This window comes from Kitasatospora sp. DSM 101779 (assembly GCF_025655475.1).
In the GTDB taxonomy this organism is placed as follows: domain Bacteria; phylum Actinomycetota; class Actinomycetes; order Streptomycetales; family Streptomycetaceae; genus Kitasatospora.
The window spans coordinates 578,371-635,526 of the sequence record NZ_JAHTIK010000001.1 but is presented as its reverse complement, the minus strand read 5'-3'; the positions used below and the strand labels follow the sequence as shown (position 1 = coordinate 635,526).

The window sequence follows — 57,156 nt, the reverse complement described above, 5'->3', positions numbered from 1 at the left end:
GTACGACACCGTGGTGGTCGGCGGCGGCGCCGCCGGACTCGCCGGCGCCCTCACCCTCGCCCGGGCGCGGCGCTCGGTGCTCGTGGTCGACGACGGCCGGCCCCGCAACGCCCCCGCCGCCGGGGTGCACGGCTACCCGACCCGGGACGGCATCCCGCCGCAGGAACTGCTGGCCGTGAGCCGCGGCGAGGCGGAAGGCTACGGGACGCGGTTCCTGGCGGGCACCGTGGCCGGCGCCGAACGCCTCGACGGCGGCGGCTTCCGGCTCGCGCTGGCCGACGGGACGGCCGTCCGCGCCGCCCGGCTGCTGGTCGCCACGGGCCTGGTCGACGAGCTGCCCGAGGTACCCGGGCTCGCCGAGCGGTGGGGCCGCGACGTGCTGCACTGCCCCTACTGCCACGGCTGGGAGGCCCGCGGCCTGCCGGTCGCCGTCCTGGCCACCGGTCCGCTCGCCGTCCACCAGGCCCAGCTGTGGCGGCAGTGGACGGACGACGTGACGCTGCTCCTGCACACCGCCGCGGAGCCGACCGGCGAGGAGGCCGAGGGACTCGCCGCCCGCGGCATCGCGGTGGTGCCCGGCGAGGCGGTCGGACTGGAGACCGCCGACGGTGCGCTGACCGGCGTCCGGCTGGCGGACGGCCGGACGGTCGCCTGCCGGGCGCTGGTGGTGGCGCCGCGCCTCACCGCCCGCGGCGGCGTGCCGGCCTCCCTCGGCCTGGAGCCCGTCGACCTGGTGAAGGACGGCCAGGTGATCGGCAGCCACATCGCAGCGGACGCCACCGGCGCCACGGCCGTGCCCGGTCTCTGGGTGGCGGGCAACGCGGCCGACCCGTCCGAGCAGGTGGTCGGGGCTGCGGCCGCCGGTGTCCGGGCCGCGGCGGCGATCAACGCCGACCTGGTGACCGAGGAGGTCGGCCGGGCCGTCGCCGCCCTCCGCCGCCCGTTCGGGGCCGCCGACGAGAAGGAGGTGTGCGAGCGCGTCCTCGGCGAGCGCCGGCACGGACTCGCGGACCCCGCCGACCCGGCCGTCCCCCGGGAGGACGGCGCCGCTGCCGAGTTCTGGGACACCCGCTACGGCGAGCGCGACCGGATCTGGAGCGGCCGGCCGAACGGGGCACTCGTCCGGGAGGTCTCCGGCGAGCGGCCCGGGCGCGCCCTCGACCTCGGCTGCGGCGAGGGCGCCGACGCCGTCTGGCTGGCCGCGCAGGGCTGGCAGGTCACCGCCGTCGACATCTCCGCGGTCGCCCTCCGCAGGGCCGCCGAGCACGCCGCCGAGGCCGGCGTCGCCCACCTGATCGAGTTCCGCCGCGCCGACCTCGCCGCGGCCTTCCCGGAGGGCAGCTGGGACCTGGTCTGCGCGCAGTACCTGCACTCCGAGGTCGATCTGCCGCGGGACGCGATCCTGCGCCGGGCCGCCGAGGCGGTCGCGCCCGGCGGGACGCTGCTGGTGATCGGCCATGCCGGGCCGCCGTCCTGGCAGCAGGAGCCGGGCACCGACGGCGACCCCTGGCACGGCCGCCGGCACGGCCACGCGCAGTACGGCCGTGCGGACCACGCGCACAGGGACCACGCGCACAGGGACCACGCGCACGGTGAGCGTCGATCCGGGCACGGCGGACCGGGGTGCAGGAACCACGCCGGGCTGCCCACGCCCGCCGAGGTCCACGCGGCGCTGCGACTGCCCGAGGGGGAGTGGGAGTTGCTGACGAGCGAGGAGTACGAACAGCCGATGACCGGCCCCGACGGGCAGCCGGCCACCCGGCCCGACAACACCCTCAGGCTGCGCAGACTGCCGGCCTGACGGAGCGTCTGGGGCCGGGCCGGGTGTGGGTGCCGTCGTGGCGGCACCCACACCCCGTGCCTCAGCCGACCTTGAGCGTGAGGGCGGCGGTGTGGAGCCGGCCGGCGGTCTGGAACTGCAGGAACAGGCGCCAGTTGCCGGCCTGCGGGAACTCGGCGTGGAAGGCGAGGTCCGGCCCGCCCGGGCCACCGCCGGTCGCCTCGCTCGCGGGGTGGAGGTGGGCGAAGGCCAGGTCGCCCTCGTGGAAGGCGGTGAGGTGGGCGTAGGTGTCGAGGTAGGGCTGGAGGTCGGTGACCGGCTTGCCGTCCTTGGTGATGCCGACCGTCATGGGGTGGGCCATGTTCGCCATCGGGGTGCCCTGGAGGGTGACGGTGTAGCCGTCGACCTGGGCCGTGGTGGAGGCGGGGGGCAGCGCTGCCGCCTCGGCCTTGCCGTCCACGTTCACGGTGCGGGAGAGGACCATCGCGGTGCCCTTGCCGTCGCCGCTGTCGGGGGTGAAGGAGGCGTAGGTGCGCCAGGACCCGGGGGCCAGGGCGGCGAGCGGAGCCGTCCACGTTCCGTCGGCGGCCATGGCGGGGTGCAGGTGCTGGAAGCCGGTCAGGTCGGAGCGGATGGCGTAGAAGTGCATCTGCTTGGTCTGCTCGACGGCGAAGGCGGTGACCGGCTTGCCGTCGGGGCCGGTGATGCTGAAGCGGTAGTCGGTCTGCTGCCCGGCGGGCAGGGCGGCGGCGGTGGCGGCGAGACGGTAGCCGGATCGGTTGTCGGCCGGCGCTCCGGCGTTGTCCGCGCCGGGCATGCCGTGGTCCATGCCCGGCATCGAGTGGCTGTCGGACGACGGGCTCGCCGCCGTGGCGCCGCCGTGGTTCATGCCCGCCATGTCGTGGTCCGTTCCGGACGAGCTGCAGGCGGCCAGGACGGTGGTGAGGAGTGCGGCGCCCGCCAGGGCGAGGGTGCGGCGGGGCAGAGGGGAAGTACGCATCAGTGGTCCTTCGGAAGGGCGCGCCGTCGGCGCGGAGGTGAGCGGAGCCTCGGTGGTCGATTCCCTGCGTGCGGAATCGGCCGGGCCCGGTCACGTCCGCGAGACGCAGACCTGATGAAGGAGTGGGCGGCCCGCGGCCGGGGGGCCGCGACGACGCAGTCCGGCGGATCCCGTCGGATGCCGCAGAGCGCATGTGCTCGCGAGGAGGGCCAGGGACAGGACGGCCAGGAGCGAAGGCGCGGCCAGCGTGATGCGGCCGTGGGCCGGTGTGGAGAGGCAGGCTGCGCCGCCGTGCGCCCGGGCCTCGGAGGGGGCCGCGCTCGGCACACGGTCGTCGTCGGCGGCGCCAACGGCGGTGTGCGCGTGGGGCGGGGCGGCCATGCCGGGAGCGGCGACGGCACGGGTCATGTCGTCGTGGCAGCCGCCGGCCGCGACGGGCGCGCCGTGCATCAGGAAAAGGCCGACCAGCACGGCCCACACCACGAGGAGCCTGGCCGTGGCCGGGCGTGTGGTGGTGTGCATGGCTTCCCCCGGGTTCCTGTCCGCGGCGACTCGCCTCTCGCAGGTGCGACGATACCCCTCCCCGGTACCTCTTCCGCGCCGGGTGCCCCTTTCGGGGGACGGCCCGGACGGCCGGACGGGTGGTCGCGGTCGGCCGCTGGAGGGCTGCGGCTGGCGCCCGCCTCCGTGTGTGCGGTGCCCGCAGGCATCGGGCGTCAGCCAGGTGGTGACTTTCCGCGCCGCGTCAGGGGCGGACGGCGCCCATGTAGGGCATGTACTCGATCGGGGTGATCTCGATGTTCTTGCCGGTGCGCGGGGCGTGGATCATCTTGCCGCCGCCGATGTAGATGCCGACGTGGTGCAGATCGGAGTAGAAGAAGACGAGGTCCCCGGGCTGCAGGTCGCTCTTGGCGACGTGTTGGCCGGCGTTCCACTGGTCCTGCGAGACCCGCGGCAGCGAGACGCCGCCGGCCCGCCAGGCGGCGCCGGTCAGGCCCGAGCAGTCGAAGGAGCCGGGCCCGGTGGCACCCCACTCGTAGGGCTTGCCGATCTGGGCGTAGGCGAACTGGAGGGCGGCGGCCGCGCGTCCGCTGGCCGGGCCGGTGTACGTCTCGCGGGCCGAGTCGCGGGAGGAGCGCGGGTCCTGGGCGTTCACCTTGTCGCGGTCGGCGACGGACAGGGTGTTGAGGAGCCGGGTGGCCTCGCCCAGCTTGGCCTGCACCTGCTTCTTCTCGCCGGCCAGCGCCCGGTCCGTCTCGTCGAGCCGGGCGAGCACCGCCGTGGCTTCGGCGCGCCGCTGGTCGAGGCGCCGCTGCTGGTCCTGCAGCAGCCGCAGCAGGTCCGCCTGCGAACTGGCGGCGATGTCCTGCGCGGAGGCGCGCTGCAGGTAGTTGGTCGGGTCGGCGGAGAGCATGAGGGCGACCGTCGGGTCGACGTTGCCGCTGCGGTACTCGTCGGCCGCGACGGCCGACAGTCGCTCCCGGAGGCCGGCCATCTTCTCCTGCGCGGCGGCGACCTGGTCCTGCAGCTGGTTGGCGTCCTTCCGGAGGCGCTGCTGCTCCTCCTTGAACTTGTTGTACTTCTCGGTGGACGCCTCGGCCTGCTCGTTGAGGTCGTCGACCTGGGCCTTGACGGTCGCGAGGTCGGCCTTGGGCTCGGCGTGCGCGCCACCGGCGGAGGCGAGGAGGGCGGAGCCGGCGGCCGCGGTGGTCACCAGGGCGATGCGGGTGCGGCCGGGCGGAGCGGGCTTGCGTCGGGTCCCCATGGCGTGCGGTCACTCCTGCCTTTGGTGCGGCCTGCCGCAGGGCAGACGTGCATGGTCGAGCACGGCGGCAACTGCCGTCACGCGTCGTTGTGCTAAGTAACTTAGTAGATCGGGGTGGGGGGATGGCAACCGGCCCCCGCCGGGTTCTTCCGGCCGGCTCAGGGACCGCAGGCGATCAGGACGGGCAGCAGCGGAAGTACCACCACGCCAACCCACCCCGCTGCGCGAGCGGCCACGGTGGATGCCCGCTGAGGGGCGGTCAGCCGGAGCACACGTTCGACTGCGGCGTCCATGCCGGCTGCCAGGGCTCCTTCCGGTGCCGAGTGGGTCGCGATGCGGCACAGCGCTCGTGCGAGAGCGTCTCGGCCCACGGTGCGCACCGCGGCGTCGTCGGCGGCCATCTCGCACAGGACGGGGATTCGGCGGGCTGCCAGGCGCGTCAGGGGAAGCCAGGGCAGTGTGCGGCCGACGGCGCGGGCGCCGACGACCAGGAGGTGGTGGCGGCCGCGCAGGTGCGCCCGCTCGTGGGCGATGACGGCCGCCAGCTGGGGTGCGGTCAACTGCTCGTCGGCGCCGCGGGTGAGGACGATCCGGCCGCCGCGGCCGGGCACGCACCAGGCGGCAGCCCGCGGGTCGTCCACCCGGAGGGTGCCGTCCTCGGTGGGGCGGGCGATGAGATCGAGCAGCTGGCGGTGCCTGGCCCGGGCGCGGGCGGCCTTGAGGCAGTCCGCGGCGACCACCGCTGTGAGGACGGCGAAGACGGCGGCGGCCAGCGCTAGGGCTTCCACGTGCCCGGGAATGCCCTCGCTCGGGATCCGGTGGTGGCCGGTGAGGCGGCCCGGCAGCCACGCCGTGCTGTGGCCGCCGGCGAGGAGTTGGTGCAGCCCCATGGCAACGGCCATGGCGCAGAAGCCGAGCAGTGCGCACCACAGCGCGATCGCGGTGCGGACGGAGCGGATCGTCCAGGCGGCCCGCTCCAGACGGGCAGGTGCCCACCATGCGGCGAGGACCGTGCAGGCTCCGAGGACGGCGAAGATCGTCACGGGCGGCCGCCGGGGACTCGGCCCGCGAGGGCCTCGCGCAGGAGGGCGGCATGGCCGTCGTCCATGCCGTCGACGAACAGCAGAAGTGCGGCGCGTGCGTCGGCCGCCTCGCCCAGCACCTGGCGCATGATCTCGGCGGTGTAGGACTCGCGGGAGCGGACCGGCTCGTAGACCCAGGCCCGGCCTTCCTTGGAGCGGTGCACGCAACCCTTGCGGTGCAGGATGTCGGCGACGGTGTTGACGGTCGTGTAGGCGACGGGCCGTACGACGTTCAGGTCGTCGACGATCTCCCGGACCGTGGCCGGCCTGCCCCAGGACCACAGCCGTTCCATGATCTCGGCCTCCAGCTGACCGAACCCGCGCACCCCAGCCACCCGATCCCTTCACGTCGCCTCCGTGCCGGAGCACAGAGTGCCAGGGCGAGGGCCGCAGGCCAAACGCCGCGGGGGTGGACAGAAGCCACCTCACGCCCGGCCGGTCTGGGCGGGCATCCGTGCGGCACATCGCGCAGGTGACGACGCGGGCACCCGCTCCGGCCCGGATCGGCTATGCGTCGTACAGCGGCGGGGCCACGATGCTCGGGTCCCGCGCGGTCTTGGCGATCGGCGGGTCGGTCGGGTCCTCGTCGGTCGACCACGGCCGCACTGCGCCGTCGGCGCCGCCGGCCCACGGCTGCAGGACCGCGTTCACGCCCGCCGGGCCCCTGCACCGGGGCCGCCACGTCGACCGCGCGCATGGCTCACCTGGGGGGGGCTTCCCGGCTGGGTCGCTGTCGGACGCTGCGGAGATCGGACAGGTTCGCGACGACGTTCTGCCGCGGGAGCGACCGGCCTGCACCCTGCACGCGGTGTCCACGGCACCGGCCCTCCCGTCACCTGGCGCCGTCCGCCGACCGGTCGGCCCTCACGCTCGCCGGCCCGGCGGTTCGGGCCCCGCCTGACTGGAGGTCCGGCGCCCGAATTCCGCAGACCGTGCCCTGCGGACCTGTCCGGACGGCTGTGTGTGCCGCAGGCTCGGCCGGCACCCCGTCCCGGGCACACGGGGCACCGACCCCCGAACCGGGGTCGGTTAGGATCGCGCCCGTGCCCGCTGCCCTCACCTCCCTGCGCCCGGTCGGCCCGCTGCCGACCGGTGTCGGATGGTGCCGGAGCTGGGTGGTGGTGCTGCTGGCGGTCCTCGCGCTGACGCTCTGCCACGGGCTGGAGGGCGAATCGCCTGCCGGTCACCTGTCCGCCGGTGTCCATGCCGCGACCGCCGATCAGCACGTGGACCATGACGAGGGGCACGCCTCCGCAGTGGCGTGCGACACCGCGGGCTCGGAGTGGGCGGTGGCACTACCCGTCCCGCTCGACGGAGACGGTCACGGCCACGGCGGGCACGCGTGCCTGGCTGCCGGCCCCGCCCAGGCTCCGCCCCTGCCCGGGCTGTGGCTGCTGCCCGCCGCCGCAGCCGTGCTGCCCGAACCGGTCGTACCGGTCGTCGAGTCCGCCCACCGCACCGCCGGCGGCGGACCGGACCGCCCCGCGAGCGGCCAGGTCCTACGGATCTAGCGGAGCCCGCGCGCGGAGCACCCTGCCGAACGGCCGCCGCACCCGCACCGTTCCATGCCGGAGCACCGATGCCATGGCACCCGTGCCCGAGCAGCCGTGCCCGGGCACCGATGCCGGAGCACCCGTGCCCGAGCACGAGGAACGAACACGCCGGACACGAGCGCGCCACACCGCCATGACCCCTGCTCCGAGCGCCCCGCCGCCCGTGTGCCGATGCGGCACCCGGGCCCGTCTCCCGACCGCGCTCACCGAGGGCTTCCCATGAACGTCACCACCGCGCCCACCGACGACCGCTCCCGCAGGACACCCGTGCCCGGCGGAGGACGGGCCGCCGCCCGCCGGGCCCGCCCGGAACCGTCCCTGATCGGCCGCTACCTGGGCTACATCGGCTACTTCGTCGGTACGGGCCTGCTCAGCGGCGCGATCGTCCACCACCCCCTCGACCCCGCCCGCTACACGCTGATCGGCGCGGCCGGCGCCGCCCTGTTCCTCACCGCCGCGATCGCCGCCGAGAAGCGGCAGCCGGGCCGGCTCACCGCCCTGCGGATCGTGGCGGTGCTCGGCACCTCCTTCGGCCTGTCCTTCGGCATCGGCATGCTCAGCGGCGGCATGCAGCACTTCGAGGACTTCCCCGACCGTGCGGCCGTGCTCATCCCGGCCGGGCTCCTGCTGTCCTTCGTCGCCTTCACCCTCAAGGAGGCCCGCCGACCGCTGCGCCGGATCTTCGGCCCCCTCGGCGCGGCCGTCCTCGTCCTCGGGGCGGGCGGGTACCTGGGCCTGCACCAGGTCGCGGCCGGCATGCCCGCCGAGACGGGTGGCCACCACCACGGCACACCCGCCGAGGACGGCCACGACGACGGTCACGACGACGCCGTGGATGGGCACGACCACCAGCACGAGGAGACCCCGGCCTCCGGCCCGAGCAGCGCACCGGCCGCCGCGCCCGCACCGGCCGCCACGCCCACGCCGTCGAACCGCGGCGCTTCCGGACCCGCGGCGCCCGCCGCCTCGCCGAGCATTCCCCCACACGGCAGCCCCGGCCACCACCACTGACCGGACCGGCCGCAGCAGCCCTCCGCACACGAGGGGATCGCCGCGGCGGGGCGCACCGAGGGCGTGTCTTCACGGCACGCGGGTGCCCCACAGGGGCGCGGGGAACGCGCGATTCGGATGCGGGGCACCGTGCGGACCAGGGGTGAGCCGGAACCGTCAGGAGCACCACCTCCGGACTGCGCGGTTCTCCCCGGCTTCGGCCCGGAGGTGCCCCCACGCGTCCCCACGCACCCCCTGGATCGACCACCGAGCACCCTTCGAAGACTCCTATCGGCCCATCCGTCAGGCCGGGCCGGCCTGGAGCAGCAGGGTGGCGATGTCGTCCCACCGGCGGCCCGCCCGCCGGGCCCGGGCGACCAGTTCACGGACCGTCACCTCGAGGTCGCCGGCCAGCGAGTGGTCCAACTGCCCGGCGAGCGCGGCGATCGCCCGGCCCAGGTCGGTGCCGGGCGCCTCCACCAGGCCGTCGGTGTAGAGCAGCAGCAGGGCGCCCGGCTCGAACGGCGCCTCGGTGATCGGGTAGATCGCGTCCGGGTCGATGCCCATCGGCGGGCCCGGCGGGACGTCCAGCACCCGGGCCGGACCGCCGGGCGGCCGCAGCACCGGCGGCGGGTGCCCGGCGCTCACCAGGTACGCCCTGCCCCCGGCGAGGTCGAGGTGCGCGTACAGGCAGGTGGTGAACAGGCCCGGATCGAGGTCGCACAGCAGCCGGTTGGTGCGCACCAGGACCTCCTCCGGCGAGGCGCCGGCGGCGGCGTGCACGGCCGTGCGGACCTGGCCCATCAGTGCCGCCGCCGGGAAGCTGTGCCCCTGGACGTCGCCGATCACCGCGGCGGCGGCCTTCGGTCCCAGCCGGATCAGGTCGTAGAAGTCGCCGCCGACGTCCATCCCCCGGGTGGTCGGCAGGTAGTGCGCCGCCACCTCCAGGCCGTGCACGACGGGCAGGGTGTGGGGGAGCAGCGCCTGCTGCAGGTCGTGCGCCAGCTGGTTCTTGGTGTCGTACAGATGCGCCCGGTCCAGGGCCTGGGCGATCAGGCCCGCCAGCGAGGTCAGCACCGTCCGCTCGTCTGCGGCGAAGGGGTGCGGCCGGTCGTAGGAGAGGAGCAGGCAGCCGACCGGGCGGCCGGAGGTGATCAGCGGCAGCACCGCCCAGGCCTGCTTGCCGGTCACCTGCGGGACGTCCGGGTAGGCGTCCGCGAGCTCCTCCGAGCTGCCGTAGAAGCCGGGGATCCCGGTGGTGAGGGCCCGTACTGTCGGGGTGTCCCGGACCTTCAGCGGGATGTCCTCGAACCGGGCCATCGCGTCGTCGGTGTATCCCCGGTAGCCGGTCACCAGCAGCCGGCCGTGCTCGGCGGTGAGCAGCGCCAGCCCGTCCGCGCCGAACGAGGGCAGCACCTGCTCGGCGACCAGCGACACCACGTCGTCCACCGACACCGCCTCGGTGAGGGCCGCGGCGAGGTGCATGATCTGGTAGATCTGGCCGGCCCGGGAGACCGGCACGGGCCGGGACGGCGGCACCGGCTCCGGGCCGTCGTCGGCCGGGGTGATCCGCACACTGATGCCGTCGCCGGACGGGTAGAGCCGGAACGCCAGCCACCGGTCCGGCGGACGCATCGCGGTGAACGCGGCGGGCTCCCTGCTGATGATGGCCGCCCGGTACCGGTCCTCGTACACCGGGTCGTCCAGCCACTGCAGCGCCTGCCAGGGCAGCGCGCCGAGCAGCTTCTCCGGGCCGGCGCCGAGCAGCGCGCAGGCCGAGTCGGTGAGGAAGACGATCCGGCCGTTGAGGTCCATCGCGCAGCTGCCGCCCGGGAGGCGCTCGGCGAAGGCCCGCGCGGGCGTCTCCGGCAGCTTCGCCGCGGCCAGCCGCAGCGGCAGCACCCGCGGCCTCGGCGGCACTGCGGGGGCGGTCTCCGCCAACAGCTCGCCGAGGCGCGCGCAGCCCGCGGCGACCGCGGCCCGCTCCGCCTCGCCCAGGTGCTGCGGATGGGCGCTCGGCCACAGCAGCAGCAGCGCGCCCACGCACTCGCCGTCCGCCTCCACCGGCGCCGCGGCCAGCGCGAAGTGGTACGGCATCGTCACCGCGGAGCGCGGATACTCCCGGGCGAAGTCGTGCTGGCTGCCCGCCCAGATCACCGCCCGCCGCCGCACCGCGTCGGCGACCGGCACGGGCGCCGTCACCGCGACCCGCGTCCACGGTGCGACGAACTCGGCCGGCAGGCCCCGCACCACCGCGAGGTGCAGCACCTCCTCGCCCGCGGGCAGCAGGTACAGGCACCCGGACGAGGCTCCGCACAGTTCCACGACACCGGTCAGCGCGCCGTCGATCCGCCTGTCCCAGCCCGCCGGGCTCCGGTCAGCGGCGCGCGGCACGGGGGGCTCCCCGCAGGCCCGGAACGCCCGGTGGCCGGGAGGACCGCGCAGGCCACAGCATCAACCGGACAACGCCCATACCAGCGACGCTACGCCCGCCGCCCCGGCCGGGCACCCCGGCGCCGCCCCGCCCCCGCCGCCGCACCGCGCCCGACCGTGCGGATACGCTCGGCACCCGGTGGACGCAGGCGGAAGGCGGAGCATGGCCCACGGGGAACACGGTGACGGACAGCTGGAGGCCCGGGGCGAAGTGGCCCTGGCCCGGCTCGCCCTCGACGCCGGCGACCTCGCGCACGCCGCCGCGCACCTCGCCGAGGCGGTGGTCCACGACCCGCAGCAGCCCGACCTGCACGAGGCGCTCGCCGAACTCTGCGCCCTGGCCGGCGGCGCCGCGGCCGCCCGCACGCACTTCCCGCTCGACGGTGAGGTGTACCTGGGCACCCTGGTCTGCCGGGCGCACGTCGAGGCCGCCGCGGGCGACTGGGACAACGCCGTCGGCCTGCTCGCCGCCGCGATCGGTTTCGAACCGTCCCGGCCCTGGGCGCACGCCGCCTGGCTCGCCCGCGAGGACCTGCCCGACCTGGTCGACCCGCAGAGCGCCGCCGAGGCCGTGCCGCGCGCGCTCGGCGGCCTGCCCGACCCGCTGCCCGAGGAGATGCGCGAGGCCGTCCGGCCGTTCGACGCCTTCGTGCGGGCCGCCGTGCGCCGCCACCCCGACCACGCCCTGCTGCTCGCCCTCGCCTCGGGGCTCGTCCGCCTTTCCGGCGACACCGCGGAGGCCGTCCGCCTCGCCGAACGCGCCCACCGGCTGGCGCCCGGCCACGTCGCCGCCGTGATGCTCGGCAACGCCCTGCGCGCCCACGGCGACCCCGACCGCGCCCTCGCCGTCTGGGAGGCCGAACTCGCCCGGGACCCGTCCGACAGCCACCTCGCGGTGGACGTCGCCGAGCTGTACGGGGCCACCGGCCGCCCCGCCGAGGGCCTCCGGTGGCTGGACCGCGTCCTCGCCGCCGACCCCGACCACCCCAGGGCCGCGCCGGCCCGGCACGGGCTGCGCCACCGGATCGACGGCGGCACCGCACACCTCCTCGCCCTCGCCGACCACCACCGCGAGCACCCCGACCACGAGTACGCACCCGACCTGCTGGCCCACCTCGCCCGGCAGCTGCCCTGGCTCGGCATGGTGCCGGGCACCGGGGAGACCACCGTGAACGTGCTGCACCGCCTCCTGGAGTCGCCCGGCACCGGCCGCGGCGGTGGGCCCGCGATCGCCGTGCCCCGGCTGGAGGCGCCCAGCGCGGTGACCGCCGTCCGGCTGGCCCTCCCCGCCGCCGACGTGGCCTTCCGGGAGGTGCCCGAGCCCGACCCGCGGGTGCCGCTGCGGCCGGTCGCCACCCGGGTGTGGAGCTGGCGGGGCACGGACCCGGTGCCGGCCGTCCCGCCGCCGTCCGCCGCGGCCGCCGAACTCGTCCGGGACACCGCCGAGGTCGTCTGGCCCTCGCCGCCCGCCGCCTACGACCACGCCGTCCGGCTCGCCGGCCTCGGCCCCGCGGACCTGCTCGGCGTCCTCGCCCACCCGCCGGCGCCCCGCGCCGACGAGCTCGGCCGCGCCCTGCTCGCCCACCAGCCGGAGCTGTGGGTGCGCGCCGTGCAGTCGTTCGCCTGCCTGGGCCTCGCCCACCACCGCACCGACGAGGCCTGGGAGGGCTCGCGGCGCCGCGAGCTCCTGCTCGACCTGCTGCACGGCGCCGAGGACTGGACGGTGGAGGCCGCCGGCTTCGCCCTGGTCGCCGTCGCCTGGACGCTCCCCGAGACGCGCGCCGACATCGCCGAGCGGCTGGTCGAACGGCTGCACCACGCGGCCGCGGCCGCCCGAAGCCGCGACGTGGCGATGCTGCCCTCGCTCTGCGCCCTGGTCCTCGCCTGCCCCTGGGCCGATCCCGCCGCGCTCGACCTCGCCCGCAGCCTCACCCGGACCGCCCCCGCCGCCACCGCCGCCCCCGACGACGGCGCGCTGGCGCCCGTGCGGCGACGCGGTCTGCTCCGTCGGCTGTTCGGCCGGCGCTGAGGCACCCGGGCGGCGGCCGCGCCGGACCGGCTGCGGCTCCGCCGCCGGACCCGGCGCCCGCAACCGGTCTGACCTGCCGACATGTTCGGCTCATTGGCATGTTCCAGGCGCGGCAGGGCGGGCACATACCGTCCGACAGGACGTCAGGCAGGCCCGCGGAGGCTCCCATCGCCGCGCGAGGCCGCCGGCGTCGAGCACGACCCCTGCCGAACGACGACCGGGGTGGCGCGCGCCGGCCGCGCCCGATCCCACACCAGTCCCTGCGGGTTTGTCCGACGATTCGCACCGCGTCGGCGGACGGCGTCGGGCGCCCGGCCGTGCGTGCCGCCGCACCGGCCTCGCACCGGCCGGACCCGGGCGATGCGGCGGCCGCGTCCGGGCGGCATGCTCCGACGCCGCGCGCGACGGGATACGTCAGCCGACCGCGAGCTCCCGGAGCCGTCGCGGCCGCCCACGGGCGGTGCCGAACCCTGCCGCGACGCCCGCCCCCACCACGAAGGGGTACCGATGGCCGACCTCTACCTGCCCGGCGCCGAACGGCGCCAACTCGACGACGCCCCGATGGCCGGAGACGGCGGATCCCGCACCATCTGGCACATCACCTGGGACCGCAACGCCACCGCCGACGCCCCCGCCGACCTGGTGCCCTTCGACACCCTGGCCGGCTACTTCGCGGGCTCCGGCTCCGGTGCCGCCCCGCACCTGCTCTGGGACCCGTTCACCGGCCGGTGCGCCCAGTTCTTCGCCGCCACCTCCCGCAGCAAGTCCGTCGTCAACGCCGCCGGCGGCGTCGAGACCAACCGCAAGGGCAACATCTGCCTCCAGATCGAGAGCCTCTTCTTCCCGTACTGCCGGGTCGGCGGCAAGGTCTACCCGACCCTCGCCGACGCCCCCTGCACCGGCCTCGACCGGATCGTCCCCTGGCTGCGCTCCTGGGGCGTCCCCGACGTCTGGCCGATGGGCGCGCCCACCTGGTCCGCCAACCGCTCCGCCACCGTCTGGAACACCCGCTCCGGCCACTACGGGCACTCCCAGGTGCCGGAGAACGACCACACCGACCCGGGCCCGATGCCCGACCTGTTCGGCATCGTCCCCAACCCCGCCGGCGACCGGCGCCGACTCGACGAAGAAGTGAGGTGACACCGTGGCACTCGTGATCGGCCGGATCGAGCCCGGTTTCCTGGACGGCCACCCCGAAAACGCCACCCTCGTCCCGCTGCCGCCGCAGAACGGCGGCGCGGTCGGCTGGGGCCCGGTCTACCTGTCCTTCGGCTGCGACTTCGGCGACGCCCAGCTGCGCATCGCCGTCTGGAACGACACCTCCCGCTCCTGGCGGGTCTCCGCCCTGACCGTCACCTCCGCGGGCGGCCGGGTCGGCGTGCCCGTCCAGGACGGCGACTCCAAGGTCTCCGTCGGCCGGGTCAAGACCTCCGCCACCGACACCGGCACCTGCCCGATCGGCTACCTGATCGAGGCGGTCCTGCGAGCCTGACCCGCCCGCACGCGGCCGAGGGTCAGGCTCGGGGCCGGAGCTGGTGCAGCGTGTAACCGCGGCCCGCCGGGTCCAGCCGGCGGGTCGCCGTGGTGAACAGCTCGGCGGCCCGCCGGTAGGAGAGCCGGCTGCGACCGGTGTACGGGCAGCGGTCGGCCGCGGGGGTGCCGACCGGTGCCCGGCGCTCGGTCAGCAGCAGCGGACCGTCCGAGCGGCCCGCGATCAGCAGCGGCAACAGCCGTGCACTGGCGGCCCGCCAGTGCACGGCCGGCCGGCCCGGGTACGGCCGGCTGCGCCGGTGCAGCAGGTCGAGGTCGTCCACGTTCAGCGCCAGCACCGCCTCCACGCCCGCGCCGCTCTCGTTCAGCAGCCGCCAGGTCAGCTTCTCGCGCAGCGGGACCCGCAGCGCGAGCACCGCGCGCAGCTCCTCCGGGCCCAGTGCCGCCCCCGCCGGGTCCGGCAGCTGCGGCGGCCGCAGCCCGGCCGCCGGATCGGTGGCGAGCCAGCCCTGCCCCCGCCACCAGCAGAGCGCACCCCGCAGGATCGACAGCTCCCGGTTGAGGGTCCGCGGATCGGCCTCCGCCGCGCGCCGGGCCAGTGCGGTCCGCAGCAGCTCCGCGGCACCGTCGCCGTCCAGCACCGCGAGCGGCAGCACCGGCGGCACGGCACCCCGCCGGGCCGAACCCGCCGGAACAGGCCGGCCGGCCAGCAGCCAGGCCCAGTTGGCCAGTGCGATCCGGTACACCCGACGCGAGCCGTCGCCGAGCGGCGCCGCGGCGAGATAGTCCTCCACGGCGACGGCGTACTCCACAGGCGTGCGGCTGTCGCAGTAAATCACCCCGCCATTAGAACACTGCAATCGCTCTCAACCTCCGCGGGGGTCGTTTACTGCGGAACGCGATCGTTGCGTCGAGAGGACTCAAGAATGCTTGTGCGGTGCGGCTCAGCGCCGCGAGACTCGGAGCATGACCCCGAAGACCCAGGGCCGCTGGGCCCTGTTGCGCGAGCACGCCTTCCGCCGCTACTGGCTCGGCCACACCACCTCGATGCTCGGCTCGACGACGGCATCGGTCGCCGTGGCCTTCGCCGTCCTCGACGGCGGCGGTGACGGCACCGCACTCGGCACGGTGATGGCCGCGCGGATCGTCCCGGTCGTCCTCGTGCTGCCGGTCGGCGGCATCCTCGCCGACCGGCTCGGCGCACGCCGGGTGGCCCTCGCCGCCGACCTGCTGCGCTGCGCCGTGCAGGCCGCCCTCGCCGCCCTGCTGCTGACGGACCGTCCACCACTGTGGGGAACGGCCGCACTGGTCGCCCTCTGGGGCCTCGGCGAGGGCTTCTGCCTCCCCGCGCTCGGCGCGCTCGTCCCCGCCCTGGTCCGCGACCCGGCCCGCCTCGCCGACGCCAACAGCCTCCTCGGACTGGCCCGTTCGACCACCACCGTGGCCGGCCCGGCACTCGCCGGCCTGCTGGTGGCAGCCGCCGGCCCCGCCACCGTGCTCGCCCTCGACGCCGCCTCCTACGCGGCCAGTGCCCTCGCCCTCGCCACGGTCGTCGTGCCGACCGCACGCCGCGGCCGCGCCGACACGCTGCTCGACGACCTGCGGCACGGCTGGACGGAGTTCCGCTCGCGGACCTGGCTCTGGCTGACGACCGCCCAGATGGGCCTGTTCAACCTGCTGGTGTGGGCGCCGTTCCTGGTCCTCGGCCCGCTGCTCGCCCACCAGCGGCTCGGCGGCGCCGCCGCCTGGGGCACCGTCATGGCCGCCTACGGCGCGGGCGCCGTCCTCGGCGGCCTGCTCGTGCTCGGACGCCGGCCCCGCCGACCACTGGCCGTCGCCACCCTCGCCGCCCTCGGCTGGGCACTGCCCTCCGCCGCGCTCGCCGCCGGCGCCGGTGCCGCCACGACCGCCCTCGCCGCCCTGGTCGCCGGCATCGGCACCGCCGTCTGCGACACCCTGTACACCACAGCCACCCAACAGCACGTCCCCGCCGAGGCGCTCGGCCGCGTCCACTCCTTCGAGGCGCTCGGCGCCTTCGTGCTCGGCCCGATCGGCCTCGCCGCCGCCGGCCCGCTCGCCGCCCACCTCGGCACCGGCCGCGTCCTCGCCCTCGGCGCCCTCTGGCAGGTCGCCGCCTGCTCCGCCGTCCTCGCCGTCCCCGCCGTCCGCACCCTGCGCGCACCGGCCGCCCCCGGCCCCCGATCCGCCGTCAGGACGCCTGTGCCCTCGACGGACTGAGCGGGTGCCGGCGGCTGCGAAAAATCGCGTGCCCTCCCGCCGACACCCTCCCTAGACTCATCGCGAGCCGCGCGCCACAGGTCAGGTGCGCGCCACGACGAGTCGAGGGGAGCCGAGCCGTGCGCAACCGCACCGCCGCCGTCGTCCCCTCCTCGCGCTACGAGGTGATCCTGGTGTCTCCGTCGACCCGGTGCAGGCTGCGCGGCCCGCACCGGAGGTCCGTGACGAACGCCTGAGCCCCGCTCCGCCCCCGTCCCACCCTGCGCCCGCCCGCCGGACTCCCCGGCAGGGCCGGCACGACCGCGGCCGACGCCGCGCCGACACGCAGCCGCCCGACCGGGGCACGGGGACCGCTCCGCACCGTCCGGAAATCGCGCCGCCCAGACATCCCGAACCAGCGAAAGGCACCGGGCCGTGCGCACCGACCTGAACCGACCTACCGTCACCACCCCTGCCGCCACCCGCCCCGCCGGCCTGCCGGCACACGTCCGAAACCTGGGCATCCTCGCCCACGTCGACGCCGGCAAGACCACCGTCACCGAGCGGGTGCTGTACCTCACCGGCGCCGTCCACCGGCGCGGCGAGGTCCACGAGGGCACCACCGTCACCGACTTCGACCCGCAGGAACGCGATCGCGGCATCACCATCTTCGCCGCCGCCGTCAGCTGCTCCTGGGACGGCCACCGGATCAACCTGATCGACACCCCCGGCCACGTCGACTTCTTCGACGAGGTCGAACGCTCGCTGCGCGTCCTCGACGGCGCCGTCGCCGTCTTCGACGCCGTGGCGGGCGTCGAACCGCAGAGCGAGGCGGTGTGGCGGCAGGCCGACCGGCACGGCGTGCCCCGGATCGCCTTCGTCAACAAGCTGGACCGCGCCGGCGCCGACCTCGACACCGCGGTCGCCTCCGTCCGGGACCGGCTCCACCCGAACCCGTTGGCGGTGCAACTGCCGATCGGCCGCGAGGACGGCTTCACCGGCGTCGTCGACCTGCTCCGGATGCGCGCCCAGGTGTGGACCGACGGCCGCGACGGCTGCGAGGAGGGCCCCGTGCCCGAGGCGCTCCGCGACGAGGCCGAGCGGCGCCGCCGCGCCCTCGAGGAGGCGGTCGCCGAACTCCACCCGGCCGCCCTGGAGGAGTTCTGCACCCGCGGCACGCTCTCCGCCGAGAGCCTCGCCGCGGCCCTGCGCGACCTCACCCGCACCGGCGAGGCCGTCGTGGTGCTCTGCGGCTCCGCCTACCGCAACCGCGGCATCGAACCGCTGCTCCAGGCCGTCGTGGACTACCTGCCGTCCCCACTGGACGTGCCGGCCGTCCGCGGCACCCTGGACGGCACCGAACAGCACCGCCCCGCCGACCCGGCGGCGCCGTTCGCTGCCCTCGCCTTCAAGGTCAACGCCACGGCCACCGGCCGCCTCACCTACCTCCGCGTCTACTCCGGAACCGTCACGAAGGGGGACACCGTGCTCGACACCGCAACCGGCCGCACCGAGCGGATCGCCCGCATCGTGCACGTCCAGGCCGACCGGCATGCCGAGACCGACCGCGCCGCGGCCGGCGACATCGTCGCCGTCATCGGACCGAAGACGACCCGGGCGGGCGCCACCCTCTGCACCCCCACGGCACCGCTCGTCCTCGAACCCCCGACCACCGCCGACCCGGTCGTCTCGGTGGCCGTCGAGGCACGCCGCAGCGCCGACACCGAACGGCTGGCCACCGCGCTCGCCCGGCTCGTCGAGGAGGACCCGTCGCTCACCGTCCGCACCGACCCCGAAACCGGACAGGTCCTGCTGTCCGGCATGGGGGAACTCCACCTGGAGGTCGCCGTGGAGAAGATCCGCCGCGCGGGCGGCCCGGAGGTCGCCGTCGGCCGCCCCCAGGTCTCCTACCGGGAGACCGTCACCGAGGGCGTCACCGGGCTGGTCTACCGGCACGTCAAGCAGGAGGGCGGCGCCGGCCAGTTCGCCCACGTCGTCCTCGACGTGGAACCGCTGGGGCCGGACCCGCAGCCCGGCACGGGCGGGGACGCCGGATCGAACCGCTTCGAGTTCCGATCCACCGTCACCGGCGGACGCGTCCCGCGCGAGTACGTCCAGGCGGTCGAGGCCGGCTGCCGCGACGCCCTTGCCGAGGGCCCGCTCGGCGGCCACCAGGTCACCGGCCTGCGGGTCACGCTCACGGACGGCGCCACGCACGTCAAGGACTCCTCCGAGACGGCGTTCCGCACCGCCGGGCGGCTCGGCCTCCGGGAGGCGCTGCGCGCCGCCCGGATGACCCTGCTCGAACCGGTGGTCGACGTCACCGCCACCGCACCCGACGACGCCGTCGGCGCGGTGATCGGCGACCTCGCGGCCCGCCGCGGACGGGTCACCGGACAGACCGTCCGGGCCGGCACGGCCCAGGTCACCGCCACCGTGCCGCTCGCCGAACTGTTCGGCTACGCGACCCGCCTCCGCAGCCGCACCCAGGGCCGGGGCACCTTCACCACCCGCCCCGCCGGCTACGCCGCGGCCCCCTGAGGTCGCCGGGCGGGGCCGAACACCAGGGGCGGCGCGTGGGGGCACCTCCCGGCCGAGGTCGGGGGAGAACCGCCCCATGGGGATGCGGGGTGCTGTGCGGACCAGGGCTCGGCCCTACTGCGCAGCGATGCCCAATCCCGGACTGCGCAGTTCCCCGCGCCCCTGACTGGGACCAGCCGCGCTCGTGAACGAGACCACCCGCGCTCGTGAACGGGAGCACCTGCGCCCGTCATCATGGAGACCGGCCGGCCGGGACCACGCCCGGCCGGCCGGTGTCCCACGGAGGAGAAGCCCATGCCCGAGATCCCCGCCCCGCTCCGCCTGGAGGCGACCGCCACCTGCAGGCCGGCCGGCGTCCCGGCCGCGGCCGTGGCGGCCGAGCGCCGCGGCATCGACCGCTTCACCCTCTCCGAGACCTCCTACGACCCGTTCCTCCAGCTGGCCCGGGCGGCCGACCGCACGGAGTCGATCGAACTCGCCACCGGCGTGGCCATCGCCTTCGCCCGCACCCCGATGACCCTCGCCTACGAGGCATGGGGCGTGCACGAGGCGTCCGGCGGCCGGGCCGTGGTGGGCCTCGGCTCCCAGGTGAAGCCGCACGTGGTGCGCCGCTTCGGCATGCCCTGGGGCAGCCCGGCCGCCCGGATGACGGAGTACGTGGCCGCCGTCCGGGCGATCTGGCACAGCTGGCAGACCGGCGAACGCCTGGCCTTCCGCGGCGACTTCTACAGCCACACCCTGATGACCCCGGTGTTCGCGCCGGAGCCGGTCGAGGCAGGTACCCCGCCGATCCTGCTGGCCGGCGTCGGCCCGCTGATGACCCGGGCGGCGGGCGCCGTCGCGGACGGCCTGATCTGCCACCCCTTCAGCTCGGTGCAGCACCTCACCGGGACGGTGCTGCCCGCCGTGCACGCCGCCCGCGCCAAGGCGGAAGCCGGCGCCGAGCCGTGGACCGCCCGCCCGTTCGAGGTGGTCGGCTCGGTGCTCACCGCCACCGGGCGCACCGAGGAGGAGCTGGTCGCCAACGTCCGCGGGGTCCGCGAGCGGATCGCCTTCTACGCCTCCACGCCGGCCTACCGCCCGGTGCTGGAGGCGCACGGCTGGGGCGCCCTGCACGACGAGCTGCACCCGCTCTCCGTCCGCGGCCGCTGGCAGGAGATGGGCGAGCTGATCGACGACGAGGTGTTCGACGCCTTCGCCGTGGCGGGCGAGCCGGCTGCGGCGGCCCGGGAGATCCACCGCCGGTACACGGGCGTCGTCACCCGGCTGTCGGTGCACGCCCCGGACGGTGCGGACCCGGACCTGATGCTGGACGTCCTCGGCGCCGTCCGGCGGATCGACGGCGCCGCAGGGTGATGTGCAACACCGAGTACCGTCGACACAGTGCACTGAGTGCCCTCTTGCGTGATTGGTGCTAGGTTCACGGCATGAGCAACCCGCAGAAGACCGAGGGAGAGACCGCGGCCGCCACCGGGAAGCCCGCGATGCGCGACTCCCTGATCGCGGCCGCCTTCCAGCTCTTCCTCGACCGGGGCTACGAGCAGACCACCATCGACGACATCGTCGGCCTGGCCGGGGTCGGCCGCCGCTCCTTCTTCCGCTACTTCCCCTCCAAGGAGGACGTGGTCTTCCCCGACCACGAGCAGTGCCTGGCCGACATGACGGCCTTCCTGCAGGAGAGCGCGGACACCGACGACCCCGTCCTCAAGGTCTGCGACGCCGCCCGGCTCGTCCTGCGGATGTACGCCGAGAACCCCACCTTCTCGGTGCAGCGCTACCGCCTCACCCGGAAGGTCCCGGGCCTGCGCGCCTACGAACTCTCCGTCGTCTGGCGGTACGAGCGCACCCTCGCCGACTACCTGCGCGGCCGGTTCGCCGCCCGCAAGGACGGCACCCTGCGGGCCGACGTCGTCGCCGCGGCCGTGGTCGCCGCGCACAACCACGGCCTGCGCTCCTGGCTACGCGCCAACGGGCAGGGCGACGCCGAGGCCGAGGTGGACCGCGCCCTCGAGTACGTCCGCAACGCCTGGCCCGCCAAGCCGCAGGCCCAGCCGGCCGTCGAGGAGGACGAGGACGACGTGGTGGTCGTCATCGCCAAGCGCCGTACCCCGATGTGGCGCGTCGTCAGGGACGTCGAGGCCAGCCTCCAGCGCGACTGACACCGCACTCAGGGCACGACCTCGCCGGGGCGGGACGCGAAACCCTCCACGACGACGACGCGTACCGACCGAAGAGGTGGAAGACGCGGAAGACGCGGAAGACGCTGAGAAGCCCGGCCGGGGAGTCCCGGCCGGGCTTCTCAGCGTGCGGCCCCTCGCGACCCGGCGGACCGGGCCGCTGTCGGGTCAGCGGCCCTTGGCCTCGGCGGTGAGCTGGGGCAGGACGGTGAAGAGGTCGCCGACGACGCCGTAGTCGACGAGTTCGAAGATCGGCGCCTCGGGGTCCTTGTTGACGGCGACGATGGTCTTCGAGGTCTGCATGCCGGCGCGGTGCTGGATGGCGCCGGAGATGCCCGCGGCGACGTACAGCTGCGGGGAGACCTGCTTGCCGGTCTGGCCGACCTGGTTGGTGTGCGGGTACCAGCCGGCGTCGACGGCGGCGCGGGAGGCGCCGACGGCCGCGCCGAGCGCGTCGGCGAGGTCCTCGACGACGGCGAAGCCCTCGGCGGCGCCGACGCCGCGGCCGCCGGAGACCACGATCGCGGCCTCGGTCAGCTCGGGGCGGCCGGAGGCGACGCGCGGGGTGCGGGCGGTGACGGTGGCGGCGTTGCCGGTGAAGGCGACGGTGACCGGCTCGACGGTGCCGGCGGCCGGGGCCGGCTCCGGGGCGGCGGCGTTCGGCTTGACGGTGATCACCGGGGTGCCGGTGGTCACGGTCGACTTGACCTGGAACGAGGCGGCGAACACCGACTGGGTGGCGACGGGGCCGCCGTCGCCGGCCTCGAGGTCGACGGCGTCGGTGATGATGCCGGAGCCCAGCCGCAGCGCGACGCGGGCGGCGACCTCCTTGCCCTCGCCGGAGGAGGTGACCAGGACGGCGGCGGCGCCGGCGGCCTTGGCGATCTGGGTGAGGGCGTCGACCTTCGGGACGACGAGCTGGGAGGTGAACTCGTCGGCGTCGGCGGTGTAGACCTTGGCGGCGCCGTACTCGGCGGCCTTGGCGGCGATGTCGGCAGCGGCCGCACCGGCACCGAGGACGACGGCGGAGGGCTCGCCGATCCGGCGGGCCAGGGTCAGCAGTTCGAGGGCCGGCTTGCGGACCACGCCGTCGGCGTGGTCCACGAGAACCAGGATCTCAGCCATGATTCGTTGCTCCTGATCGTTCGTTGGATGCGCGCGTTGGGCGTGGGCTCAGATGAACTTCTGCTCGGCGAGGTAGGCGGCGAGCTGCTTGCCGCCCTCGCCCTCGTCCTTGACGACGGTGCCGGCGGTACGGGCCGGGCGGGCGGTGATGTCCGCGACCTTGGTCCAGGAGCCGGCCAGGCCGACCTCGTCGGCGTCGATGCCCAGGTCGTCCAGGTCGAGCTCGGCGACCGGCTTCTTCTTCGCGGCCATGATGCCCTTGAAGGACGGGTAGCGGGCCTCGCCGGACTGGTCGGTGACCGACACGACGGCCGGCAGCGCGGCCTCGACCTGCTCGGTCGCCGCGTCGCCGTCGCGGCGGCCCTTGACCACACCGCCCTCGACCGACACTTCGGACAGCAGGGTCACCTGCGGCACGCCCAGACGCTCGGCGAGCAGCGCCGGCAGCACGCCCATCGTGCCGTCGGTGGAGGCCATGCCGCACACCACCAGGTCGAACCCGGTGTTCTCCAGCGCCTTCGCCAGCACCGCCGAGGTACCGATCACGTCCGAGCCGTGGATGTCCTCGTCGTTGACGTGCACGGCCTTGTCCGCACCCATCGACAGGGCCTTGCGCAGCGCGTCCTTCGCGTCGTCCGGACCGACGGTCAGCACCGTCACCTCGGCGTCACCGGAGGCCTCCGCGATCCGCAGCGCCTGCTCCACGCCGTACTCGTCCAGCTCCGACAGGAGGCCGTCCACGCCCTCCCGGTCGGTGGTGGTGTCGTCCGCGAAGCGACGGTCACCGGTCGCGTCGGGCACGTACTTCACACAGACAACGATCTTCAGGGTCACGGTGCCTGCTCCTTCCTTCGGTGGTCTGACGGTGGGTGGTTACGGGAGGTTGCGGGCCATGACGATGCGCTGGACCTGGTTGGTGCCCTCGTAGATCTGGGTGATCTTGGCGTCGCGCATCATCCGCTCGACCGGGTAGTCGCGGGTGTAGCCGTAGCCGCCGAGCAGCTGGACGGCGTCGGTGGTGATCTCCATCGCGACGTCGGAGGCGAAGCACTTGGCGGCGGCCCCGAAGAAGGTCAGGTCGCCGTCGGTGCGCTGGGACTTCGCGGCGGCGGCGTACGTGAGCTGGCGGGCGGCCTCCAGCTTCATCGCCATGTCGGCGAGCATGAACTGCACGCCCTGGAACTCGGCGATGGCCTTGCCGAACTGCTTGCGCTCCTGGACGTAGCCCTTGGCGTAGTCGAGGGCGCCCTGGGCGATGCCGATCGCCTGGGCGGCGATGGTGACCCGGGTGTGGTCGAGGGTCTTCATCGCGGTGGCGAAGCCGGTGCCCTCGGCGCCGATCATCCGGTCGGCGGGGATCCGCACGTTGTCGAAGTAGACCTCGCGGGTCGGCGAGCCCTTGATGCCGAGCTTCTTCTCCGGGGCGCCGAAGGAGACGCCCTCGTCGCCCTTCTCGACCACGAACGCGGAGATGCCCCTGGAGCGCTTCTCCGGGTCGGTGACGGCCATGACGGTGTAGAACTCGGAGACGCCGGCGTTGGTGATCCACCGCTTGACGCCGTTGAGGACCCAGAAGTCGCCGTCGCGGACCGCGCGGGTCTTCATGCCGGCCGCGTCGGAGCCGGCCTCCGGCTCGGACAGGCAGTAGGAGAACATGCCCTCGCCGCGGGCCAGCGCGCCGAGGTACTTGGCCTTCAGCTCCTCCGAGCCGGACAGTTGCACCGGCAGCGAGCCGAGCTTGTTGACCGCGGGGATCAGCGAGGAGGAGGCGCAGACCCGGGCGACCTCCTCGATCACGATCACGGTGGCCAGCGCGTCGGCGCCGGCGCCGCCGTACTCCTCGGGCACGTGCACCGCGTGCAGGTCGTTGCCCTGCAGCGCCTCCAGCGCCTCGCTCGGGAAACGGCCCTGCTCGTCGACCTCGGCCGCGAACGGGGCGATCTTCGCCTCGGCCAGCGACCGCACCGCGTCACGGAGCATGTCGTGCTCCTCGGTCGTGCGGAACAGATCGAAGGAGTTGCTCATGGTTCGGGTGCTCCAGTCCGTCCCGCAGCCGTTGGCGGAACACGATCCACAGAGAGGGAACTCAGTTCCCCTAATAGAACACACTCTGTGCCACCAACGCCAGCCCGGCCGGCCGTGACATGCAGGAGGGGCCGCCCGGAACGTCCGGGCGACCCCTGATCGGCGGGAGGTCAGCCGTTGGCGACGCGGAGGACTCCGGTGACGGTGCCCTGGTAGACGACGCCGCCGGGGGCGATCGAGCCGACCATCTGGAGGGTGTCGTAGAGGAAGCCGGCGCCGAGGTACCGGGTGCGGACCGTGCTGCCGGTCGCCGGGTCGATCTCGGCGTAGTAGTAGGGGTCGAGCAGCGAGGTGGCGGTGGTGAAGGGGATCACGGGCTGCCGCAGGACGGTGCGGATCAGCCCGTCGGCGGTCGACAGCCGCGGCACCGCGGCGGACCGGGTCCGGTTGTCCCACACCAGGTCGCAGCCGGAGCCGTCCGCCCGTACGTCGACCCGGGAGAGGCCGCCGGTGAAGTCGCCCGAGGCGGGCACCGAGGCGCCGGCCCCCTCCGGCAGCTTCGGGTAGGGGTAGCCGTACGTGGAGGCGACGAAGACGGAGTTCCCGGCGGCGACGGGGGAGTTCTCGCTGCCGCTGCCGCCCGCTCGCAGCACCGGAACGGAGCAGACCGGGGCGCCGGTCGAGGCGCGGTACACCAGCAGGTTCACCGTCGGGGCCGCGTTGTCCACCACGGTGAGGTAGTCGGTGCCGGTCGCCGGTCCGAAGAAGGTCGGGGTGGAGCCGGTGCCCGGGCTGAGCTGGCCGGGCTTGCGGCCGGGCCCGCGGTCGTACGGCTGCCGCCAGGCGATCCGCGGGGTGCCGTCCGCGTCGGCTGTCAGCAGGTAGGTGGCGTGGTCGGTGGCGACGGCGGTGCCGCCCGGCGCGGTGGAGATCGAGTTGGCGATCCGCTCGCCGGCCGGCAGGGAGACGCTGCGGACCCGGCCGGTGCGCTCGTCCGCGGTGCCGACGACCCCGCCGGCGGTGGCGAACCAGACCCGGCCCTGCCAGTCGGGGGAGACCCCGGTGACCGAGTCGCCCTCCGGGACGGCGCCGGCCAGCGGGAGCGAGCTCGCGACGTACAGCTCCGGGCCGCCCGCGGCGGTGCGCCGGTGGCCGATCCGCAGCAGCGAACGCTCGCCGTCCACCAGCACCAGGCGGTCCAGCTGGTCCAGGTAGGCGTACACGCCGCCGAGCAGTGAGCCCTTGGCGACGGCGAGTTCGGCGATCGGGTCGCCGGTGGCCGGGTCGAGCAGGTGGACGGTCGGCATCTGGCCGAGGATCGGCGTGCAGAGGGCGACCGGGTACCCGTCGGAGCCGACCAGCACGGTCGGGCAGGCCGAGGCGAGGGCGACCCGGCGGGAGGTGAGCGGCCCGGCGCCGGGGCCGGGCAGCGGGGTGGCGTCCGAGGAACCGGTGTCCCCGTGCATGGTGGCGGTGCCGTCGGGACCCGCGTACGGGTTGTGCGGCGGCAGCGGCCCGAAACCGTCGGCGGCACCGTCGGCGGGGGGCGTGGCGGCGGTCAGGGCGAGCAGGGTGGCCGCGGCGATCACGGCGGCGCGGGCGGGCAGCGCGAGGCGCATGGCTGAGGGCTCCGTCCAGGAGGTGGCGTGCAGGGCTGCGGCACGCCCGCCCGGACGGCGCGCAGGCCCGGCAGGGCGGTGCGGAGCAGGGGGGCGGAGGGCCCGGGGGTCGGGCGGGCGCGCCGGGGAACGTCCGCGGTCGGCCCGGGAGCCGTCTCCGGGGCGGGGCTCGCGGTCAGGCGGCGCGGTGACAGGCCGCCGAGCAGGCGTACGCCAGGTCGACGTGCAGTCGACGGCACAGGTACGCGTGGGAGGCCATGGCGGTCATCCTGCCGAGCCGATCAACCGCCGGGCAAGGCACGTCCACCAGGCGGACGCAGCACCGGTGGTGACCGGTGGTCAGATGCGCCGCCGCCCGCTCGTCGGTGACCTTCCGTCAGGAGGCCGTCGCTTCCGGAACGGCCGCGGCGACCCGGCCGGCGCCGAGGAAGACCAGCCGGTCGAGGCGGGCCCGGTACGGCCAGTCGTCGGCACGGTAGAAGCAGAGGTCGCCCGGTGCCGGTGCGGCCCGCAGGTCGCCCGCGAAGCTGCCGTCCGGCAGTGCGGCGGCCGCCGCACGGAGGGCGTCCTCCGAGCCGGACCAGTCGCCGACCGGCTCCGGGAGGATCCAGGCCTCACCGGTGTTGGGGAAGAACCAGGGCGCGGCCGTCGCCGCGGCCCGGGCGAACTCCGGGGCACCGGCCGCCTTCCGGGCGATCCGGGCCACCGTCAGCAGGAGGTCCGCGAGCGACTCGCCGAGCAGCGTCACCTCGGGGTACTCGCGCAGCAGCCGCGCCTCACCGGACACCGACACGGCGTAGCCCCACGCGCCGGTCCCGGGGTCGATCCGGATCTGGGCGATCGCGTGGTGCGGCCCGTACGTCACACGGGCGATCGGCCAGTAGCTGCCGTCGCCGCCGAGCATCCGGTGCACGTCCGGGTCGACCTCGTTCCCCGCGCCGCCGGGCAGCAGCCGCAGGACCGGCAGCCCGGCCACCGCGACGGAGCCGATCGCGCGCAGCACCGTCCGCACCTCCGGCGGCACGGGGACGGGCCAGCCGTCCATCTCGGCGTCGGTGCAGCCGGGTTCGAGCGCGACCGACGCCGGGTGCTCGGCGGCGAGGGCCCGCAGCTCGGCGACCGCCCGCCGGGCGGCGTCGGCGGGGACGGTGCGGCGGCGCACCGGCCGGCCCAGGAAGTCGCCGCAGACGACGGAGCGCACCAGCAGCGCCCGGCCGCCGCCCAGCATCTCGACCTGCAGCTCGCTGCTGCCGGTGTCGGCGGTGTTGTGGGCGAAGGTGTAGTAGGGCTCGAAGTCGATCCGGCAGGGGAGTGCGGGCAGGTCGCGGAGGTCCGCGACGTCGGCGAGCTGGTCGCCCGGGCCGACCAGGGCGGCGAGCTCGGCGTCCGGGCCCTCGGCGGCGGCCACGCTGGGCACCGCGGTGACCGCTGCGCTCGGCCGGCGGAGCAGCCCGTCGGCGTCCGGGTCGGTGAGCCGCACCGCCAGGGCCTGCAGCCAGTCGGCGAAGCGGGCGGCCTCGACCACGGCCTCCGGATCGTCGAACGGCCGGACGGCCACCACCGGCCCCCAGTCGGCGGCGCCCGGCCCGCCGACCGCGACGTACACCGTGTGCTCGGTGGCGAGGTGGCTGCCGACCTCCCAGCGGCCCCCGCCGAACGAGGACGGCCGCAGCCGGCGCGGCCCGAACTCGTGCTCCTCGTCGTCCGCGCGGACGCCGCCGACCGCGCGGAGCACCGTCCGTACGGCCTCCGGTACCTCGACGGGCCAGCCGTCCATCTCCTCGTCGGAGAACCCGTCGAGCAGTTCGACGCCGTCCGTCCCGCGCAGCGCCAGCAGTGCGTCGCGCACCCGAGCCGTGCCCCCGTCGGTGCCCATGCCGTTCCTCCCCCTGCGCCCCCATGATCTCCGTGCAGCCTAGTGCCGCCCCGTGACGCCCGACGCCACACGCCGTCCGGGCGCCGCCAGGTCCGAGGCCTCGGCGCGGTGCAGCCGCCCGCCGGCTACGGGCCGTGCGCCTCGACCGCCGGCGGAGCGTCCTGCGGGTCGCCGAAGGGCCGGACCGGGCCATCCTGCCAAGCCGGGCCGCAACGGACCTGAGTACCCGTACTCAGCCGCGCCGCCGCACCCCGCGCCGGGCCGATGTGCCGTCCGGGGCTACGGGCACGTGCCCGCGCCGGTGGCAACTCCGGCGCGGGAGCCTGCTCCGTTCGGCCGAGCCCGATGGCGGTGCGCCCGGGGCGGGAGGACGGTGGCAGCGATCGTGTCGCGCCGGGGTCCGGTCCGCGGGTCCATCGCACCCGAGGACCGCACGGAAGGACGCGCCATGGCCCCGGACCCAAGGTGCTGCGGCGCGCCCGCGAGTCGTACGCCGCCGGCAACGCCGAGGCCCGCCGGCTGCAGGCCGACGCGCTGGAACAGCTCGGCTACGGCAGCGAGAACGGCACCTGGCGGAGCTTCTACCTCACCGGTGCCCACGAACTCCGGCACGGGCCGGTCGGCACCCCCACCACGGCCGACTCGCCCGACCTGGTCGCCGCCCTCAGCCTCGACCAGCTTCTCGACTCGCTCGCCATCCGGATCGACGGCCCGCGCAGCTGGCACGCCGACCTCACGCTCCGCCTCCACCTCGGCGCCGACCGCCCGCCCGTCACGGTGCGCCTGCACAACGGCGTCCTCACCCACGTCCGCGGGCCCGACCCGGCGGCCCCGCCCGCCCGGCTCGACCTCACCCCGGACGAGTCGGACCTGCGGGCCGTGCTGCTCGGCACGCAATCCCTGGAGCGGCTCGCCGAGCGGGGCCGCGCCACCCTCGACGGCGATCCGACGGTGTTCACCGAACTGCTCGGGCGCCTCTCCGCACCCGACCCGGGATTCGCGAACGTCACCCCCTGACGCCCCGGCGTTGCGCCGTCGGCGCGCCCCGCACCCCGGACTACGCTCGGCCCGTGGAACAGCCCGAGCAGCCCGAGCAGTCGGAACAGCCCGAGCAGTCGGCGCCGACCGACCGGCCCGGACGGCCCGATCCCGCCGGGCGGCCCGCGCCCGCCGCGCCGCGCGCCGAGGGCGCCGGACCGTTCACCACCCGCGTCACCTGGGTGCTCCCCGACGGCGGCACCGCCGTCTGGGAGTCGCGTCCCGCCCGGCGCCGCGGCCTGCTCGCCGTCCGGGCGCCCGGCGCCGCCGGCACCCGGCACAGCAGGGCGGACGAGGTCTCCGTCGCCCGGCTGCGCAGGCTCAACACCATCGCCTCCCTCGCCTTCGTGCTCGGCGGGGCGCTCTTCGCGGCCGGCGCCGCCGTCGCGCAGTTCGGCTCCGGCGACGCCACCACCAGCGCCGTCATCTACTTCACCGGCGGCCTGTGCTTCAACACCGGCGGCTACGTCACCCTGCTCCAGGTGATCAACGCACCGCGCCACGTTCCCGGCGGCCAGGGCAGCCTGGTCACCCGCCGCTGGCGGTGGTGGCGCTACGAGCCGGTCCGGGTCGACTGGCTGAGCGCCTTCGTCCTGTTCGCCGGCACCCTGGTCTTCGCCGTCAACCTGCTGGACTCCTTCCTGCAAGGCCTCAGCGTCCAGCAGGTCAACCGGCTGATCTGGACGCCCGACGTGATCGGCTGCGTGCTGTTCCTGATCTCCGGGCACCTCGGCCTCGTCGAGGTCTGCCACGGCAGGCCGCGCCTGCTGCCGCGGGACCTCGGCTGGTGGATCGTGGCGGTCAACCAACTGGGCTCGGTGCTGTTCATGGTCTCCGCGCTCGCCGCCTTCACCAAGCCCTCCACCGGCAGCCTGGTCAACGCCGACATCGCCAACTGGGGCACGCTCACCGGCGCCCTCTGCTTCTCCGTCGGCGGTGTCCTGCAACTCTTCGAGCGTCCGTGACGAGGGGCGGAGCACCCGTGGCCAGACTGATCTCCGTCAACGTCGGCCTGCCGAAGGACGTCCACTGGCAGGGCCGCACCGTCCGCACCGGGATCTGGAAGCACCCCGTCACCGGCCCCTGCACCGCCCGCCGGCTCAACCTCGACGGCGACGGCCAGGGCGACCTCGCCGGCCACGGCGGCGAGATGCGCGCCGTGATGGTCTACCAGCTCGACTCCTACCGGCACTGGCAGCAGGTCCTCGGCCGGGACGACCTCACCCACGGTCAGTTCGGCGAGAACTTCACCGTGGAGGGCCTGCCCGACGACGAGGTCTGCATCGGCGACCGCTACCGGATCGGCGGCGCCGTCTTCGAGGTCACCCAGCCGCGGGTCACCTGCTACCGGGTCGGCCTGCGCATGGACGAGCCCCGGATGCCCGCCCTGCTGGTCACCCACCGCCGACCGGGCTTCTACCTGCGCGTCCTCACCGAGGGCGAGGTCGAGGCCGGACAGGAGATCGTCAAGATCGCCGACGGGCCCGAGCGGATGACCGTCGCCGAGGCCGACGGCCTGCTCTACCTGCCCGAACGGCCGCGGACGCGGATCGCCGCGGCGCTGCGCATCCCCGCCCTCAGCCCCGGCTGGCAGGGCTCCTTCCGCGCCCTCCTCCGGCAGGCCGACGGCGCCGCCGGCAACCCCGGCCTCAACCCCGACGGCAGCGACCCGCGGCCCGCCTGGGACGGCTTCCGCCCGCTCACCGTCGCCGCCACCGCCATCGAGAGCCGCAGCACCCTCTCGATCTGGCTCGCCGACCCCGACGGCGCCCCGCTGCCGGCCGCCGCCCCCGGCCAGTACCTCACCGTCCGGCTCGCCCCCGACCCCGGACGACCCGCCCTGCTGCGCAGCTACTCGCTCTCCGGACCGCCCGGCGCCCAGCGGTACCGGATCAGCGTCAAACGGGAGGCCCACGGCACCGCCAGCGCCTGGATCCACGGCAGCCTGCGGACCGGCGACACCCTACAGACCGCCGCACCCCGCGGTGCCTTCACGCTCGCCCCCGGCCGCACCCCGGTCGTGCTCGCCTCCGCGGGCGTGGGAGTCACCCCCGTCCTCGCCATGCTGCACGCCCTCGCCGAGACCTCTCCCACCCGCCCGGTGTGGTGGCTGCACGGCGCCCGTGACGGCGCCGAGCACCCGTTCGCGGCGGAGGCCCGCCACCTGCTCGCCCGGCTGCCCCGCTCGCACACCCGGATCTGCTACAGCCGCCCCCGCCCGCAGGACCGGCAGGGCACCCACTACACCGACCGCGGCCGGCTCGGCGCGGAACTCGTCGCCGCCCTCGGCCTGCCGGCCGACGCCGACGCCTACCTCTGCGGCCCCGCCGCGTTCATGGCCGACCTCACCACGGCGCTCACCGCGGCGGGCCTCGGGCCCGACCGGATCCGCACCGAGCTCTTCGGCACCGCCGCCGGCCTCACGCCCGGCATCGCCGCCGCCGGCGAGGCCCCCGCCCCGCACCCGCCTTCCGGCACCCCCGGCGACGGACCCGCCGTGGCCTTCACCCGCAGCGGCCTCACCGTCCCGTGGAAGGACGAGTACGGCACCCTGCTGGAACTCGCCGAGGCCTGCGACGTCGCCGTCCGCTGGTCCTGCCGCACCGGTGTCTGCCGCACCTGCGAGACCCGCCTGCTCGACGGCGCCGTCACGTACCGGCCCGACCCGGTCGAGGCCCCCGCCCCCGGGAACGCGCTGATCTGCTGCGCACGCCCCGACCGGGACGTCGTCCTCGACCTCTGAGCCGGCTCGGCCCGGCGGCCCCCCGGGCGGCTCAGTGGCCGAGCAGCCCGGCGAAGTCGTGGCCGAGCAGCGCCAGCTTGGTGAGGTCGCCGACATCGGCGATGCCCGCCACCGGCACCGCGTACAGGTGCTCCTGCTTCGACGGCTCCGGGTACGCGGTGTTCCCGGCCGCCCCCGCCGGCACGGCGGTCAGTGCGCTCGCCCCCAGCAGGGCGCCGACGACGGCGGTCCGGACGTACTGTCGCATGGGTCTCTCCTTGAACGGTGGTGTGCCCCGAACGGTGCTCCGCGCGGCCAACGGCGTGACACCCGATCGGTCACGGCCGCTGCTCCCTCCGGGGGAGCGGACTCCGCCGTCCGGAGTAGGGGCGGCCGCCGTCCGGGCCCGCGACCGCCCGCCCTGCCGCACCGGCCGGTCGGGTGTCAGGATGGAGGGACGGGTGCGACACCGCCCGGAGCATCGGGAGGCGGACATGGGCCGCGAGTACCACTTCCACTGCGAGTACGCCGGCTGTTCGGTGACCGCGGGCGTCCGTCTGGGCGGGGTCCGGGAGCTGGAGGTCCTGGTGAACGGGCACGAGGTGGCGTTCGAGCGGGTGCACGGGCACCATCCCGAGGAGCGGACGCTGATCGCCGTACTGCCGACCGGGCCGCCCCGGCACGTCGAGGTCCGGATCGCCCTGCCCGGCGTGTTCACCGGAATCCCGACCTGCGCACTGGTCGCCGGCGACGTCCGCGTCCCGATGCCCGAGCGGGAGGTACCCCGGCGGGCCCGGCCGACCGAGGCGTCCTGGTACGGCTGACGCGGCCCGGACCGGTTCCGCCGCTGTCGACGGGGAGTAAACCCCCGCTGCGGCACGGCGACCCGACGGCCGACCGGGTCCTGCGCGTTGTCGGCGCCGGGTGCCATGATGCCGGAGCGGTCGGGCGCTCTCCGGCCACGTCCCGACCCACGTGGAGGATCGAGCACCGTGCGCATCGTGGTCAGCGAGTTCATGAGCCTGGACGGCGTCGTGCAGGCGCCCGGCGGCCCCCAGGAGGACACCGACGGCGGCTTCGCCCACGGCGGCTGGTCGCACCCCTTCTTCGACCCCGAGGTGGTGGGCGGCGCCTTCGACGGGGCGCTGAGCACCGCGGACGCCCTGCTCTTCGGCCGCCGCACCTGGCAGACCATGGCCGCCGCCTGGCCCGACCGCGCGGGCGACCCGTTCGCCGACCGGATGAACGCCATCCCCAAGTACGTGGTCAGCACGACGCTCGGCGGGTCCGACCTGACGTGGGCGAACACCACGCTCCTCCCCGGCGCCGAGGCCGTCTCCCGGATCGCCGGCCTGCACAAGGCCGAGGGCGGCGACCTGCTCGTCATGGGCAGCCCGACCCTCGCCCGCACGCTGATCGCGGAGGGCCTGGTCGACGAACTCAAGCTCATCGTCATGCCGGTGCTCCTCGGCGGCGGCAAGTCGATCTTCCCGGCCGACGGTGCCAAGCGCACCCTCGAACTCGTCTCCACCGTCACCAGCGGCACCGGCGTCAACGTCTGCACCTACCGGCCGGTCGCCGGGCAGTGACCTGACCGCCGACCGCTTGACAGCTGACGCCGCGTCGGCTGGGCCGGGTCCCGGAACAAGTCGTGAACACATCGGGGGCGGGGCCGTGGCGCGCGTCGTGGCGGTCAGCGGTGGTGGCACCGGCAACGGGTACGCGGTGGCCGAGGAGTTCGCGGGCTCCGGCGACCAGGTCGTCCTGACCGGACGCCGGGCCGAGGTCCTCGGCGGGGCGGCCGCCGGACTCGCGGCGGCCCACCCCGCTGCGCCGCCCGCCCTGGCCGTCGCCGCCGACCCCGCCCGGCACTGGGAGGCGAACATCCGGGCCAACACCCTGACGGCGGTGCTGCTCACCGAGGGCCTCAAGGAACGGCTGGCCACCCCGGGCGGCCGGGTGGTGCCGATCAGCTCCATCGCGGCCGTGTGCGGCTCCGGCAACGGCTCGTACGGCGGCGCCAAGGCCGCCCTGCACCCTAGGCCTACGACCTGGCGGCGGAGCTCGGGCCGCGCGGCATCACGGTGAACGTCGTCGCACCCGGCTGCACCGCCGGCACCGGGTTCTTCGGCGCCGGCATCGCGGCCGAACGCGAGCGCACGCTCGTCGCGCAGACCCGCACCGGCCGTCCCGGCCTGCCCGAGGACGTCGCCCGGACGGTCCACTGGCGCGCCTCCCCGACCGCCTGCCAGATCACCGCCCAGGTCGTCCAGGTCAACGGCGGCGCCGAACGCGGCCGTTAGCAGGCCTGGGCCCCGCACAGCGGGCGCGCCGTCCTCCGGACACGGACGCGTCACGGAACTTGGCGGAGAAGAGCCTGCCGGGCCTCGGGAACGGGTTCAATGTGCCCGTGCACACGCTTGCGAACCGCCTTCCCGACATCACCGCCGTCCGCGACCGCTGCCGGGCGATGGCCGTGCTCGATGCCGTCCTCAGCCCGGACTGGGAGTCGCGGTACCACTCCTTCGACGCCCACTGGGGGGAGGGCGAGGAGATGGCCTCCATGCGTGACGGCAGCGGCTCCGACTGGTTCATGGTGTTCTCGCCGGCCGGTGCCTGCGCCCGGGGCTTCGACCGAGCCGTGCCCCATGCGCCGCACCTGCTGGCGCAGATCCCCGAGGTGTTCCGCTTCTTCGTGGACGAGCCGGCCTTCGCCGCCCACGACGGCTCGCCGATCGCCACGGTGTGCCTGTGGCGGCGGGCCGAGGACGTGGCCTGGCAGGTCACGGCCGCGCCGTCAGGGGGCGAGGACCTGTTCCACCTGCTGGCCGACGGTACCCCCGAGGCCTACCGGGCGTGGGCCGAGGAGTACTTCGAGACCGAGGTCGACCTCGGGGCCGTCCGGCACGTCTTCGGTCACCGCCCGCTCACCCGGGCCGTGGTGGCGGCCCTGAATCCGGAGGTGGACCTCGAGGAGCTGGGGGAGGATCTGGCGGAGATCGGATACCCGGCGTGACGGGGGCTGGGTGGGGGCGGGGGAGCGGTGCGACGCGAGCTGCCACCCGAAGGGCCGGCGCACCCGGCTGGCGGACCGGACCGGGTGACGGACACCGTGCTGCTGCGGGTGCACCCGGCGGCCGGGCCGTGAGGCCGGCCGCCAGGTCCTGCAGGGTGGGAGCGCGCCCGCGGAGGCGTTAAAGATCCGTCAAGATTCGTCCACCGGCCGCTGCGGCCCCCGGTGTGGCCGGGGGCACCGCGCCACCGGCGGTGACCGCTCCGGCCGGGCTCGGGAGGTGGGCCCGCCGTGGCCGCCCGGGTGTCCTCCGGCCGCGCGGATGGCGGCTCCCGCACCGCTCGGACCTGCGACGACGTGCGGTTTCGCCCGGTGGGCAGGGCGGTCGAGGGCGGTCGAGGGCGGCTCGGGCGCGCGCCGGGCGGGGTCGGCCACCCGGTCGTCGAGTGTCCTCGAACCGTTGGCCGACACAACCGGTAGTGCCAGGACGGGGTGCCGGTGTTGTACGCGATGGCGAAAGAGGCCGACGAGTCGCCTGTCTAGTCTGGCGAGGCCGCCCACCGGGCGGCTTGATCGTTTTGCACTCTCGACGGAGTCAGTCGTGGCCACAACATCCCCGCCGGTCCCCCCTTCACCCGCGGCATCAAGCCGGCTGCGGGCGTGGCTGCTGGAGGGGCTGTCGGACCGGGCCAAGCAGCACCCCGGGCCGCACGCCCAGGCGCCCCAGGAGCACGGACAGCGCTGGTGGCGGGTGATGTGCCTGACCGGTCTGGACTACTTCTCCACCCTGGGCTACCAGCCCGGCATCGCGGCCCTCGCGGCCGGCCTGCTGTCGCCGGTGGCCACCATCGTGCTGGTCGTGGTGACCCTGTGCGGCGCCCTGCCGGTGTACCGCCGGGTGGCGAAGGAGAGTCCGCACGGCGAGGGCTCGATCGCCATGCTGGAGCGGCTGCTGAGCTTCTGGCAGGGCAAGCTGTTCGTCCTCGTCCTGCTCGGCTTCGCGGCCACGGACTTCCTCATCACCATCACCCTCTCCGCCGCGGACGCCACGGCCCACCTGGTGGAGAACCCGCACCTGACGAGCGCCCTGCACGGCCGCCAGGTGCTGATCACGCTCTTCCTGATCGCGCTGCTCGGCGCCGTCTTCCTCAAGGGCTTCAGCGAGGCGATCGGCCTGGCCGTGGGCCTGGTCGGCATCTACCTGGTGCTGAACGTCGTCGTCGTGGCGACCGGCCTGTGGCACGTGGTGACCGCCCCGCACGTGGTCGCCGACTGGTCGCACGCGCTGACCGCCGAGCACGGCAACGTGGTCGCCATGATCGGCGTCTCGCTGATCGTCTTCCCCAAGCTCGCCCTCGGCCTGTCCGGCTTCGAGACCGGTGTCGCCGTGATGCCGCACGTCAAGGGCGGGGACGGTGACACCGAGCAGAAGCCGGTCGGCCGGATCCACGGCACCCACAAGCTGCTCACCACGGCCGCCGTGATCATGAGCGTCTTCCTGATCACCACCAGCTTCATCACCACCCTGCTGATCCCGGCGGACCAGTTCCGGCCCGGCGGCGAGGCCAACGGCCGTGCGCTCGCCTACCTCGCCCACGAGTACCTGGGCAGCGCGTTCGGCACCGTGTACGACGTCTCCACCATCGCCATCCTGTGGTTCGCGGGCGCCTCGGCGATGGCCGGCCTGCTGAACCTGCTGCCGCGCTACCTGCCGCGCTACGGCATGGCCCCGCACTGGGCGCGGGCCGTCCGCCCGACCGTCCTGGTGCTGACCGGCGTGGCCTTCCTGGTCACCTGGATCTTCGACGCGGACGTGGACGCGCAGGGCGGCGCCTACGCGACCGGCGTCCTGGTGCTGATCAGCTCGGCCGCGATCGCGGTGACCATCGCCGCCCGCCGGGCCCACCAGCGCGGCTGGACGATCGGCTTCGCGGTGATCGCCGCAGTCTTCCTCTACACCACGGCCCTCAACATCGCCGAGCGCCCGGACGGTGTGAAGATCGGTGCCTGCTTCATCGCCGGCATCATCCTCATCTCGCTGGCCTCGCGGCTCGCCCGCGCCTTCGAACTGCGCGTCACCGACGTCGTCCTCGACCCGGTCGCCGAGCGGTTCGTCCGCGACTGCGCGCACCGGGGGATCCGGATCATCGCCAACGAGCCGAGCAACCGGGACCTCGCCGAGTACCGCGACAAGACCACCCAGATCCGGGCGGACAACGGCATCGCCCCCGAGGACGACCTGCTGTTCGTCGAGGTCACCGTCCGCGACCCGTCCGACTTCGAGGCGGAGCTGCGGGTGCGCGGCGAGGTGTTGCACGACCGGTACCGCATCCTCACTCTGGAGCACTCCTCGATCCCGAACGCACTGGCCGCCCTGCTGCTGTACGTGCGAAACGTCACCGGGCAGCAGCCGCACATCTACTTCGAGTGGACGGAGGGCAATCCGTTCGCCCAGTTCCTGCGGTTCTTCCTGTTCGGCCAGGGCGAGGTCGCCCCGGTCACCCGCGAGGTGCTCCGCGAGGCCGAGCCCGACCGCTCGCGACGCCCGCGCGTCCACGTCGGCTGAGCACCGCAACGTCCGAACCGCACACCGACCGGCGGCCCGTTTCCACGGGTCGCCGGTCGGCGCTTTCCGGCTCCGGTCGGCTCCCGCGCGCCGGTCCGCGAACCCGGAGCCTCCGCCGTGCGCCCTTGTTCGTCGACCGACGACCCGTCAGTCTGTCGTACGGTCGGGTGATCATGGCCCGACCGTGCTGACGGCCTCGGGCGGAGGGAGCGCTGATGGTGTTCGTCGGGGAGCACGCGCAGTGGGGGCGGATCGACGTCACCCTGCCCGACCTAGGCTGCGGCCGGGACCGGTCGGGCGTCCACCGGACCAGGCCCGCGGCCCCGGTGACATGCTACGAGTGCGCCTGGCCGGTGCACCTCGTCCACAAGCCGCACCAGCAGTACGACCTCTGGTTCCTGCGGCATGCCGACCACGCCCCGCACTGCGCCGCCAAGGCGGCCGGCGAGGGCCTCCAGCACCACCTGCTGAAACTCGACCTCGCCGCCCATGCCCGGGCCGCCGGCTGGCAGGCCGCGTACGAGGTCGCCGCCCCGGACGGCTCCTGGCGCGCGGACGTCCTCGCCACCTCGCCGGACGGCCGGCGGCGGGTCGCCCTGGAGGCGCAGACCTCGGCCGTCAGCACCGCCGACGTCGAACGCCGCACGGCCCGCTACCGGGCCGACGGCATCGAGGTCTGCTGGTTCACCGACCGCCGGACCGTCCCGTGGCTGGACGCGGTGCCCGCCGTCCGGGTCGAACGCCCCGAGGACGGCGGGCCCGTGCAGGTCGTGGCCGGCCCCGCCCGGTTCGTCCCCGAGTGGTGCGAGGACCGGGCGGACTGCGAACTCTGCGAGTGCGCGAACTGCGGCGCCGGGGTGCCGGGACCGCTGCCCTGTGCCGGCCACGGCGAATGGCGGCCGGCCGACCCGCTGCCGCTGGCCCGGTTCGTCGCCGCGATCTGCGCCGACACCACCCGCGCCGTCCGGGTCGACTCGGAGTGGGACACGGACGCCGTCCGCTGGACCACCCGCCAGTACCTCGCCCTGCGGGAGGCCGAGCACCGGGCGGCCCCGCAGCGCCGGCAGGCGATCGTCCGGGCCGGGACCGCGCAGCGCCGCGCCCGGTCCGACTCCGAGCGACACCGGGCCGCCGTCGAGGCCCTGATGACCCGCCAGCGGCAGCTGCGCCCCTCGGCCGCGGCCTTCGTCCGCCGGGAGACGGGGCTGCGGCCGGCGGTCGGCGCCGACCCCGAACCGGCCTTCGCGATGGGCGTGCCGATCACCGTCTCCGGACGCCCGTACGCGGTGATCTGCCCGGTCGCCGGCCGGGTCGCCGCGCTCCGGACGCAGCTGTCGCCGCTCCTGCTGTTCGCGGCCGACACCCGCGAGCGCGACCGGATCGCCGCGCAGGCCGCACCCGGCCAGCGCATCGAGATCCTCGACCGCACGCCCGACCCCGCAGCCCCGCCGCCGGCGGTGCCGCAGCAGGGGGTGCCGCAGCATGCGGAGACGGCCGTTCGCACGGCCGTGCACCGCATGCTGGGCCTCGACCGGATCTGACGGACGCCTCCCGGGCGGTCCGACGGCGCCGCCGGATCGGGCCGCCCTCAGAGCGGTGGTGTCAGATCAGCGCCGCGCCCCAGGCCTTCGCGCGCTCGAGTTCGCCGGCGCGCATGGGCCCTTCGCTGTCCTCGACGACGAAGCCCTCGGGCCGGGCGACGACGTCGTAGTGGTGGTGCGACAGCCTGCGGGCGATGCCGTTCGCGGCCCCGCCGCTCGCCCTGATGTCGGCCCGGGTGTCGAAGGCGGCGGCGCGCACCCCCGGCCCGCCCTCGGGCAGCGAGTGGAACCAGCCGCGCAGGCCGGGGCCGTTGCCCTCGGCCGCGGCGGTCCGCTCCGCGGTGCCGTCCGGGTCCTTCTTCTTCTCCGCGGCGACCGCCATCCGGCGGCTCAGCGCCGAGGTCATGCCGTGCATGTGGGTGGGGCCGCCGACCACCAGCAGGTCGGCCGTCCTGGTGACGTCCGGTCCGGCCTCGGCAGCCGGCAGGCACCGCACGACCGCCTCCGGCTGCGCCGTGTGGACGCCGTCCGCAACGGCCTCGGCCACTTCGCGCGTGTTGCCGTAGACACTCTCGTACACGATGACCGCACGCATGGCTCTCACCCTCTTCTCCCCGTTCAGCTGCTCCCTGCTCGGCAGGCCCCCGCCACCTCCATGTCAGCACGCCCGCCGCGCTGGGCCCAGGGGCCACCGGGGGCGTCCCGCAGGGCCGGACGGCCCCGGGCGACAGGGCGTCCGGCCCTGCGGCGGTCGCCGGTCAGTCCGCCGTCGGCCAGTCCCAGCCGAGCTGGAGGAACAGACCGAGGCGGTCGGAGACGCCGCGGATCTCGGTGATCAGGCCGTCCGCGACGGTGGGACGCCGCCACCCCCCGGAGGGCCGGGCTCAGCCGCGACAAGCTGCTGCACGCGGCACTTGACCTCGTCGAACGGGTCGTCACCGCCGTCCGCCCCGAACTCGACGGCCCCGCCGAGGCCTGGCCCGAACGCCTGCGGGAGTTCGCCACCGCCTTCCGCGCCGAACTGCTCCGCCACCCCGGAGTGATCGTGCTGGTCGCCACCCGCCCGGCCCGTTCCGCGGAGGCACTGCAGATCGTCGAGGACACCGCGGCCTTCCTCGGCCGGGCCGGCATCGCCGCCCCCGTCGTCGCCCTGCGGATCGTCAACTCGGTGGCCACCCTGGTGATCGGCCAGTGCCTCGCCCAGGCCGCCCCCACCCCCGGCCACCCGGACGAGCCGGCGGAGGCCGACCTCACCGCCCATCCGACCCTGGCCGCCGCCGTGGCCGGAGGGCTCGGCACTCCGGAGGACCACCGCGCCCGCTTCGACCTCGCCTGGACGCCCTGCTCACAGGCCTCCGCCGCTGATCCGCCGCACTGTGCCGTACTGCACCGCGGTGCGGCAGCCGGGCGGTGTCCGCCGGTCCGCGGTGGGGGAACCGCGGCGCGCGGCCCTTGGGCCCGACACTGGGCAGGTCCGCAGTCGGCAGGCCGGCCGGGAGACCGGCGGGCCGTCCCAGGGAGCAGGTGCCATGAGCGAGGAGGACAGGGCGACCGCCGACGAGGAGACGCCGTCCGAACGCGTCGACGCGCTCACCGAGCAGCTCAAGGAGCGCATCTACGCCACCATCACCATGGTCGCCGTGGTGGTGGGCCTCTCCGCCGTCGAGGACCTGACGACCTGGAAGGCCGCCCTCGCGGTCTGCGCGACGGCCGTCGGCCTCTGGCTCGCCACCCTCGTCGCCGACGAACAGGCCCACCGGATCGTCCACCGCCGCCTCGCCTCGGGACGCACGCTCCGCAGGATGCTCTTCGTCAGCAGCCCGTTGCTGCTCTCCGCCGTCGGTCCGCTGCTGCTGATCGGCGCCTCCGCGGTCGGCCTGATGGAGCTGCACACGGCACTGCTGGCCTCGGTCGGCGTGAGCGTGGCCGCGCTGTTCGTGTGGGGCTGCGTGGGCGGCCTGCGGATGGGCAGCAGCCCCCTCGCGGCCGTCGTCGCGGGTGCGGTCGACGCGGTCATCGGCCTCGCCGTGGTCCTCGTCAAACTCGCCGGTCACTGAGACCGCCCCGGCCGCCCGTCCGCGCCGGTCCGCGGCCCGCGACGGCCCCGGCGGACGGGTCGCCCGGAGCCACCCCTTCCGGCGGGCTCCCGGTGCGGTACCGGCGTACCGTCCCGGTTATGGGAGCTGCGCCGTTCCGCCGAGCCGGGGTGAAGGGGCGCGCCCGTCCGGCGGGTCGTCGGCGGGCCGCGGACGCCGACCGCCCGGGTGCCCGCTCGGCGCCGCGACGGGCCGCGACCCGGGGGAGAGGGGCCTGCGGTGTCCGCGGCGGCTGAGACCCCGCCCGTCCCGCGGCGGCCGTCGCGCGAGGCGCTGGTGGAGGCGCTCGCCGCCACCGTCCGTCGCGCGGACGCCAGTGTCGCCGGCCTCTTCCTGCTCGCGCCCGACGAGCCGGTGCTGCGCCTGACGGTGATGTACGGCGTGCCGCTCGACTTCGTCGGTCCCTGGCTCCGATTGCCGGTCGGCGTCCCCACCCCGATCACCGACGCCGTGCGCGAGCAGCGGCTGGTCCGGATCGGCAACCAGGAGGACATGGTCCGCCGCTACCCGAGGATCGCCGTCGCCCTGCCTTACCGGTTCGCCCTCGCCGCCACCCCGGTCGTCGGCGAGCACCGCACCTGGGGCGCCCTCCAATTGCTGTGGCCCGCCGACCGTCCCCCGCACGCCACCCGGCGCGACAGCGACGACGCCGCCGCCGGTGCCCGGAGGGCGGCCCGGCTGCTCGACGCCGCGGGCGGCCCGCCCGATCTCCCCGGGCAGCCGTGGATCGTCCCGGACGAACTCGTCCACCCGCGTCCGGAGCAGGACGGGCGGGCCGCCGCCGACTACGCCGAGCGCCTGCCCGAGGGCGCCCTCGCCCTCGATCTGGAGGGCCGGATCACCTTCCTGACCGCCACCGCGGCCCGGCTGCTCGGGCGTCCCGCCGGCGAACTGATCGGCGAGCTGCCCTGGAGCGTCCTGCCGTGGCTCGACGACCCCGCGCTGGAGGAGCGCTGCCGCACCGCGGTGATCAGCCGCGAGCCCACCGGCTTCACCGCCCTGCGCGCACCGGACCGGCCGCTGGACTTCCAGCTCTTCCCCGACTCGGGCGGCATCAGCGTCCGGATCACCCCGGGCGCCCGCGCCGCCGGGACCCCGACCGCGCAGCCCGCAGAACGGCCCGAGGCAGCGGCCGCAGAACGGCCGGCCGGCGAGCCCGCCGCGTCGTTCCCACCTTCGATCGGGCGACTCCAGCAACTGATGCACCTCGCCGCAGCACTGACCGAGGCCGTCGGCGTGCGCGACGTCGTCGCCATGGTCGCCGACCAGATCCTGCCGGCCTTCGGGGCCCAGGCCGTAGTCCTCTCCGTCGTCGACGCGGGGCGGCTGCGGATCATCGGCCACCGGGGCTACTCCGCCGAGGCCGTCGAGCGGCTGGACGGCCTGCCCCTGGACACCGACCTCAGTCCGGCCGGCCGGGCGCTCACCGACGGCGTCCCCTCCTTCTTCGCCAGCCCTGCGGAGATCGCCCGGAGCTACCCCCATGCGCCTCGGATCAGCGGGAAGCAGGCCTGGGCGGTCCTGCCGCTGATCGTGTCCGGCCGGCCCGTCGGCGTCTGCGTGCTCTCCTACACCCGCCCGCACGCCTTCACCGCCGACGAACGCGCCGTCCTGACCTCCCTGGCCGGGCTGATCGCCCAGGCCCTGGACCGGGCCCGCCTGTACGACGCCAAGAACGACCTCGCGCACGGCCTGCAGTCCGCGCTGCTGCCCCGCACCCTGCCCCGGATCGACGGGCTGGACTTCGCCGCCCGCTACCTGCCCGCCAGCCGCGGACAGGACATCGGCGGCGACTTCTACGACCTCATCCGGCTCGACGAGCGCACCGCCGCCGCCGTCATCGGCGACGTCCAGGGCCACAACGTCGCCGCGGCCGCCCTCATGGGGCAGGTCCGCACCGCCGTGCACGCCCACGCCGCCGCCGGTGCCGCCCCCGACCAGGTCCTCGCCCGGACGAACCGCCTGCTCGTCGACCTCGAACCCGACCTCCTGGTCTCCTGCCTCTACGCCCACCTCGACCTTGGCCGCCGCCAGGCCACCCTCGCCTCGGCCGGCCACCCACCTCCGCTGCTGCGCCGCCCCGGCGGCCGCGCCCACGTCCTCGACCTGGAACCGGGCCCGCTGCTCGGCATCGACATGGCCTCCGGCTACCCGCTCACCACCCTGCCGCTGCCGGACGCCACCCTGCTCGCCCTCTACACCGACGGGCTGGTCGAGGTGCCCGGCACCGATCCCGAGCAGATCACCGGCGCCCTCGCCGCCCACCTCTCCGACCACCGCGCCGACGCCCTCGACACCCTCATCGACGGCCTGGTCCAGGTCGGTTGGCCCTCCGGACGGCACACCGACGACATCGCCCTGCTGCTGCTCCGGTCCACCCGCCCGGCGGCGTGAGCGGCATGAGGGCCGACCCGTGCGGCGTCAGCGGCCCAGCAGGGCCGCCACCGCCCCGGCGCAGGCCGCGCCCTGCCGGCGGCCGGCCTCGGCCACGGCCGCCCGGCGCGAGTGGTCGAGCAGATTGCGGCCGATGACTCGGCGGGCGTCGGCGTCCGGGGTGAGCACGAGGACCTCGGCGCCCTCGGCGGCGAGTTCGGCGCCCTGCGTCACGGCGTGCGGGTGCGGTCCGACCGCCCGGGGTACGGGGGAGAGCGCGAGGACCCGCCGGTGGCCGCGCGCCAGATGGACGTTGGTGGTCGACCGGGTGCCGCCGTCCATCCAGCGCCGCCCGGCGACGGACACCGGCGGCCACAGCACCGGCACGGCGGAGCTGGCGGCGACCGCCCGCGGCAGCGGCACCCCCGAGGACGCGTCGAAGACGGCGAGCGCGCCGGTGTGCGCGTCGATCGAGGCGAGTCGCAGGTCGCGGTCGGGCCACTCGCGGACGCCGTCGAGCAGCGTGTCGACGACCGCGAGGACCTCCGTCTCCGGCACCGTGCGGGAGGCCAGCGCGGCCCGGCCGAGGCGCCGGACGGACCGCTCCGGGTCACGGGTGGCCAGTGCGGCCCAGAGGTAGCGTGCGGTCTGAGCGGCCGTCACCCGGACGGCCACCGCGGGGGTGCCGGCGAGCTCGCCCGCGAGGAGCTCCGCGGGGTGCACACCGGAGGTGAGCCGGGCGCCGAGGACGGCACCCGCCGAGGTGCCGATCACGGTGTCCGTGCCGGTCGGGTCCACCCCGGCCGCGGCCAGTCCGGCGAGCACGCCGATCTCCCAGGCCCCGCCCAGTGTCCCGCCGCCGCCGAGCACCAGTGCCGTGTCCGCCATCGCCCCACCCCTCCGCGAGTGAAACGGGGAGTACTCCCCGTTTGATGCTCCGACCGTAGCACCGGAGCCCAGGGGGCTGCGGCCCGGGCCCGCCGCGCGCGTCCGTGAGCCCGCCCCCGGGCGGGGGCGGGCTCACGGACGGGTCGCGCAGGGGGAGTGGCTCAGGACAGGGTCGGGATCACCGCCTGGACCTTGGAGGCGACCTCCTGCGGGAGCGGGACGTAGCCCTTCTGGCCGATGGCCTGCTGGGCGGGCTCGCTGATGGTGTAGGTCAGGAAGGACTTGAGGGCGTCCAGGGTGCCGGACTTGTTGCCCTTGTCGCAGACGATCTCGTAGGTGACCAGGACGATCGGGTAGGCGCCGGCCTCCTTGGTGGCGTAGTCGAGCCCGAGGGCGAGGTCGTTGCCGGTGCCGGCCACCGTGGCCCGGGCGAAGGTGGTGGCGGCGTTGTCGGCGGTGGCCGCCACCGGCTGCGGGGCGCCGGTGCTGATCGAGGCGCTCTTCAGGCCGTTGGTCTGGGCGAAGGACAGCTCGACGTAGCCGATCGAGTTCTGCACCTGCTTCACCTGGGCCGAGACGCCGGCGGAGCCGTTGGCGGACTGGCCGCCCTGCCCGGCCCAGGTCTTGCTCGGCGGGTACGGCCAGGTGCCGTTGCCGGCCGCGGAGAGGTAGGCGGTGAGGTTCGCGGTGGTGCCCGAGTCGTCGCCCCGGTGGAAGCTCTGGATCGTGGCGTCCGGCAGCTTCGCACCGGGGTTGAGCGCGGCGATCGCCGGGTCGTTCCACTTGGTGACCTGACCGTTGAAGATCTTGGCGATGGTCGGCGCGTCGAGCACGAGATCGTCGACTCCGTCGACGTTGTAGACGATCGAGATCAGGCCCGCGACCATCGGCAGGTCGATGCCCTGCCCGCCGGTGCACACCTGCTTCGAGGCCGTGACCTCCTCCGGCTTCAGCGGGGCGTCCGAACCGGCGAAGGTCACCTTGCCCTGGTTGAACTGCTGCACGCCCGCACCCGAACCACCGCCGCCGTAGGTGACGGTGATGTCCGGGCAGGCGGTGCCGAACGCGACCTTCCAGATGTCGATGGCGTTCGCCTGGGCGGTCGAGCCGGCGCCGAGCAGCTGCCCGGAGCCGTTGCAGGCGATCGAGGTGCCGCTCGCCGCGCCGGACGGCGCCGCGCCGGTCGGCGCGGGGTCGGAGCCGCAGGCGGCGGTGGCGAGGATCGCGGTGAGAGCGGCGGCACCGGCCAGCAGGCGGGCGGGGGGCGGGGTCCGGCGAATCATGGGGAGACTCCAGGGCGGCGGACGCGGACGGCGGTCGGGCCCATCGTCGTTCCGTGCCGTACACCGCCGCACGGCCGACATGCCGCCGGCTCGCCCGAACGGGTGACCGGCGCAAGGGCGTTCCACCGCCGGTGGCCTGCTGTTTCCCCTTCCTTAACCTGGCCGTGGGGGATCGGTCACCGGCCTTAGGCAGGGTCGCCCTCGAGAGCAAGTTGACTGTACAACTTCGCCCGGTATGGCTGCCTCCCGAAGGACCTCGCATGTCCGATCCCCGTGCCCTGTCCGGCTACTGGCTGCGCGACAACTGCCCCTGCGCCGAGTGCCGCGACGCCGGCAACGGACAGAAGCTGTTCCAGATCACCGACCTGCCCGCCGACCTCGCCGTCCGGGAGAGCACCGAGCAGGACGGTCACCTGGAGGTGCTCTGGTCCGACGGTCACCGCTCCCGCTACCCGCTCGCCCGGCTTGCCGCGGACACCGTCGACAACGGCGACCCGGACGACCCGGAAGGCCCGTCCGCGGCAGCCCGGCACCCCGGCGACCACCGCACCGAAGCCGCCAAACGGTTCTGGCACGCCGCCGACTTCGCCGCCGGCATCCCCGAGGCCCACTGGGACGCCTACCTCGCCGACCCGGCCGAACGCGCCGCCGTGCTGCGGGCCGTCCGGCACCTCGGCTTCGCCGTGCTGCGCGGCGTCCCCACCGCCGACCGGCAGGTGCTCGCCGTCGCCCGCAGCTTCGGCCACGTCCGGGTCACCAACTACGGCGAACTCTTCGACGTCCGCGTCGAACCCGACCCCAACAACCTGGCCTTCACCAGCGCCGCCATCACCCCGCACACCGACAACCCCTACCGCGACCCGGTGCCCACCCTGCAACTGCTGCACTGCCTGGAGAACGCCGCCGAGGGCGGCGACTCCGGCCTGGTCGACGGCTTCGCCGCCGCCGACCTGCTGCGCACCGAGGCGCCCGAGGACTTCGCGCTGCTCACCCGGACGCCCGTCCCCTTCGTCTTCCGCGACCGCACCACCGAACTGCACGCCGAACGGCCGCTGATCGAGACCGACGCCCTCGGCCGGATCCGCGAGATCCGCTTCAACAACCGCTCGATCGGCACCCTGCGGCTGCCCGCCGCCGACCTCGACGCCTTCTACGCCGCCTACCGTCGCTTCGCCGCGATCACCCTGCGCCCGGAGCTGCTGCTGGCCTTCCGGCTCGACCCCGGTGACTGCCTGGTGTTCGACAACACCCGGCTGCTGCACGCCCGCACCGCCTTCGACCGCGACGGCCGCCGCCACCTCCAGGGCTGTTACGCCGACCTGGACTCGCTCATCTCCACCCTCGCCGTGCTGGACCGTCACACGGCGGCCCTCGACACGCTCCAGGACCTGTTCGAGGGCGAGGGCGCCGCGGAGTACCTCGGCGAGAAGGTGACCCAGGCCGAGCACATGCTGCAGGCCGCCGTACTGGCCCACCGGGACGGCGCCCCGCCGCACCTGGTGGCGGCCGCACTGCTGCACGACGTCGGCCACTTCCACGGCACGGTCACCGGCTCACAGCCGATGGCCGGCACCGACAACCGGCACAGCCACACCGGCGCCGACCGGCTCGCCCGCTGGTTCGGCCCGGAGGTCACCGAGCCGATCCGGCTGCACGTCGCCGCCAAGCGCTACCTGTGCGCGGTGGAGCCGGAGTACCGGGCCGGCCTGTCCGAGGCCTCCGAGTACACCCTGCAGGTGCAGGGCGGCCCGATGGACGCCGAGGAGGCCGCCGCCTTCGCCGCCCTGCCCGGCGCGGCCGACGCCGTCGCCGTCCGCCGCTGGGACGACCTCGCGAAGACCGCCGACGCCGACACCCCCGGCTTCGCCCACTTCCGTCCGCTGCTCGCCGGGCTCCTGGCCGCAGATCCGGGCCGGTGACCGACATTCGCGCACCCGCCGGTGCCCGTCCATCGCCCCGTGAATTGCTTCGGGTGCAGCCCTTCCCACGGAACGGGCGGCCGTGGGAGAGTGTCCGCTCCTGGGGAGGCGGGTCTGTCACCTGGTGGAACAGGTGCTTCACGCCTCGCTGTGTCGGGTCCGCTCGCGCACACGGGCGGCACCGCGGGTGCCCGGCAGCTGACATGCGGCCGGGCACTCGTTCGCGCCCGGCCGAGGGCTTTCGCGCCGCCGTGGCAGGGGCCAGGATGCCGGTATGACCCAACCGGCCCGACGCGCAGACCTCTTCGACGCAGCCGACAGCGAGCGCCGCTTCGCCGGCCCCGCGACCGGCGACGAACGCCGCCTGCTCACCGACATGCTGGCCGCCCAGCGGCACACCCTGGAGATCAAGTGCGGCGGACTCTCCGCCGAGTTGGCGCACCGTTCGGCCGCGCCGTCCACCCTCTCGCTGCTCGGCCTCGTCCGGCACCTCGCCGAGGTGGAACGGCGCTGGTTCCGGCGGGTCCTCGCCGGGCAGGACGCGCCGCCGCTGTTCGTCTCGGAGGACGACCCGGACGGGGACTTCGACGGTGCCACCGCCGCCCCCGAGGTCGTCGCGGCCTCCTGGCGGGCCTGGCGGGAGGAGGTAGCCTTCGCCGAGCGGTTCGCCGCCGAGGCGCCGGACCTCGACCTGGAGGGCCCGGACGCCTGGCGCGGCCCGGTCTCGCTGCGCTGGGTCCTCCTCCACATGATCGAGGAGTACGCCCGCCACAACGGCCACGCCGACCTGCTGCGGGAGCGCATCGACGGAGCCGTCGGCCTGTGACCGTCCGGGGCCGTGGAAGGGCGTGCCGCGTCAACCCGCCCCGCCCGGAGGGTCGCTGACGATACGCCACCGATCAGGGCTGCGAAGCGCTACCGTCTGATCGCAGGAGGTGGTGTTGTGGCCGAACCCCAGGTGTGCCCGGGATGTGGCGGGCAGCGCGGCACCGAGAAGGTGCAGCACACGGTGGAGACGGACGGCGGAGGCGGCCAGGTGCATCGCGAGCACCGGTACTGGTCGCCGTGCGGTCGGTGCGGCGGCGCGGGGGTGGTGCACGGATGAGGTCCGTGTTCGTCTGCCGGGAGTGCTCGCTCAGCTACCTGCCGCCCGAATCGCTCGCCTACAGCGACGGCCCGGCCAGCCCGGTCTGGTGCTCGATCTGCCAGCGGCGCGCCGCCGACCTGGGAGTTCCCGAACCCGCCGCCGCCCGGGCGGTCGCCCTGCTCGCCGCGCGCGGCGCGGCCGAACGGGAGGCCCGGCCGTCGACGGCACGCTCCCGCCCGGACGTCCGGCCCTCCAGGCCGGCCCGCACCCGCCGGTCCGGCTCCGGCCCCGGCACCCGGACGCGCCTGGGCTGACGCACCGTCGGCGCCCACCGGCCCCCGTGCGCCCTTTCGGCCGTGTCCGGTCGGTCCGCCGCTGCTCCCGGCGGCGGACCGCGTCGCGACGCGCCGAAAGGGGGCGTGTACCGCAGCACCTCGCGCCCCTAGAATGCGGCCCGCGAACGGTATTACTGGCCGGTAGGAGCGGGGGTTGGCATGGCGGACGATCGGGTGCACGCATTCGGTGACGACGTACTCGGGGACCACGACGCGGTGGCGCTCGCCGGACTCGTCCGGTCCGGCGGGGCGAGCCCCGACGAACTGGCGACGGCCGCCGCGGCGCGCGCCCGGCAGGTCGACGCAGTCCTCGAACCCGTCGCCTTCGCCGCCCGCCTGCCGCGGCTGACCGCGGACAGCCGCCATGCCCCCTTCTACGGCGTGCCCACGTACCTCAAGGACAACGTCGACCTGCGGGGCATGCCCACCGGCCAGGGCAGCGCCGCCTTCCGGGCCCGGCCCGCCAGGCGCACCGCCGGAATCGCCGACCAGTTCCTCGCCACCGGCGTCGCCGTGCTCGGCAAGTCCCGGCTCCCCGAGTTCGGCCTCAACGCCTCGACCGAATACGCCTCCGCGGAGCCGGTGCGCAACCCCTGGAAGCCCTCGCACTCGCCCGGCGCCTCCTCCGGCGGCGCCGCGGCCCTGGTCGCGGCCGGCGTCGTGCCGATCGCCCACGCCAACGACGGCGGCGGCTCGATCCGCATCCCCGCGGCCTGCTGCGGCCTGATCGGCCTCAAGCCCAGCCGCGGCCGACTGGTGGCGAACGACCAGGGCCGCCGCCTGCCGATCGACCTCGTCACCGACGGCGTGCTCACCCGGTCCGTTCGGGACACCGCGGCCTTCTTCGCCGCGGCCGAGCGCCACCACCGCAACCCAGCCCTGCCCCCGCTCGGCCTGGTCGAGGGCCCGGGCAGCAGCCCGCTGCGGATCGGCCTGGTCCTCGACTCGCCGCTCGCCGCCACCGATGCGGCCACCCGCCGCGCCGTCGAGGACACCGCGCTCCGCCTGGAGGCCCTCGGCCACCGCGTCGAACCGACCGTGCTGCCCTTCGGCGAGGAGTTCTCCCGCGACTTCACCCTCTACTGGGGCTACATCGCCTTCCTCATCGCCGCCACAGGCCGACTGATGCTGGACCGCAGCTTCCGCACCGCCCGCCTCGACGGCCTCACCTCGGGCCTGCGCCGCAGCTTCCACCGAGAGTTCACCCGCATCCCCGGCGCCCTGCGGCGGCTGCGCCGCGCCGAGCACGCCTACGCCGAGCTGTTCCGCGGCCACGACGCGGTACTGTCCCCGGTGCTCGCCCACACCGCCCCGCCGATCGGCCACCTCAGCCCCAACCTGCCCTTCGAGCAGCTGATGGAGCGTCTGCAGCGGTACGTGGCCTTCACCCCGGTCAACAACGTGACCGGCGCTCCCGGGATCTCGCTGCCCACCGGCAGCACGGACGACGGCCTGCCGATCGGCGTCCACCTCTCCGCCGCGCACGGGCAGGAACGCGTCCTGCTGGAGCTGGCGTTCGCGCTGGAGGCGGACCGCCCCTGGCGGCGGATCCAGGACTGACCGGCGAAGTCCCGGGCGGTGAAGCCCCGGGCCGGGAGGTGCCGGACCGCGAAGCCCCCTCGCCGGTGGGGGACTTCGCGGACGACCGGCGGACCGGGGTGCGGGCTCAGGAGTAGAAGTTTCGCTGCCAGCGGTGCTCGGCGAGCAGGGCGAGCCGGTCGGCCGACAGCGTCCGGCCGTCGCTCACCGCCGTGTTGCGCTCCACATTCCGTACGCTGCGCATCCCCGGGATCACGGTGGAGACGGCCGGGGCGCCCAGCACGAAGCGCAGCGCCGTCTCCGCCATGTCGTCGGGGCCGATGCCCAGGTCGGCGGTGATCGCCGCCACCCGCCGCTCGACCTGCGCCGGGCGGTCGCCCCGGAAGTACCGGCGGCGGAAGTCGCCCTCGAGGAAGGTCGTACCGGCCGTGATCCGTCCCGTCAGGCCGCCCTCGTCGAGCGCCACCCGGACGATCACCCCCACCCCGTGCTCCTCGCAGGCGGGGAACAGTGCGTCGGCGGGGGACTGGTCGAAGACGTTGTAGATGACCTGCACGGTGTCCACCACGCCGCTGCGGACGAGCTGCAGCGCGTTCTCCGGCTCGTGGTCGTTGATCGACACGCCGAACAGCCGGATCAGCCCCTGCCGCTTGAGGTCGGCGACGGTCTCCGGCCAGTCGCCGCGGCCGACCCACTCGTCGCTCCAGACGTGGAACTGCAGCACGTCGACGTGGTCCAGTCCGCTCGCCCGGAGGCTGGTCTCCAGGCTGCTGCGGATGTGCGCACCGGGGAAGGCCTCCGCCGGGTCCAGGCCTCGCGGCGCCGGCCAGATCCCGTTCCTCGGCGGCACCTTGGTCGCCACGTACACCTCGTCGCCGGCCCGTTCGCGCACCACCCGGCCGACGATCCGCTCGCTCTCGCCGTACCCGCGCGCGGTGTCGACGAGGTTCACCCCCAGGTCGATCGCGCGGTGCAGCGCCCGCACCGACTCGTCCTCGGTGGCGCCCACCCAGCTCGATGCGCCGATACCCCAGGCGCCGTACCCGATCTCCGACACCGACAGTCCACTGCGTCCCAACGGGCGGTAGTGCACGCCGTCCTCCAGGTCCAGGTCCACACGGCGGGCCGATCCCGTCCGCGGACCGAACCTAGGCGAGCCGGCCGCCGGCCGGCAGCGGATTCCGGCCCGTGGAACCAAGGGCACTCGATCGGCGTCCCCCTCCTCGGGGAACCCGGCCGGGAGCTGCGGTGATTGGGCTGATATCTTCCTGATTGTCCAACTGCCCTCCGGCGCGGCCCAGTCCGGGCCGAACGCCGTCACCCGGGAGCGCCCGTGCACCGCGCCGACCACTACCAGCCCGCAGCCGTGCGGCCGTTCCGCCTGCTCGTCACCGGCGGCGGTACGGGCGGCCACACCTACCCGGCGCTGACCGCCGTGCGCACGCTGCGGGCCCGACTCGGCGCCGCGGGGCAGGGGTTGGAGGTGCTCTGGGTCGGCACGGCCGAGGGCCTGGAGGCCCGGGTCGCGGCGAACGAGGGCATTCCCTTCGCCACCGTGGCCACCGGCAAGATCCGCCGTTCCTCGAACCCGCTGAAGCTGGCCTCGCCCGCCAACGTCCGCGACATGTTCCGGGTCGTCCGCGGCATCCTGCAGGCCCGCAAGGTCGTCGCCGACTTCGCCCCCGACGTGGTGCTCGCCACCGGCGGCTACGTCGCCGTCCCGGTCGGCCGCGCCGCGGGCCGCTGCGGCGCGCCGCTGGTCGTCCACGAGCAGACCGTCCGCCTCGGCCTGGCGAACCGGATGCTCGCCCGGATCGCCGCCCGCTTCGCGGTCTCCTCCGAGTCCACCGTGCCGCTACTGCCCGAGGGCGCCCGGGACCGGGCCGTGGTGACGGGCAATCCGGTCCGCCCCGAGGTGTTCCACGGAGTCCCCGCGAAGGCCGTCGAGGCCCTCGGCCTGTACGGCTTCGACCCGCACCTGCCCACCGTCTACGTGACCGGTGGCGCCCAGGGCTCTCTGCAGATCAACGGCCTGATCGAGGAGGCGCTGCCCTGGCTGCTGACCGGCGCCAACGTCGTGCACCAGTGCGGCGCCGCGCACGCCGACGGCCTGCGGGCCCGGGCCGCCGCGCTGCCGCCGCACCTCGCCGCCCGCTACCTCGTCACGCCCTTCGTCGGCCCCGAACTCCCGGACGTGCTGGCGCTGGCGGACGTGGTGGTCTCCCGCAGCGGAGCCGGGACGATCGCCGAACTCACCGCCCTCGGCAAGGCGTCCGTGCTCGTCCCGCTGGCCTCCTCGGCCGGCAACGAGCAGGCGCACAACGCCGGCCACCTGCAGGACTCCGGCGCTGCCGTGGCGCTGCTCGGCGAGGTCACCGCGGACGGGCTGCGCCAGGCCGTCGCGCCGCTGCTGGCCGACCCGGCGTGCCGTGCGGACATGGCCCACCGGGCCCGCGCCCAGGGCCGTCCCGACGCCGCCGAGCGGCTGGTGGACGTGCTGCTGGAGGCCGCGGCGACGAAGTAGTCCGCGGCGCGGTGCAGTCCGCGCTGCGGTCCCGGGAACGACACGCCGACCGGCGCTCCCTGCGGGGGAGTGCCGGTCGGCGTGTCGTTGCGGGGGAGCGTGCCGGGCTACTGGCCGTTCACCTGGGCCTGGATCTCGGCGTCGGCCACGGCGATGGCGACGCCGAGGGCCTCGGTGATGTGGCCGGCGGCGGACATCACCCGGGCCGTCCCCACGATCGGGGCGATCGCCACCAGGACGTCCTGCAGTTGGCTCGCGGTCACATTGGCCTCGACGGCCGGACCGACGTGGGCGAGGTAGGAGATCGTCGGCGCGTCCATGGCGGCGAGCGCGGCGATCCGGGTCAGGATCAGCATGTCCTCGCTCATCCCGCACCGTTCGATCGAGTCGATCGTCATCGCGGCGAGGGTGTCCAGGACGGGGGTTTCGGACGTCGTAGGCATGGTCGACTGCCTTCCGAGGAGTGCGGAGGGAACGGCCGGAAGGGCGCTGCACCCGTTCGGCCGCTTGCAGTCCGACCCTAGGTCACCCGGCCGGATCACGCCGTTCTGGTGTCCGGCATCGGAGTGGTCCCGCCGCCCGCCCGCGGCCCGTCGGCCCGATCCCGACCGTGCGCCGCCCGCCCGCGGCCCGTCGGCCCGATCCCGACCGTGCGCCGCCCGCCCGCGGCCCGTCGGCCCGATCCCGACCGTGCGCTGCCCGGCCGTTGTGGCGGGCGTCCGTGGCTGGGGCCGCGCTTGCGGGAGAGCGATCGTTCTCCTAGGGTGGAGCCACCGGGAGAACGATCGTTCTCCGCCTGGACGAGCCCGTGCGGCCGGAGGATCCCCATGAGCAAGCGCCCGCCCCTGCCGCCGTTCACCGAGCAGAGCGCGATCGAGAAGGTCCGCCTCGCCGAGGACGGCTGGAACACCCGCGACCCCGAGCGGGTCTCCCTCGCCTACACCGTCGACTCGCGCTGGCGGAACCGGTCCGAGTTCGCCACCGGCCGCCAGGAGATCGTCGCCCTGCTGACCCGCAAGTGGGCCCGCGAGCACGAGTACCGGCTCGTCAAGGAGCTGTGGGCGTACGGGGATCGGCGCATCGCGGTGCGCTTCGCCTACGAGTGGCACGACGGCGCGGGCCAGTGGTACCGCTCGTACGGCAACGAGAACTGGGAGTTCGACGAGGACGGGTTGATGCGGGTGCGCCACGCCAGCATCAACGACCTGCCGATCGCCGAGGCCGACCGCAAGTACCACTGGCCGCTCGGCCGCCGGCCCGACGACCACCCCGGTCTGAGCGAGCTGGGTCTCTGAAGCGCGGCCCTGTCGGGGGGTCAGGCGGCGGCCGGTGCGGCGGCCGTCAGCAGGGCGGCTGCGGCATCGCGGGCCCGCAGGGCCACCTCCGGGGAGTTGGTGATCGCGGCGGTCGTCATGGCGCCCTCCGCTAGCAGGAACACCGGGTCGAGCAGCGACTCCGGCCGGCCGGCCCGGCGCAGCAGCCCACCGAGGTAGTCGCGCAGCGCCGCCTTGTGCGCCCGGACGGCCGCAGCGGCCGCCGGATCGGTCGCGCCGATCTCGCCGAAGGCGTTGACGAAGGCGCACCCGCGGAAGTCCGGCTCGCCGAACCAGCCGTTCAGCCAGTCGAAGACCGCCAGGATCCGCTCGTCGCCGGCGGGCCGGGCGTCGGCGTACCCGGTGAGGGAGGCCAGCCAGCGGGTGTCCCGGCGCTGCAGGTAGGCCAGCACCAGATCGGCCTTGGACGGGAAGAGCTGGTACAGCCGCTTGAGCGAGACGCCGGAGGCGGTGCGGATCTGGTCCACGCCGACGGACTGGATGCCGCGCTCGTAGAAGAGCTGTTCGGCGGTGTCCAGCAGGCGCGTCCGGGCCTCGGCCTGGTCCATGGGTCTTCCCCCGGGAGTGTCGGAGAACGTTCGCTCTCCACCGAGCTTACGCCGTGGAGCGCGCTGGTGTACGAATACGCGCCGCGGCCGGATTGCGCGGCTCCCCACGCCCCTGGTTGGCTTGCCGCGCAGTCGGGGGAGACCCGGGGAGGGAGAAGGCGGCGGTGGCCGAGGTGTGGGGCGTGGTGGGCCGGGTCGGGCCGTACTTCGACGTCCGGACGGGTGCGGTGCCGCCGGCCGGGTTCCGGCCGTTGCGGGAGCTGTACGCGGCGGGGGCCGACGGGCCGCTCGCCGGGCGGATCGGGCAGGCCGCGCGACAGCTGGGCACCCGGGAGCCGAGGGTGGCGGCCTCGGTGGTGCACCTCGGACTCGCCTCCCGGCTCTGGTCGGTGGCGCTCGGCGCGGCCGCCATCGGCGGGATCGTCCCGGACCTGCACCCCGACCGCGCCCACGGGATGCTGCCCGCCCAGGGAGCCTTCGAGCTGTGGCTGCCGGACCGGCCGTCCGCCCTGGGCGGGTCGCTCGCCGACGGCCTCCGGCAGGCGGTGGCGGTGGAGAACCTGGCCCCGCTGGCCGAGGCCGTCCGCTCGGTCGTACCGGTGGCGGAACGCCTGCTCGAGGGCAACGCCGCATCGGCCCTGGTCGGCGCCGGCCGGGTGCTGGCCGCCGCCCCCTCCGTCCGGCACACCGAGGCCGCGCGCCACACCGCTGAGCTCGTCCGCGCACTGCTCGGCGCCCCGCCCCTGGTCGGCACCGGCACGGTCACGGCCCCCGACCGCGCGCTTGCCTTCCGCCGCACCTCCTGCTGCCTCTACTACCGGGTGCCCGGCGGCGGGGTCTGCGGCGACTGCGTCTTCGACCGACCGCCGGGCACCCGATAGCACCGCCGGGCGGGCCGTATGATCGGCGATCACACGGGGGTGCGATGCGGGCGGCAGGCCGGGGACAGAGGTGCGCGCTGGCGTCGAACGAGGACGACGCCGACGTCTGGGGCTTCGCCAGGGACGCGGACGGACTGTTCACGCCCCTGCCCGAAGACCCGGGTGCCCGGCGGATGCGCCTCGCGGGGTGCCGCCCGGAGGGCGGCCTACGGAGGAGTGCCGACCGGGTCGGCACGCGTTGTGCCGTGGCGGGCAGCGCCGACCTGGCGATCCTCGACGCCACCGGCGTCGCCATGGGGTCCTACGTCGTCAACGAGGTCACCGTCGTGGACGTCCGGCCCTCCGCCCACGGGGCCGGCCTCGTCGACCTCGTCGTGACGCTGTGGTGCGACAGTGCGATGCCCGGGGCCGACGGCGTGTGGGAGCTGATCCGGACGGGGCGTCTGGACCGTACCGGCCTGTGGCGCGAACTGGCCCCCCAGGACCGGCGGGCGTGGCTGTCGGTGGCGCTGTTGTCCCACGAGTACCGCCGACGGGGGAGGGCCGACACCCCCGCCGGCCGGGTGGTCACCCTGGACGGCCGGCACATCGAGGACCGGGACAGCTTCTTCTGTGCGATGGGCGAAGCCGTCAACGGACCCGGTGGGTACTGGGGCTGGAACCTCGACGCCCTCGTCGACTGTCTCAGGGGCCGTTGGGGCGCCACGCCCCCGTTCACCCTGCAGTGGGCGGACTCGGCGGGTGCCCGGGCGCGCCTGGTGGAACAGGTGCCCACCGACGGTGGCCCGGTCCTGCTGTTCGACCTGCTCGTGGACATCCTCGAGGAGCGCGGCACCCACGTGCTCCTGCAGTGACGGCCACGCCGCCCTGCGGTACGACGGCGGCGGGTCAGGCCGGGGTTGCGGCGGTGAGTCGGGCGGCGAGGACGGCGGGGGCTTCCGCGAGGGAGGGGCCGTACCAGGTGAGGTGGCGGCCGCTGACCAGGGCGGCGGGGACACCGGGGAAGGACTCGGGTCCGTCGGTGGCGGTGAACCGGTAGGGCTCGTCGGGGAGGACCACCAACTCGGCTCCGGCGGCCTGCAGTTCGTCCAGCGGGACGGCCGGGTAGCGCTCGGTGTGGTCGGCGTACAGCTGGTGCACGCCGAGGCGGCGCAGCAGGTCGCCGGCGAAGGTGTCGCGGCCGAGGACCATCCACGGCCGCCGCCAGATCGGCACCACCGCGCGCCGCGGCGGACCGTCCGGGCCGGGCAGGGACCGCCAGGCGTCCTCCGCCTCGTCGAGCCAGGACGGCCGGGGCAGGCCGCAGGCGACGGTGAGGAGCCGGTCGAGCGAGGCGAAGGCCTCGTCGAGGGTGCGGATGCGGGTGACCCAGACGGCGAGACCGGCCTCGCGGAGGTCGGCCAGGTCGGGGGCACGGTTCTCCTCCTCGTTGGCGATCACCAGGTCGGGCCGCAGGCCGGCGATCCGGGCGGTGTCCGGATTCTTGGTGCCGCGGATCCGGACGACGTCCAGCCCGGCCGGGTGGCTGCACCAGTCGGTGGCGCCGACCAGCAGACCCGGGCGGGTCGCTTCGACCGCCTCGGTGAGCGAGGGCACCAGGGACACCACCCGGGCGACCCGGCCCAGCCGGACCGGCGTGCCCAGGTCGTCGCTGACGGTCCGTTCGGCGGAGGGGAGAACCATGCGTCCACGGTAGCGGGGGCGCGGCCCCGCCCGGCGCGCCGGGCACCGGTCCCCGGGGCCGGGCCACCGCCGAGCGGCCGGCC

The 57,156-nt window shown here is 75.2% G+C and carries 49 protein-coding genes and 2 pseudogenes (1 of these 51 only partly in view); 30 read left to right on the top strand and 21 right to left on the bottom strand.

Features of this window, described 5'->3' with window-relative positions; genetic code table 11:
• Positions 1–1,801: the 3' portion of an FAD-dependent oxidoreductase gene (locus KSNIM_RS03015; RefSeq protein WP_263101638.1), read on the top strand. The gene continues 53 nt to the left of window position 1, outside the view; only the last 1,801 of its 1,854 coding nucleotides appear in the window; its start codon lies off the left edge, out of view; its stop codon occupies positions 1,799–1,801.
• Positions 1,802–1,862: 61 nt separating this feature from the next.
• Here the strand turns inward: KSNIM_RS03015 and KSNIM_RS03010 are convergent, their stop codons facing one another.
• The 6 genes from KSNIM_RS03010 to KSNIM_RS02985 all read right to left on the bottom strand — a co-directional run bounded on the left by KSNIM_RS03010 (position 1,863) and on the right by KSNIM_RS02985 (position 6,278).
• Positions 1,863–2,780 (bottom strand): hypothetical protein, encoded by a 918-nt coding sequence (locus KSNIM_RS03010; RefSeq protein ID WP_263101637.1) that lies wholly within the window; start codon positions 2,778–2,780, stop codon positions 1,863–1,865.
• Between the two features lie 90 nt (positions 2,781–2,870).
• Positions 2,871–3,302: a hypothetical protein gene (locus tag KSNIM_RS03005; RefSeq protein WP_263101636.1), complete on the bottom strand. Its 432-nt coding sequence runs from the start codon at positions 3,300–3,302 to the stop codon at positions 2,871–2,873.
• Positions 3,303–3,525: 223 nt separating this feature from the next.
• Positions 3,526–4,545, bottom strand: coding sequence for a C40 family peptidase (locus tag KSNIM_RS03000; RefSeq protein ID WP_263101635.1), 1,020 nt, complete (start codon positions 4,543–4,545; stop codon positions 3,526–3,528).
• Between the two features lie 158 nt (positions 4,546–4,703).
• Positions 4,704–5,588, bottom strand: a complete 885-nt coding sequence (locus tag KSNIM_RS02995) for a M56 family metallopeptidase (protein WP_263101634.1) — start codon at positions 5,586–5,588, stop codon at positions 4,704–4,706.
• Complete coding sequence (locus KSNIM_RS02990) at positions 5,585–5,953, bottom strand: BlaI/MecI/CopY family transcriptional regulator (RefSeq protein ID WP_263101633.1); 369 nt, start codon at positions 5,951–5,953, stop codon at positions 5,585–5,587. The genes KSNIM_RS02995 and KSNIM_RS02990 overlap by 4 nt, the downstream gene beginning before the upstream one ends.
• Positions 5,954–6,134: 181 nt before the next feature.
• Positions 6,135–6,278: a hypothetical protein gene (locus KSNIM_RS02985; RefSeq protein ID WP_263101632.1), complete on the bottom strand. Its 144-nt coding sequence runs from the start codon at positions 6,276–6,278 to the stop codon at positions 6,135–6,137.
• A gap of 392 nt (positions 6,279–6,670) precedes the next feature.
• Here KSNIM_RS02985 and KSNIM_RS02980 point away from each other — a divergent pair, with 392 nt between their 5' ends.
• Together KSNIM_RS02980 and KSNIM_RS02975 are read left to right on the top strand one after the other, a co-directional pair.
• Positions 6,671–7,138, top strand: coding sequence for a hypothetical protein (locus KSNIM_RS02980; protein WP_263101631.1), 468 nt, complete (start codon positions 6,671–6,673; stop codon positions 7,136–7,138).
• A 261-nt stretch (positions 7,139–7,399) separates the two neighbouring features.
• The gene (locus KSNIM_RS02975) at positions 7,400–8,191 is read left to right on the top strand and encodes a hypothetical protein (protein ID WP_263101630.1); all 792 of its coding nucleotides are present in this window, start codon (positions 7,400–7,402) and stop codon (positions 8,189–8,191) included.
• 282 nt (positions 8,192–8,473) lie between these two features.
• Here KSNIM_RS02975 and KSNIM_RS02970 read toward each other — a convergent pair whose 3' ends face one another.
• On the bottom strand, positions 8,474–10,564 hold the full coding sequence (locus tag KSNIM_RS02970) for a GAF domain-containing SpoIIE family protein phosphatase (protein ID WP_263101629.1): 2,091 nt from the start codon (positions 10,562–10,564) through the stop codon (positions 8,474–8,476).
• Between the two features lie 202 nt (positions 10,565–10,766).
• Here KSNIM_RS02970 and KSNIM_RS02965 point away from each other — a divergent pair, with 202 nt between their 5' ends.
• The 3 genes from KSNIM_RS02965 to KSNIM_RS02955 all read left to right on the top strand — a co-directional run bounded on the left by KSNIM_RS02965 (position 10,767) and on the right by KSNIM_RS02955 (position 14,124).
• Positions 10,767–12,632 carry a tetratricopeptide repeat protein gene (locus KSNIM_RS02965; protein WP_263101628.1) on the top strand — a complete coding sequence of 622 codons (1,866 nt, stop codon included), beginning with the start codon at positions 10,767–10,769 and terminating at the stop codon, positions 12,630–12,632.
• A 507-nt stretch (positions 12,633–13,139) separates the two neighbouring features.
• A complete protein-coding gene (locus KSNIM_RS02960; protein WP_263101627.1) occupies positions 13,140–13,772 on the top strand; it encodes a hypothetical protein in 633 nt (210 codons plus the stop codon).
• 4 nt (positions 13,773–13,776) lie between these two features.
• The gene (locus KSNIM_RS02955; protein ID WP_263101626.1) at positions 13,777–14,124 is read left to right on the top strand and encodes a hypothetical protein; all 348 of its coding nucleotides are present in this window, start codon (positions 13,777–13,779) and stop codon (positions 14,122–14,124) included.
• A gap of 22 nt (positions 14,125–14,146) precedes the next feature.
• Here the strand turns inward: KSNIM_RS02955 and KSNIM_RS02950 are convergent, their stop codons facing one another.
• Positions 14,147–14,917 carry a hypothetical protein gene (locus tag KSNIM_RS02950; RefSeq protein WP_263101625.1) on the bottom strand — a complete coding sequence of 257 codons (771 nt, stop codon included), beginning with the start codon at positions 14,915–14,917 and terminating at the stop codon, positions 14,147–14,149.
• Positions 14,918–15,089: 172 nt separating this feature from the next.
• Between KSNIM_RS02950 and KSNIM_RS02945 the strand changes: the two genes are divergently transcribed.
• From KSNIM_RS02945 to KSNIM_RS02930, 4 genes are all read left to right on the top strand, one after another.
• Entirely contained in the window at positions 15,090–16,361 is a 1,272-nt protein-coding gene (locus KSNIM_RS02945) for an MFS transporter (protein ID WP_263101624.1), read from the top strand.
• A gap of 474 nt (positions 16,362–16,835) precedes the next feature.
• Positions 16,836–18,881: an elongation factor G gene (gene fusA / locus KSNIM_RS02940; protein ID WP_263107811.1), complete on the top strand. Its 2,046-nt coding sequence runs from the start codon at positions 16,836–16,838 to the stop codon at positions 18,879–18,881.
• A 294-nt stretch (positions 18,882–19,175) separates the two neighbouring features.
• On the top strand, positions 19,176–20,237 hold the full coding sequence (locus KSNIM_RS02935; RefSeq protein ID WP_263101623.1) for a TIGR03617 family F420-dependent LLM class oxidoreductase: 1,062 nt from the start codon (positions 19,176–19,178) through the stop codon (positions 20,235–20,237).
• Positions 20,238–20,365: 128 nt separating this feature from the next.
• Positions 20,366–21,040 (top strand): TetR/AcrR family transcriptional regulator, encoded by a 675-nt coding sequence (locus tag KSNIM_RS02930; protein ID WP_263107810.1) that lies wholly within the window; start codon positions 20,366–20,368, stop codon positions 21,038–21,040.
• A gap of 186 nt (positions 21,041–21,226) precedes the next feature.
• Here the strand turns inward: KSNIM_RS02930 and KSNIM_RS02925 are convergent, their stop codons facing one another.
• The 5 genes from KSNIM_RS02925 to KSNIM_RS02905 all read right to left on the bottom strand — a co-directional run bounded on the left by KSNIM_RS02925 (position 21,227) and on the right by KSNIM_RS02905 (position 27,703).
• A complete protein-coding gene (locus KSNIM_RS02925; RefSeq protein ID WP_263101622.1) occupies positions 21,227–22,183 on the bottom strand; it encodes an electron transfer flavoprotein subunit alpha/FixB family protein in 957 nt (318 codons plus the stop codon).
• Between the two features lie 48 nt (positions 22,184–22,231).
• The gene (locus KSNIM_RS02920; protein WP_411543648.1) at positions 22,232–23,017 is read right to left on the bottom strand and encodes an electron transfer flavoprotein subunit beta/FixA family protein; all 786 of its coding nucleotides are present in this window, start codon (positions 23,015–23,017) and stop codon (positions 22,232–22,234) included.
• Between the two features lie 39 nt (positions 23,018–23,056).
• Positions 23,057–24,208, bottom strand: coding sequence for an acyl-CoA dehydrogenase family protein (locus KSNIM_RS02915; protein WP_263101621.1), 1,152 nt, complete (start codon positions 24,206–24,208; stop codon positions 23,057–23,059).
• Between the two features lie 170 nt (positions 24,209–24,378).
• Complete coding sequence (locus KSNIM_RS02910; RefSeq protein ID WP_263101620.1) at positions 24,379–25,827, bottom strand: hypothetical protein; 1,449 nt, start codon at positions 25,825–25,827, stop codon at positions 24,379–24,381.
• 376 nt (positions 25,828–26,203) lie between these two features.
• Positions 26,204–27,703 (bottom strand): hypothetical protein, encoded by a 1,500-nt coding sequence (locus KSNIM_RS02905; protein ID WP_263101619.1) that lies wholly within the window; start codon positions 27,701–27,703, stop codon positions 26,204–26,206.
• Between the two features lie 465 nt (positions 27,704–28,168).
• On the opposite strand from KSNIM_RS02905, the gene KSNIM_RS02900 reads away from it, so the two are divergent.
• From KSNIM_RS02900 to KSNIM_RS02890, 3 genes are all read left to right on the top strand, one after another.
• On the top strand, positions 28,169–28,720 hold the full coding sequence (locus KSNIM_RS02900; RefSeq protein ID WP_263101618.1) for an alkyl sulfatase C-terminal domain-containing protein: 552 nt from the start codon (positions 28,169–28,171) through the stop codon (positions 28,718–28,720).
• A 203-nt stretch (positions 28,721–28,923) separates the two neighbouring features.
• Positions 28,924–29,706: a hypothetical protein gene (locus KSNIM_RS02895; protein WP_263107808.1), complete on the top strand. Its 783-nt coding sequence runs from the start codon at positions 28,924–28,926 to the stop codon at positions 29,704–29,706.
• Positions 29,707–29,723: 17 nt separating this feature from the next.
• Positions 29,724–31,484, top strand: a complete 1,761-nt coding sequence (locus KSNIM_RS02890) for an MOSC and FAD-binding oxidoreductase domain-containing protein (protein ID WP_263101617.1) — start codon at positions 29,724–29,726, stop codon at positions 31,482–31,484.
• Positions 31,485–31,515: 31 nt separating this feature from the next.
• Here KSNIM_RS02890 and KSNIM_RS02885 read toward each other — a convergent pair whose 3' ends face one another.
• On the bottom strand, positions 31,516–31,731 hold the full coding sequence (locus tag KSNIM_RS02885) for a hypothetical protein (RefSeq protein ID WP_263101616.1): 216 nt from the start codon (positions 31,729–31,731) through the stop codon (positions 31,516–31,518).
• A 193-nt stretch (positions 31,732–31,924) separates the two neighbouring features.
• Between KSNIM_RS02885 and KSNIM_RS02880 the strand changes: the two genes are divergently transcribed.
• The 6 genes and pseudogenes from KSNIM_RS02880 to KSNIM_RS02855 all read left to right on the top strand — a co-directional run bounded on the left by KSNIM_RS02880 (position 31,925) and on the right by KSNIM_RS02855 (position 38,583).
• A complete protein-coding gene (locus KSNIM_RS02880) occupies positions 31,925–32,287 on the top strand; it encodes a hypothetical protein (protein WP_263101615.1) in 363 nt (120 codons plus the stop codon).
• Positions 32,288–32,455: 168 nt separating this feature from the next.
• Positions 32,456–33,052: a dihydrofolate reductase family protein gene (locus KSNIM_RS02875; protein WP_263101614.1), complete on the top strand. Its 597-nt coding sequence runs from the start codon at positions 32,456–32,458 to the stop codon at positions 33,050–33,052.
• An 85-nt stretch (positions 33,053–33,137) separates the two neighbouring features.
• Positions 33,138–33,766 (top strand): annotated as a pseudogene (locus KSNIM_RS02870) (SDR family oxidoreductase).
• A 107-nt stretch (positions 33,767–33,873) separates the two neighbouring features.
• Positions 33,874–34,479, top strand: coding sequence for a hypothetical protein (locus tag KSNIM_RS02865; protein WP_317633985.1), 606 nt, complete (start codon positions 33,874–33,876; stop codon positions 34,477–34,479).
• A 598-nt stretch (positions 34,480–35,077) separates the two neighbouring features.
• A complete protein-coding gene (locus KSNIM_RS02860; RefSeq protein WP_263101612.1) occupies positions 35,078–37,042 on the top strand; it encodes an amino acid transporter in 1,965 nt (654 codons plus the stop codon).
• Between the two features lie 215 nt (positions 37,043–37,257).
• Positions 37,258–38,583 carry a competence protein CoiA gene (locus tag KSNIM_RS02855; RefSeq protein WP_263101611.1) on the top strand — a complete coding sequence of 442 codons (1,326 nt, stop codon included), beginning with the start codon at positions 37,258–37,260 and terminating at the stop codon, positions 38,581–38,583.
• 61 nt (positions 38,584–38,644) lie between these two features.
• Here KSNIM_RS02855 and KSNIM_RS02850 read toward each other — a convergent pair whose 3' ends face one another.
• Entirely contained in the window at positions 38,645–39,178 is a 534-nt protein-coding gene (locus KSNIM_RS02850; RefSeq protein ID WP_263101610.1) for a flavodoxin family protein, read from the bottom strand.
• Positions 39,179–39,481: 303 nt separating this feature from the next.
• Here KSNIM_RS02850 and KSNIM_RS39345 point away from each other — a divergent pair.
• The 3 genes and pseudogenes from KSNIM_RS39345 to KSNIM_RS02840 form a co-directional block, all read left to right on the top strand.
• Positions 39,482–39,805 (top strand): annotated as a pseudogene (locus tag KSNIM_RS39345) (TetR/AcrR family transcriptional regulator C-terminal domain-containing protein); the annotation flags it as partial.
• Positions 39,806–40,112: 307 nt separating this feature from the next.
• Positions 40,113–40,640 (top strand): hypothetical protein, encoded by a 528-nt coding sequence (locus KSNIM_RS02845; protein WP_263101609.1) that lies wholly within the window; start codon positions 40,113–40,115, stop codon positions 40,638–40,640.
• Between the two features lie 258 nt (positions 40,641–40,898).
• Complete coding sequence (locus KSNIM_RS02840) at positions 40,899–43,073, top strand: SpoIIE family protein phosphatase (RefSeq protein ID WP_263101608.1); 2,175 nt, start codon at positions 40,899–40,901, stop codon at positions 43,071–43,073.
• A gap of 27 nt (positions 43,074–43,100) precedes the next feature.
• On the opposite strand, the gene KSNIM_RS02835 is transcribed toward KSNIM_RS02840, so the two are convergent.
• Together KSNIM_RS02835 and pstS are read right to left on the bottom strand one after the other, a co-directional pair.
• Positions 43,101–43,940, bottom strand: a complete 840-nt coding sequence (locus KSNIM_RS02835) for a patatin-like phospholipase family protein (protein ID WP_263101607.1) — start codon at positions 43,938–43,940, stop codon at positions 43,101–43,103.
• 161 nt (positions 43,941–44,101) lie between these two features.
• Positions 44,102–45,223: a phosphate ABC transporter substrate-binding protein PstS gene (gene pstS, locus KSNIM_RS02830; protein WP_263101606.1), complete on the bottom strand. Its 1,122-nt coding sequence runs from the start codon at positions 45,221–45,223 to the stop codon at positions 44,102–44,104.
• Between the two features lie 260 nt (positions 45,224–45,483).
• On the opposite strand from pstS, the gene KSNIM_RS02825 reads away from it, so the two are divergent.
• The 4 genes from KSNIM_RS02825 to KSNIM_RS02810 all read left to right on the top strand — a co-directional run bounded on the left by KSNIM_RS02825 (position 45,484) and on the right by KSNIM_RS02810 (position 50,124).
• Positions 45,484–47,142 carry a phosphonate degradation HD-domain oxygenase gene (locus KSNIM_RS02825; RefSeq protein ID WP_263101604.1) on the top strand — a complete coding sequence of 553 codons (1,659 nt, stop codon included), beginning with the start codon at positions 45,484–45,486 and terminating at the stop codon, positions 47,140–47,142.
• Positions 47,143–47,416: 274 nt separating this feature from the next.
• The gene (locus KSNIM_RS02820; RefSeq protein ID WP_263101603.1) at positions 47,417–47,968 is read left to right on the top strand and encodes a DinB family protein; all 552 of its coding nucleotides are present in this window, start codon (positions 47,417–47,419) and stop codon (positions 47,966–47,968) included.
• 275 nt (positions 47,969–48,243) lie between these two features.
• Positions 48,244–48,543, top strand: coding sequence for a hypothetical protein (locus KSNIM_RS02815; RefSeq protein ID WP_263101602.1), 300 nt, complete (start codon positions 48,244–48,246; stop codon positions 48,541–48,543).
• Between the two features lie 180 nt (positions 48,544–48,723).
• Positions 48,724–50,124, top strand: a complete 1,401-nt coding sequence (locus tag KSNIM_RS02810) for an amidase (protein ID WP_263101601.1) — start codon at positions 48,724–48,726, stop codon at positions 50,122–50,124.
• A gap of 106 nt (positions 50,125–50,230) precedes the next feature.
• Here the strand turns inward: KSNIM_RS02810 and KSNIM_RS02805 are convergent, their stop codons facing one another.
• Complete coding sequence (locus KSNIM_RS02805; RefSeq protein ID WP_263107807.1) at positions 50,231–51,196, bottom strand: aldo/keto reductase; 966 nt, start codon at positions 51,194–51,196, stop codon at positions 50,231–50,233.
• A gap of 240 nt (positions 51,197–51,436) precedes the next feature.
• Between KSNIM_RS02805 and KSNIM_RS02800 the strand changes: the two genes are divergently transcribed.
• Entirely contained in the window at positions 51,437–52,627 is a 1,191-nt protein-coding gene (locus tag KSNIM_RS02800) for a UDP-N-acetylglucosamine--N-acetylmuramyl-(pentapeptide) pyrophosphoryl-undecaprenol N-acetylglucosamine transferase (RefSeq protein WP_263101600.1), read from the top strand.
• 107 nt (positions 52,628–52,734) lie between these two features.
• Here the strand turns inward: KSNIM_RS02800 and KSNIM_RS02795 are convergent, their stop codons facing one another.
• Positions 52,735–53,070, bottom strand: a complete 336-nt coding sequence (locus tag KSNIM_RS02795) for a carboxymuconolactone decarboxylase (protein WP_263101599.1) — start codon at positions 53,068–53,070, stop codon at positions 52,735–52,737.
• A 384-nt stretch (positions 53,071–53,454) separates the two neighbouring features.
• On the opposite strand from KSNIM_RS02795, the gene KSNIM_RS02790 reads away from it, so the two are divergent.
• Entirely contained in the window at positions 53,455–53,922 is a 468-nt protein-coding gene (locus tag KSNIM_RS02790; protein ID WP_263101598.1) for a nuclear transport factor 2 family protein, read from the top strand.
• A gap of 20 nt (positions 53,923–53,942) precedes the next feature.
• On the opposite strand, the gene KSNIM_RS02785 is transcribed toward KSNIM_RS02790, so the two are convergent.
• Complete coding sequence (locus KSNIM_RS02785) at positions 53,943–54,509, bottom strand: TetR/AcrR family transcriptional regulator (RefSeq protein ID WP_263101597.1); 567 nt, start codon at positions 54,507–54,509, stop codon at positions 53,943–53,945.
• Positions 54,510–54,673: 164 nt separating this feature from the next.
• Between KSNIM_RS02785 and KSNIM_RS02780 the strand changes: the two genes are divergently transcribed.
• Both KSNIM_RS02780 and KSNIM_RS02775 read left to right on the top strand, forming a co-directional pair.
• On the top strand, positions 54,674–55,390 hold the full coding sequence (locus KSNIM_RS02780; RefSeq protein WP_263101596.1) for a (2Fe-2S)-binding protein: 717 nt from the start codon (positions 54,674–54,676) through the stop codon (positions 55,388–55,390).
• A 245-nt stretch (positions 55,391–55,635) separates the two neighbouring features.
• On the top strand, positions 55,636–56,244 hold the full coding sequence (locus KSNIM_RS02775) for a barstar family protein (RefSeq protein ID WP_263101595.1): 609 nt from the start codon (positions 55,636–55,638) through the stop codon (positions 56,242–56,244).
• A gap of 34 nt (positions 56,245–56,278) precedes the next feature.
• Here KSNIM_RS02775 and KSNIM_RS02770 read toward each other — a convergent pair whose 3' ends face one another.
• Positions 56,279–57,073, bottom strand: a complete 795-nt coding sequence (locus KSNIM_RS02770; protein WP_263101594.1) for a helical backbone metal receptor — start codon at positions 57,071–57,073, stop codon at positions 56,279–56,281.
• Positions 57,074–57,156 lie beyond the last annotated feature (83 nt).

Bases quoted from the DNA above. Each gene is read 5' to 3' on its own strand.
- KSNIM_RS03010 (WP_263101637.1), bottom strand. From the start codon at position 2,780: ATGCGTACTTCCCCTCTGCCCCGCCGCACCCTCGCCCTGGCGGGCGCC.
- KSNIM_RS03005 (WP_263101636.1), bottom strand. From the start codon at position 3,302: ATGCACACCACCACACGCCCGGCCACGGCCAGGCTCCTCGTGGTGTGG.
- KSNIM_RS03000 (WP_263101635.1), bottom strand. From the start codon at position 4,545: ATGGGGACCCGACGCAAGCCCGCTCCGCCCGGCCGCACCCGCATCGCC.
- KSNIM_RS02975 (WP_263101630.1), top strand. From the start codon at position 7,400: ATGAACGTCACCACCGCGCCCACCGACGACCGCTCCCGCAGGACACCC.
- KSNIM_RS02965 (WP_263101628.1), top strand. From the start codon at position 10,767: ATGGCCCACGGGGAACACGGTGACGGACAGCTGGAGGCCCGGGGCGAA.
- KSNIM_RS02960 (WP_263101627.1), top strand. From the start codon at position 13,140: ATGGCCGACCTCTACCTGCCCGGCGCCGAACGGCGCCAACTCGACGAC.
- KSNIM_RS02945 (WP_263101624.1), top strand. From the start codon at position 15,090: ATGACCCCGAAGACCCAGGGCCGCTGGGCCCTGTTGCGCGAGCACGCC.
- KSNIM_RS02935 (WP_263101623.1), top strand. From the start codon at position 19,176: ATGCCCGAGATCCCCGCCCCGCTCCGCCTGGAGGCGACCGCCACCTGC.
- KSNIM_RS02930 (WP_263107810.1), top strand. From the start codon at position 20,366: ATGCGCGACTCCCTGATCGCGGCCGCCTTCCAGCTCTTCCTCGACCGG.
- KSNIM_RS02925 (WP_263101622.1), bottom strand. From the start codon at position 22,183: ATGGCTGAGATCCTGGTTCTCGTGGACCACGCCGACGGCGTGGTCCGC.
- KSNIM_RS02915 (WP_263101621.1), bottom strand. From the start codon at position 24,208: ATGAGCAACTCCTTCGATCTGTTCCGCACGACCGAGGAGCACGACATG.
- KSNIM_RS02910 (WP_263101620.1), bottom strand. From the start codon at position 25,827: ATGCGCCTCGCGCTGCCCGCCCGCGCCGCCGTGATCGCCGCGGCCACC.
- KSNIM_RS02905 (WP_263101619.1), bottom strand. From the start codon at position 27,703: ATGGGCACCGACGGGGGCACGGCTCGGGTGCGCGACGCACTGCTGGCG.
- KSNIM_RS02885 (WP_263101616.1), bottom strand. From the start codon at position 31,731: ATGCGACAGTACGTCCGGACCGCCGTCGTCGGCGCCCTGCTGGGGGCG.
- KSNIM_RS02855 (WP_263101611.1), top strand. From the start codon at position 37,258: ATGGTGTTCGTCGGGGAGCACGCGCAGTGGGGGCGGATCGACGTCACC.
- KSNIM_RS02850 (WP_263101610.1), bottom strand. From the start codon at position 39,178: ATGCGTGCGGTCATCGTGTACGAGAGTGTCTACGGCAACACGCGCGAA.
- KSNIM_RS02845 (WP_263101609.1), top strand. From the start codon at position 40,113: ATGAGCGAGGAGGACAGGGCGACCGCCGACGAGGAGACGCCGTCCGAA.
- KSNIM_RS02835 (WP_263101607.1), bottom strand. From the start codon at position 43,940: ATGGCGGACACGGCACTGGTGCTCGGCGGCGGCGGGACACTGGGCGGG.
- pstS (WP_263101606.1), bottom strand. From the start codon at position 45,223: ATGATTCGCCGGACCCCGCCCCCCGCCCGCCTGCTGGCCGGTGCCGCC.
- KSNIM_RS02825 (WP_263101604.1), top strand. From the start codon at position 45,484: ATGTCCGATCCCCGTGCCCTGTCCGGCTACTGGCTGCGCGACAACTGC.
- KSNIM_RS02820 (WP_263101603.1), top strand. From the start codon at position 47,417: ATGACCCAACCGGCCCGACGCGCAGACCTCTTCGACGCAGCCGACAGC.
- KSNIM_RS02815 (WP_263101602.1), top strand. From the start codon at position 48,244: ATGAGGTCCGTGTTCGTCTGCCGGGAGTGCTCGCTCAGCTACCTGCCG.
- KSNIM_RS02810 (WP_263101601.1), top strand. From the start codon at position 48,724: ATGGCGGACGATCGGGTGCACGCATTCGGTGACGACGTACTCGGGGAC.
- KSNIM_RS02795 (WP_263101599.1), bottom strand. From the start codon at position 53,070: ATGCCTACGACGTCCGAAACCCCCGTCCTGGACACCCTCGCCGCGATG.
- KSNIM_RS02790 (WP_263101598.1), top strand. From the start codon at position 53,455: ATGAGCAAGCGCCCGCCCCTGCCGCCGTTCACCGAGCAGAGCGCGATC.
- KSNIM_RS02785 (WP_263101597.1), bottom strand. From the start codon at position 54,509: ATGGACCAGGCCGAGGCCCGGACGCGCCTGCTGGACACCGCCGAACAG.
- KSNIM_RS02770 (WP_263101594.1), bottom strand. From the start codon at position 57,073: ATGGTTCTCCCCTCCGCCGAACGGACCGTCAGCGACGACCTGGGCACG.